This is a genomic window from Caldicellulosiruptoraceae bacterium PP1 (assembly GCA_041320695.1).
Classification (GTDB): Bacteria; Bacillota; Thermoanaerobacteria; order Caldicellulosiruptorales; family Caldicellulosiruptoraceae; genus JBGGOQ01.
In genome coordinates this window covers 230,687-288,357 of the sequence record JBGGOQ010000002.1, presented here as the reverse complement: position 1 = coordinate 288,357, position 57,671 = coordinate 230,687, and the positions used below count along the sequence as shown (strand labels likewise).

The following is a 57,671-nucleotide window of genomic DNA, read 5'->3' as shown; positions in this document are numbered from 1 at the left end:
ATTATACACTATGTCATTTATATAAATGAAACCACCTGGAACTATTCTTTCAGGATTTGATAACATATTACATAACTCATTTAAAAAAGCCTTAACTTCATTACTGCTAATATCTGGTACAAAATATACTCCTCCTGCAGCACCACTTATTGTCACAATCTTCCCCAAGTTTAAATCTAAGAAAACTTTAGATAAAAAATCTATATCCTCACTTAATGTAGATTTTGCACATCCAAGTCTGTCACAGAAAAAATTAAAATTATATATTTTAAAAGGGTTTTGTGTTAAAATACTTGATAAAAAAGCAATGCGTTCACTTTTTCCTATTTTATCCATAACAATTCAACTTTTGCCTCCTCAATAAAATATTGATTTATTTCAAAAAATTTCATCCTATTTATTATAGCATAAATCCGAATAAATAAAACAAAAAAAAATATTTTGTTCGGTTTAACTATAATTTTTTTAACAAATATTTAAAATAGAAGTATAATAATAAGTGTAAAACTTCATGAGGAGGATAATATTTTTATGAATCATTACTTTTTAATAGGTATAGGCGGAGTTTCGATGAGTGCAATAGCGTTAATACTTAAAAATCAAGGTCATAAAGTTTCTGGTTCTGATATAAAACAAAGTGAAACAATAAATAAATTATTAGATAAAGGTGTTAATGTATATATTGGTCATAAAGAAGAAAACATATCTGGTGATGAGATTGTAATTTATACTGCTGCAATAAAAGACGATAATCCTGAACTAATCAAGGCTAAAAGCTTAGGTCTTAAGATATATGAAAGAGCAGAATTTTTAGGAAAACTTATGACTAGTTTCAGAAATGTAATAAATATTGCTGGAACGCATGGCAAAACTACTACTACATCTATGATTGGTTTTATTTTGAAAAAAGCTAATTTACTACCTACTATTTTAGTAGGAGCTGATGTTGAACAATTAGGAGGTAATTACCTTATTGGTTCGAATAAATATCTTGTAGCTGAAGCATGCGAATATGTCGATAGTTTCTTGAAATTTAAGCCAACAATAGGAGTTATTTTGAATATCGACAATGACCATTTAGATTACTTTAAGGATATTGAACATATTAAAAAATCCTTCAATAGTTTTGCCAGATTACTTCCACATGATGGATTTTTAGTTGTTAATGCTGATGATAAAAATACTATTGATTCTTTAGATAATGTTACATGCAAAGTATTCTCATATTCAACTAATAGCAAATACGCTGACTTTTATGCTGATAATCTATCAGTAGGACTTAAAGGCTATACCTTTGATATTTACCACAATGGTTTATTTTTAGCTCATGTCGAATTAAGTATTCCAGGTATTCATAATGTCTCAAATGCATTAGCTGCGTTTGCTGTATGTTACTTATTAGGTATTGATGCCAAAATAATAGCATATTCATTATATGAATTTAATGGTGCAAAAAGGCGAATAGAATTTAAAGGAACTGTTAATGGTGCCATAATTTATGATGATTACGCTCATCATCCAACTGAGATTATTACAACATTAAAAACATTAAAAGAGATTTGTAAAGGTAGACTTATTGCTGTTTTTCAACCGCATACTTATACCAGACTTAAAAATCTATTGCTTGATTTCGCTAACTCACTAAAGTTAGCAGATGTAGTTATATTAACTGATGTTTATGCCGCAAGAGAAAAAAATATTTATAATATTTCTTCAGTAGATCTACTTGGAAAATTGAAAGATATAAATGTAGACTGTGTTTTTATATCCAAATTTGAAGATATCGCGAACTTTTTATTAGATGAATTAAAACAAAATGATATAATTGTCACAATAGGTGCTGGTAATGTAAATCAAGTAATTTCAATTTTGTTTGAAGAAACAGATAAAAAAGCTCAAAACCTTGTGAAAGCATAAAATAAAGCCTTCGGTGGTTACCGAAGGCTTTATTTTACAATTATCAGCTTTTGTCCGGGATAAATTAAGTTCTCATCCTCTATTTGATTAAATGCTACTATTTTCTCAACTGTTGTTCTATATTTCTTAGCTATTTTCCAAAGTGAGTCCCCTTTTTGAACTGTATAAATGTAAATAGGTGCTAATCTAACATCTTCATCTAAAATCTCTTCACCAAAATCAACATCAACTATTATTTCAACATACCTTGTTCTATTTGCAAGTATATCAGCATTTAGATGGCATCTTAACTCTATCTCATTATGAGATAAAATACTAAAAGAAATATTTTCAACATCAATATTTGCATAAACCTTATCTTCTTCAAAAATACCGTTAAAATCAAATCTATGTGTAAATGGTATTTGAATTGTTGAACTTTTCAAAGGGTTTAGCATATCTTTAGAAAGATATATGACAAATACAATTATCACTCCTTTAACCTCGATAGCATCTCTAACAGTTTTTACTGAATCTATTTCTACTCTTGAGGTTGCTGAAAAAACTTCTTCAATATCATCTTGTAAATTTGCTATATCTTTAATTGTCCAATTTTCTTTAATATCACCTAAATACTGATCAATATTTAATGTCTTTTTAATTTCATTTAACTTTTTATTTACTGAATAAATATCAATAATCGGCACAACTTTATCAATCTTATTAAATAACAAGTTTACACATATATCTATTTCACAATCAATTTTTCTTAGTTCGCCTTGATCGTCAGTTTTTGGTACAACACGAAAATCTTCTATTGAAAGTTTGATAATAGGTGATAAATCTTCATATTGTTCAGGCAAATTAAACGAATAAGATACAAAAACATCATGTTCAACTGTTTCAATTGGAAGTGCAGCAATATCTGGTGAATATATTGTTTTTACATCAACCTTTAAATCTATATTTACTTTTCTACCATCTAATTTTATGTTTTTATCAGTAAGTTTTGCATATGACCTTAATATCTCTCTAATAGAAGCTTTACCTGAAGGTAGTTCTAAACTTTCCTTTTTATTAATCTTCTCTTGTAAAACGATTGGGTTAGATAATTTAATTTCTTCTTTAAGGTATTTAATAGAGTCATCTTTAACATCTTTTAGGTATTCTATAGAAACAGTACTTTTTACAGAAACATTTAAATCAACAATAGCCTTAGCTTGTATCTTCCTCTCACTTAATGGTGAACAGTAGCTATAAACAAGCCCTTCTTTTATTTCGCATTCCATATTTGGCTTTACACCCAAAATATCAAACGTTTTTGAAAAATCTGCTGAACTTGATAACCAAGATATTTTCCTTTGTTCATCAGTTGATTGATAAATTAATTTAAAATCAACTTGCCCTTCTACTAAAACTTTATCATTTAATACTTGAACTTTAGTAATAATAACTTCTGCATCACTTTGAAGCACTTTTTGAATATTTGGTTTGATCTCCGGAAGTACAATTTCTCCTTCAATTATCACTTTTTGAGAATCTGATCCAAATACATTAAGATACTCAATTTTATCAAATTCTTTATTCACAAGAACACCCTCCTAAAATACCTTTAATAAAGTATATGCAAGGATGTCCTTGAAATATGTAAAATAAAAGAGCCTACTCAAAACTGAATAAGCTCAAATTTCTTATTGTATTTTATAAATCTTTGGTAAAAAATAGCATTACATTTTGCTTGTTTTTATTCTATCTTTACATAAGACTATTTCAACAGAATTGGTAATGAGGTCTGAGTAAGTATATGTTACGCATCTGTATTGTGTGCAGTCTTTATCGATTGGAAATTTGACAACAAAAAGATTAGAATAAGTGTCTTGTAATATACCTTCTACTTCAAACATCTTTTTTCGACCTTTGTTAGCTCTTATGAGTATTTTTTCACCCTTGATTGCTTCGATGTCTTTCTTGAGCTGCTGAAGGTGAAGTTTATCAACCACCTTTCATCACTGCCCTTCTTTTTTATTTATTTTTCCCCTTTGTTTGACAATAAAATATACTTGTCGTATATTGTAAACATTATTTATTATACCATCTTACAAATAGTTTGTAAAGTGGGGCTAATATTATAAAATCTTTTTTGATTATTGTCAAGTCAATATTATTAAGATATTTTAGTAAAAATGTTGAATTTTCTTTTATTTTTTTATTTAAATTGTGCTTTTTCTTAATCTTAAATAAAATCTTTCTTTAAGAGTTTTTCCATTATCAGCGTAAAAAATACATTGCAGCATTTATTATTTTATCTAAAAATATTTCTTTTAAATAAGCTTTTATTATTAACAATATTAGATTTATTAATAATATATTCAATATATTAGTACTTAATTTTTGTTATTAAAATCACTATAGTTTATCACAATGCTATAGCTATAGTTAAGCATTTTATCCATTCTATAAGTTTGATACTTATTCATTTGTTATAACTTTTGATTTATGCATATATTTTTTGTCCAAATGTTCAAGATACTCCTTAATATACTTATCTACTTTTAATCCTAGCAAAATAATTATCTTTTCACTAAACCTCATATCAATTGAGTTTTTTAGAATATTTATTGCAATAGTTAATTTCTTAAAATCATCCATCTTACATTTATCTCCTATAAAATATTCTAATAATATTTTACATAATATGTATGCTAATTGTAAATAATAATTATATGCTTATCGCTAATTTTTTATAAATTCATTCTCTGATAAAGTAAGTACTGAGGTGTTTATTAATGCAGCAATTTGATAACAAATTAATTGGTATGCGTATTCGTGAACAGCGAGAAAAATTAGGGCTTTCACGGCAAGAACTGTCAGAAATAGTTGGTTTATCTGATTACTATATAGGGCAGCTTGAACGTGGTGAAAGGCAAATGAGTCTTCCAGTACTAATAAATATTGCCAATATATTGCATATCTCATTGGATAAATTGATTTATGGAAATGACTTAGAACGTTCATATATAAAAGATACACAAGAAAACTATAAAGCTACGTTAGATTATGATATAGCTGAAATTAATGAACTCATAAAAAACTGTAGTCAAAATGAACTAAGGCTTATTAAAAAAATAATAAAACTTATCTTGCCTTATATAAATAACAAGTAACTAATAAAATTACATTCTCATTTATATCATCTATAGTATATTTTTTATTCTTTCTTTTATTTAATATCTATATTATTGAAAAAAAATCAGTATATTAAAAAAGTCATCCATATGTGGTATAAAATTCAAAAAACCACAATGGATGACTGACAGAATGGTTATAACACCTTGCTCCTCTAGTTATTTAATTTCTCAGTAAGTTCAGCAAACTCTGAATCATTTTCTGCTGTTATATATATATTAAATGGTTTAACATATTCTTAACAATAATATAACAAATCTTTAACCATATTTTAACAAGAATTAAATAATCTCTTAACTTCATCTTAATAGTATCCCTATACAATCAAAAATGAAAATAATTGATACAGGAGGTTAATATAATGAAGAAAATTAAATTCTTAAAAACCCTTTTGTTTTCTTTTATCCTTATAGCAATTTTTTCTAATTATTCATTAAGCACTTATGCTTTAAACATGTTTAGTTATTCGTCTATAATATTACCAAAAAGTACTACTCAAAAGAATATCACATTAAACTTTTCTAGTCAAATATCCAAAGGGACTAATTTTAACAAAATAAAAGTGTATAAAGGTAAAGCAAAAACATTGAAAACAAAGGTAGAAATTGAAAATAAAAAAATCAATATAACAATAAACGAATCATTAGTTCCTGGTGTTACCTATACTTTATTAATCCCTTCTAATTCAGTAAAAGATAATAATGGTTCAGTAAACCGCGAAATCAAGATTGACTTCAAAATTTCACAAAATAAAAATCTTTCTGGAAGAATTACCATTGCTGGTTCGACATCAGTTCAGCCTTTAGCTGATGAACTTGCTAAATATTTTATGCAACTTTATCCAAAGGTTACAATTGATGTTCAAGGTGGTGGTTCTTCTGTGGGTATAAAATCAGCAAAAGAAGGTATTGCCGATATTGGTACATCCTCAAGAGAACTAAAACCAGATGAAACAGGTCTTAAAGAATTTAAGATTGCTGAAGATGGAATTGCAATTGTGGTAAATCCAAAAAATCCTATATCAGATCTCACAGTTGAAAAAATAAGAGATATCTTTAGTGGAAAGATTAAAAACTGGAGTGAACTTGGCGGAAAAAATTCAAAGATTTTAGTTGTTACACGTGAAGAAGGTTCAGGAACTAGAGGTGCTTTTGAAGAGATAATTATGGGCAAAACTACAATAACAAATAATGCTGTTGTTCAACCATCAACAGGAGCTGTAAAAACTACTGTATCTCAAGATGAGAATGCAATTGGATATATTTCTCTTGGTGTTTTAGATAGTCAAGTTAAGGCTGTTAAAGTAAATGGTGTTGAAGCTACAGAAAAAAATGCAAGGCTAAACAAATATACAATTAAAAGACCATTTCTCTTTTTAACTAAAACAAATCCAACAGGTGTTGTAAAAGAATTTATTGATTTTGTCTTATCACCAGAAGGTCAGGCAATAGTATCAAAGAATTATATAACTGTTAAATAAATGTATATTAGAAATCAAGGAGGAATACTATGTTTAATAAAAAAAGAATAGCTTCAATTATTTTAATAATATCAATCTTTTTTTCCTTCTTTATGGTTAGTACATTTGCTGATGAAACACCAGAATCAGATTCCATTAGTGTTAAAAATGTAATAATAATGATACCAGATGGAATGACAGTTGCTCATACAACACTTGCAAGATGGTATCAAGGTGGAGAAAATCTTAATATGGATGAACTTGCCTGTGGTCTTATAAGAACATTTTCAGCAAACAATCCCATAACTGATTCTGCACCTGCTGCTACAGCTATGGCAACAGGATATAAATCAAATAATAAATACCTCTCTGTAATGCCAGAGGTTGTTTCAATGCCTGGTGTTGATAAAATAGAAGAGAAAAACATATCAAGACCTATTGCAACAATCTTTGAAGCAGCAAAATTAAAAGGACTTTCAACAGGAATAATTGCTACATCCAATGTTCAACATGCTACTCCAGCAGCTTTTACATCTCATACATCAGATAGAAACGACTATGAAACAATTGCCAAACAGCAAGTTTTCAATAATATTGATGTTGTCTTTGGTGGTGGACTTAAATACCTTGAAAAAGAGAATAGAAAAGATAAAGAAGATTTACTTGATGTATTAAAGCAAAAAGGTTATGAGATTATAACAAAAGCTTCAGAACTCAAAAACATAAAAGGTAATAAAGTTTGGGGACTTTTTGCAAATGATGCAATGAAATATGACTTTGATAGAAAAGGTACTGGTGAACCATCATTAGCAGAGATGACAAGTAAAGCCATATCTATTTTATCTAAAAACAAAAATGGCTTTATCCTAATGGTTGAAGGTAGCAAAATCGATTGGGCTTCCCATGCAAATGACCCTGTAGGTGTTGTAAGCGATGTATTAGCATTTGATAAAGCAGTTAAGGTTGCACTTGATTTTGCTAAAAAAAGAAATGATACAGCAATTATAATAGCACCTGATCATAACAATGGTGGAATGTCCTTTGGAACAAATGGGGCTTCAGACCTTTATCTAAATAGCTTTTTAAAATATATTCAAAAAGCTACACTCACTGGTGAAGGAGTTGAAAGCAAATTAAATGCTGATAAAAGTAATATAGCAAGTGTAGTGTCACAATATTACGGTATTGATAATCTTACTGAAGATGAGATTAAAGCAATTAAGAATGCTAAACAAGGCTCACTTAATTCTGTTTTAGGGCCTATTATTAGTAAAAGGTCATATATTGGTTGGACCACAAATGAGCATACTGGCGAAGAAGTTGTCTTATACAGTTATCATCCAAATAACTATATCTTAAAAGGAGTAATTGATAATACCGATATTGCTTGGTATATTAATGAAATACTTGGTTTAAACCTTGATGAAGTAAATGAAAATATGTATGTATCAAATACAGAATTAGAAGAAATGGGATACTCTGTTGATATTGATAAGTCTGTACCTGGTAGTGCTAAATTAATTGTAAAAACACAAAACCATACCTTAATTGCTGATGAGAATAAAAATATAGCAAATATTGATGGTAAAGAAATGAAATTGAAGTTTGTAAATGTAATATCCTTTAAAAAATTTTATATAAGTAAAGAAATATTAAACTATTTAAAGTAACTCCATACCATATTATTCGAGCCGGCTTAAATAAGCCGGCTCTTTTTTATTTGAATGGGTTTTCATCTTTATATAGCATATTTGCTGGTTGATTAAATGATACATCATCTATTCCTAACATCTTCATTGCTGCAAATAGAACTTTACCTGCATGTTTAAATGCAACACCTGCATGATGAGGATATCTTTTTGCAATTAAAACATGTCTATAAAATCTGGCCATCTCTTTTATTGCAAATATACCAATACCTCCAAATGATTTTGGATCAACATCTATAATTTCACCCTCAGCTACATAACTTCTCAGAATTCCATCAGCTGTGGATTGAAGTCTAAATAATGTAATATCACCAGGTCTTATTGCTCCTTCTAAAGTACCCCTTGTAATATCTGGTTCTTTGTCAGGTTCTAAAAGTCTATGCATAATTAGCTGATACTTTATTGAAGCATATTTCATATGGCAAATAGGTGTATTGCCGCAATGGAATCCCATAAATAAATCACTTAATTTATAACCATTAAACTTATCCTTATTTGTTTCATACATATCTTTAGGTACTGTATTATTAATATCAAGAAGGGTTGCAGGAAGATTGGTAGCACAGTTGATAATGTACTCACTCAATGCACCGTATATATCTACTTCACATGAAACTGGTATCCCACGAGAAGCTAATCTGGAATTTACATAACATGGCACAAAACCAAACTGTGTTTGGAATGCCGGCCAACACTTATTAGCAAATATTGCATATTTAGATGCTCCCATATGTTTTTCATACCAATCCATAAGTGTTAGTTCATATTGTGCAAGTTTTGGTAAAACTCCTGGATATCCATTCCCACTACCAAGCTCTTCTTGCATACTTTTAACAACTTCTGATATTCTTGGGTCATCTTTATGTGCATTAAATGATTCGAAAAGATCCAGTTCAGAATTTTCCATTATCTCAATGCCGAGATCATAAAGAGGTTTTATAGGTGCATTACATGCAAGAAAATCTTGTGGTCTTGGCCCAAAACTAAATATTTTAAGATTTTTTACACCAATAATAACTCTCGCAATATCTTCAAAATCATTAATCATATCTGCTATTTCATCTGGTGTTCCAACTGGATATTCATGAATGTAAGGATTTAATTTTCTAAGTCCAATATTATATGATGCATTAAGCATTCCACAATATGCATCACCACGTCCATCAAATAGATTGTCCTGTGTTTCCTCAGCTGCTGCAACAAACATTGAAGGACCATCAAATTTTTGAGCAAGCATTGTTTCTGGTCCTTCAGGCCCAAAGTTACCCAAATAAACTACAAGGGCATTTACATTGGCATTTTTCAGCTCTTCGAGTGCTTTTAATACATCTTTTTCGTTTTCTACTGTTGTTTTTGCTTCAAAAATATTAACACCTTTTTCATTACAAGCTTTAACAACAGCTTCTCTTCTTTTTTGGCTAAGTGTTACAGGAAAGCAGTCACGAGAAACAGCAACAATACCTAATTTTACAGATGGTATGTTACTCATAAATTTTTACCTCCTTTTTTGATTTATAACATTTTACTATAGAATAATTATATGATAATTAACTTGTGCATACAAGTAAAAAAATATATATATATTAATCTAAATATTTTATCTGTAGATGCATCTACCTGAAAAACTTCATAGAAGCACTCCATTTATATTTAATTATTTATATTTAATTATTTATATTTTATAAGCATTTATTAATTTTGCAAGTTTTTTATACAATTAATTTTTCAAGCTATTTAAATATTGACAATATTAGTGTAAAATAATTTTAGAAATTTGTTTACATTTTTATAGACAAACGTTAGCATTGCTTAAATTAATAATTATGAAAGGAGCATTATAATTGAAAACATTACCAAAAAAACAACCTATCTTTGCAAACGATGGCTGGAAAGTTGTTGAAAATGGTTTTGATGAAAAAAACAACTTCTTAAGCGAAACAATCTTTACTGTTGCTAATGGATACTTTGGTCTACGAGGAAATTTAGAAGAACCATTTTATGATAAAAAGCAAACCTTCAAAGCAACATATATTAATGGATTTTATGAAAATTATGATATTACTTATCCAGAAGGTGGATATGGCTTTGCAAAGATTGGTGAAGCAATGGTAAATTTAGCAGATGTAAAGAGCACAAAAATATCAATTGATGGTGAGGAATTTAGCATTTTTTCAGGTAAAATAATAGAACATAAACGAGAGCTCGATTTAAGGGAAGGTATATTAAAAAGAGAAATTTTGTGGGAATCACCGTCAAATAAAAGGACTTTCATTCAATTTGAAAGATTAGCTCACTTAAAATATCAGCACCTTGGTATAATTAAAATAAAAATAAATCCTATCAATTTTTCAGGTAATATTAAAGTCATTAGTAGTATAGATGGTAACTCCTCTAATATGCTTGAAACAGAAGATGTTAGAGTAGGTTCAGGAGTTGAAAAGTTTCCTTTTAAAACATTAAAAACTTGGGCAAATAGTCTATCAGGATTTTTAATGCAAGAAACTAAAAAAAGTAAACTTGCTTATGGATGTTTTGCAAATCATATATTAGATTTTGAAGCTCAATGTAATTCTAAAGCTGATATTGAAAAAAACTTAGTGATTTTTGAAATAAGCTTTAATGCCTCTAAAAATAGAGAATATAGTATAATCAAGTATTTTTCATATTATACCGAAAGAGATTTATCAAAAGAGCTAATTGAACAAAATTGTATTAATGAGGTTTCAAATGCAATTACACTTGGATATGAGAAATTATTATCTGAGCATAAAGATTTTATTGATAAATTTTGGAATATTTCAGATATTGAAATAGATGGATTTGAAGGTATTCAGCAAGCAATAAGATTTAATCTATTCTCTCTACTTCAATCAACAGGTAGAAATGGAATATCAAATATTGCTGCAAAAGGACTTACTGGTGAAGGCTATGGTGGACATTACTTTTGGGATTCTGAAATATATATTTTGCCATTTTTTACTTATACAAATCCAGAGATTGCAAAGAAACTTTTAATATATAGATATAACCTATTAGATGCAGCACGAGATAGAGCCAAAGAACTTCATCATAAAGGAGCCTTATATCCATGGAGAACAATAGCAGGCAGTGAATGTTCAGCATATTTTCCTGCTGGTACAGCACAATACCATATAAATGCTGATATAGTCTTTGCTATAAAGAGGTATTTTGAAGCAACAAATGATATTGATTTTATATTGAAATATGGAGCTGAGATTATATTTGAAACTGCAAGGTTTTATGTAAGCCTTGGTTCTTATAGTCAAGAAAAAAATGGTAAATTCTGCATTCATTGTGTAACAGGTCCTGATGAATATACTGCATTGGTTGATAATAATGCATATACAAATTATATGGCAAAGATGAATCTTGAATATGCTGTCTATATATATGATCTTATGAAGAATGAATATCCAGAAGTTTTAGATTCATTACGCAAAAAAATAAACCTTGAACAATCTGAAGTAAATGAATTTAAAACTAGAGCTAAAGATATGTACCTACCTTATAATGAAAAGCTAAAGATTATTCCACAAGATGATACTTTTTTAAGTAAAAAGAGAATAGATTTGTCAACAATACCAGAAGACCAATTTCCTCTACTTCTTAATTGGCATTATTTGGATATATATAGATTACAGGTTTGTAAGCAACCAGATGTTTTATTGGCAATATTCTTACTAAGAGATTTGTTTAGTTATGAAGATCTTAAAAATAATTATGAATATTATGAACCTGTGACAACACATGATTCCTCCCTATCGCCTGCAGTATTTGGTATATTAGCAACAGAATTAGGTTTGTTAGATAAAGCCTTTGAATACTTTAGATACACTGTTAGAATGGATTTGGACGACTTAAACAACAATACTAAAGATGGTATTCACGCAGCATGCATGGGTGGTTCTTGGATGGGACTTATATATGGTTTTGCTGGTATGAGAACTAAAAACAATAAATTATATTTTGCACCAAAACTTCCAAAAGAGTTAACTTATATTTCTTTTAAGATTAAATTTAGAAATTCTGATATTAAAATTGAAATATATAATAATAAAGCAATATACACTTTGATTGAAGGAGATGAAATAGTTTTAAGTCATTATAATATCCAATTTTCACTAGCAAAAGAGGAAAGCAAAGAGTTTTTAATTGAGTAAAGTAAATATTATCTTTGTTGTATGTAAAGTGCTTTGTATTCGCTTTAAAATGAGTGTGTAAATAATTTAATATTGTAATACCTTTTTCTTGGTAAGAAGATTAACCTAATTTTATAATTCTGTAATATATTGTTGCCATACAATTATATTCTTTTGCATAAAATATTTATTTTATAGAATAATGTTTAACCTGGAGTAGTATTGCTTTAAGGATACTACTCTTTTAATTTTTCTTAATGTTCTTAATCATCATTCTCTTATCTCTGGTATTATTTAATTTGTAATTTTGCTTATCATCTCATCTGATACTTTAATTCCAAATAAATCTTTTAATTGCTCATGAATCTTATGTTATCATTACTCTTGATGTAATCGAATTATTTTTTTCTTTGATCCCAAAATATCTTATTGATATTTGGAAATTAGTTTTGGTGTGAACTACCTACACCTATAGAGATTGTGGATGCGTGATCTTAGAGGATATTTTGTTATGTTTTGGTTATTGTTCTCTTTAATAAATTCTCTTAATTAATCCTTTGTCACTAAATCCATAATAAAAATCTTCTTTTCTTAATTTTTGCTTCTTATTACTCATTTTTACTAAAAAAGACTCTTATTCATGTTCACACAAAGTCTATTTTACAGTCTCTTTTTTTGTCCTGACTCTGGCAGTTTAAAATTGATGTAAAATAAATATTAACCTTTTTAGTTACACAACCACTGCATATTCCTCTATATTTCTTATACTATTTTCGCTCTCTATTACCTTTATACTACATTCTTTGAACTTTGCTATTGAAGTATTAGCAAATAACAAAACAAATATTAATATTACTATTAAATTGTAATAATGCTATTTTATTGGTTTTGCAATAATTAGTTTTACAATATCAATTAACAAGTTTTTTTCCTCCACAATTTCGAATCCAGCTTTTTTTACGTTATCTACTGTATTTCTATTTATATTTGCCCCATATATACCAACAACTAGAGGATTTAGTATATCCATCACTTTGCCTATTGGTTCTTTTTTACTTCGAACATGTTCAAGCATTATTAACAACCCGTCTTTTTTTAATACCCTACGAATTTCTTTCAACCCCAAAATTGGATCTGGTACTGAACAAAATACACAAGCAGTTACAACTGTATCAAAAGAATTGTCAGTAAACTCTAAATGCTGAACATCCATTTGTCTTAGATCTATGTCTAATTGTAATTTTGCTACCTTTTCTTTAGCTTTCTCAAGCATTTTAGGGCTAAAATCTATTGCAACTATATCCCAATCGAGACTATAATAAATCATATTTTTACCTGTTCCAACACCTACTTCTAGAACTTTGGGTCCTTTCACAAAGGTAAACACTAACTTTCTCCATTGAGAAAACCATTTCCTCTCCATTATGCTTTCAATTGTATCATAATATTTAGCGGCTCTGTCATACCTTTTTCTGATTATTTCAGTTTTATCTCTCATAAATTATTCCTCCTATTCTCTTTTTATACTTCTGATTCTTCTTAAATACCATTTATTGCTTAATTTAAAGCTCTTATATGCATCCATGTTATTCTACATTGCCATAATGTAATTATTGTTTAATTTATTATATCATTTTGCAAATTCTTATTTTATATTCTACTACACCAAAGTGTAAATAAATTGTAAATAGATTGTAAACAATTTATTAAATTAATTGACTTTTAAATTACACCTGATAAAATTATTTATATAAATAAATCCAAGTAAATCTATAATATTACTTTGAATTTGATTAAAAAATTGTATTTATATTGCTATTAATAGGAAATAGTTTTTGTATTTTTTAGTTGTACAACTGCAAATATTCAAAATTATATGTATCTAAAAGTTAGTACATAGGTTGAATTTTCTTTAACTATATTAGGATTCAAAGGAGGAGATGTAAATGGCTAATAAGATAAAGAGAAAAATTATAATTGTTGTACTTCTTTCATTGGTAGTATCTTTATTTTATGTTGAACCTATATTCTCACAACAAAAAAAACAAGGTAATAAGCAAAGTCAAACTACTTCACAAAATAATTTGAAACAAAACTCAGGTTCCAAAAAAAATCCACAAGACCTTTTGATAATGAATAGTGAGGGCTATATAACCATTGGAGTAAGGTATTTAAATCCTTTAAAAGATGATAAAGACAATTTAGTCTTTGAACTATTTTTAGATAATCACCAGGTTGATTTATCTACACTTAATTTTAATGGGAAGATATTATTTTCCACCAGTGAAGGTATAAAAATTAAGAATGTAAAATGGTGGATCGAAGGTTCAGGTCATCATGTAACAGCATTTATTAAAATACCAAAAAAATCAAATGGCAAAAAACTTATTACATCCAATACTAAATATATACAATTAGAATTACGTAATATTGGAGGAGCAAAATCAAGAATATATAGATGGAATAGTAAGTTTTTGAATTAGGTTGAACCATATAATGTATTTTATAGAAGATGTAACCTCTTTCTTATCTTCCTATATACTACCTATGATCAGTGTACATTTTTCGTTAATAACTGGTGTATCAACTAGAGATTTGAAATATATAGAACTTCATTTTTGTTAGGTCTTGCAATACCATATTTGCTCGTAGATTACTATTTACCCATGGCAATTAGTGTTATAAAAAAAGAATAAAAAAATTCAAAATGCTATATCAGCAATCGCAGGAATTAGTCTTATTTTTCTTGGCATTATAATGTTTTTGTATAAGATTCAGGATTTAACAGCATTCTTAAGTAGAATTGTGCCATATAAAGTACCATTTGGAATGTAGCAAATAAAGAAAGTTATAAAAATGGAGGAAAAAAAAGTGATTTTATTTAGCATAAGTTTAGTATCAGTTTCATTATTTATATATCAGATCATATTAAATCGAATATATTCTGCATTATTTTGGTATCATTATACTTTTTTAATTACATCATTTGCTGTATTGGGCCTCGGAATAGGTGGAATAATTGCTTACAATCAGCATCAAAAAAAAGGTGACTTTAATATTCGCTCCCTATATAAAATTCTTTTTATTCTTTCTATCTCTTACATATTTTCTTTGGGAATTATATATACATTACCATTCCAAAATAATTTATTAATTTACCTAGCTTTGGCTACTTTACCTTTTATTATTGGTGGCTACTTCTTCTCCACCGTATTTGAAGAGTTTGGGGCAATAAGTGACAAGCTATATTTTGCTGACCTCATAGGATCAGGATTTGGCAGCATAATTGTGTTTCTTTCGTTAAACAATCTTGGAATATATAGATCTGTGATTTTGATTTGTATTATTTCGGTTATAGCTTCATTGCTCCTTGCCATCCAGTACAAAAAGAAAATGCTAGTTAGTATTGTAGTATTAACTCTTTTTTTGATTGGTCTTTTTATTCCAAACAAATATGTATATTCAATTGAACAAAATTTCATTGGATTTATAACAAACAAAACAAAAACACTTGGTAATATTGCTAAACCAAACCAAAAGGCTGAGATTGTATATACCAAATGGAATGCATTTTCACGAACAGATGTTGTTAAAATAGAAGGCAACAATGATGAAATGATAGTGACAATTGATGGAACTGCTAATGCACCTATGTACAGATTTGATGGTAAAAAAAGTAGTTTAAATAAATACAAAGATAATATTGAGTATTTGCCTTTTTCTTTTGGAAACAATTATAAAACATTGATAGTGGGTCCAGGTGGAGGAAGGGATATTTTATATGCACTGGCTGGAAATAGCAGAAATATAACAGGAGTAGAAATAAACACATCGAGTATTGAGGCAGTAAAACACTTTAAAGAATTTAATGGAGATATTTACAACAGACCAGAAGTAAAAATTTTTGGAGAAGATGGCAGAAACTTTATAAGGAAATCTAAGGATAAATACGATGTCATATTTTTATCATTGGTTATGACAAATGCATCACAAAATATAGGATACGCACTTTCAGAAAACTATTTGTTTACAATTGAAGCTCTTGAAGATTATATGAAACATCTAACAAGAAACGGTAAAATTGCTTTTTTAACTCATGATGAAGAGGATATGACCAAATTGATAGTAACTATTCTTCGTACATTAAATAAAAATGGTATAGCAGTTAAGGATGTTTCAAAATACGTAGCCATTTTTGCCGAAAAAGTAGAACCTATGCATGGCAGCGAACATATTCACTATCCATTAGTTGTTGTAAAAAACATACCTTTTTCGTATTCTGAGAGCAAGAAATTAAAAGAAACAGCAGCGAAGGGAAAAATTATTCCACTTTATATTCCAAATGTTATAGATAAAGGCCCGCTCTACCATATAAACAAAGGACACCTAAGTTTGAAACAATTTGAAGAAGGATTTTTGATTGATACAACACCTGCGACTGACGACAAACCATATTTTTATGACTTCAGTAAAGGAATTTCACCTGTGTTGATAATAGTTCTTCTTATTGTGCTTTTTGGGAGTTTAATATTGTTTACACCAATAATATCTAAAGAAAACATTTTCAAACCATCTTTATATTTTAGTGGATTAGGAATAGGTTATATGTTAATTGAAATTCCGCTTATTCAAAAATTTATCCTGTACTTAGGGCATCCGATACTTGCTTTTAATTATATACTTGCTGGACTTTTGATTGGCAGTGGTATAGGGGCATATTTTAGCAATTCAGGAGTATTTAATAATTTGTCTAAGAAGATATATTTGCCTGCTTTTTTGGTTATGGTAATAAATATAGTATTGCTAAGCTTGCTTAATTTAATATTCAAAATAACCTCTGATTTTAGCTTGACTAATAAAATACTTATTTCAGCAATTTTAGTTATGATTCAAGGCTTTTTTATGGGAATGCCATTCCCAAGAGGTATTAAGATGTTAAGTGAATATAAAAAGAAAAGCAATGTAATTGCTGTGATGTGGGGACTTAATGGTGTAATGTCAGTTGTGGGGTCAGTTTTATCAATTATGCTATCAATGGAACTTGGATTTACTTTTGCTATGCTTGCAGGGGGAATTTTATACGGTCTTATAAGCCTGAACAGTAAATTTGTAATTATTAAATGAAATTATTGATGAAAGGAGAGATAAGATGAGCAAAGATACTTTATTATTATTGCTTGCAATGGGGGGCTGCGTTATAATGCATCTTTTTATGCATAAAGCGAATATGAGCAAAAGTGGGCACAATCATAATCACAACAGTAACGATAGTCAAAAAATATCCCAATGTAAAGAACACCAAGGTAGCCCCCCTATTGAGAATGATGAATTAATAGCATTGGATAAAGTCAAGAGTAAAATAGATAAATAAAAGAGGAACTTTCCAATAAAACAATAGATAGCCTCACTTATTATGGTAAGAGTTATATTGTATGTTCAAAACTATTATAAACACTAATAATTGTGATTGTGTTTTTTAGTAAAGAATAAGATTAAATATTCTATTACATACGATACTATGCAAGCAACTCCACATGCAATAAACGCACCATTTGCCTTAAAAATTTGTGCAAATGAGCCTGAAATTAGACTTCCTATTGGAGTTGTACCAGCAAAAACTAAGGTATATAAGCTCATGATCCTGCCTCTATACTCATCTGCGGAAGAAAGTTGTAATGTTGAATTTGCTGTTGTTGTAAATAAAATCATAAAAAATCCTACTAAGGCAAACATTAGCGAAGACAAATTATAATTTTTATTAAATCCAATTAAAATAAGCATTCCAGACGAAACCACTAATGAAAAGTACAGTCTTTTTAAAGTAGGTCCTCTTCTGCTTGTAGTGGCAACAAAAAGTGCACCAAGAAGTGCACCAATACCCATTGAAGAAAGCAAAAATCCATAACCTGCTTCATCTTTATGTAAAATATATTTTGTATATAAAGGTATCAATACATTGAAATTCATAATAAAAACGTTCATTATTAAAACCAAAATGATAGTTTGGAGGATAATCTTATTATTTTTTGTATATTTTAAACCTTCTATTATATCTTCAATCATCTTATTATTCTTCTTTTCACTCATTGGTTTCAAACCCACATCGATCAGAAATAGACCTATTAAAACTGCAACAAAACTCAATCCGTTTAGCAAAAAACATATACTCATTCCAACACTTTTAAGAAGTATGCCTGCTATAGCAGGTCCTATAACTCTTGCAAGATTAAAGTTTAGCGAGTTTAATGCAACAGCATTAACCAACAACTCCTGCCCAACAAGTTCAATTACAAAAGACTGTCTTGTTGGCATATCAAAGGTATTTATAATACCCAAAAACAATGCAAATATAAGTAATATTGGATAATTTATTGCTTTTACCCATATTAAAAAAGAAAGTAATAAAGCAAGAATCATAAGCAAGCTTTGCGTTACCATTAAGAGCTTCTTTTTAGGAAAATGATCAACAATTGTACCTGCAAAAAGAGATAAAAATAATTGGGGTGTAAACTGTAATGCACTAAAAAGTCCAACCAAAAAAGCAGATTTTGTCAATGTAAGGACTAACCACGAAAGTGCAGTATTTTGAAGCCATGTCCCAATTAAAGAAATACATTGTCCCATCCAAAAATATTTAAAATTCTTTGACTTAAGTGCTGCAAAAGGATTATTAATATTTGCTGTCATTTTTATCATACTCCTCTAATAACTGTTAGTAAGTGATTTTGTAATATACGATAGTATAAAGTTTTTTATGTAAATAATATGTCATCAATGTTCCTCTTAGTATTTAAAATTAATCTATTTACACCGTCTTCTAATATACTAATATAAATAATATTTTATCATATTTAACTAAATAAGTTACTATAAATAACTCAATAGTATTTTTAAGGTTTGAAATTGCATTGTTTTTAAGTGAATAAACACAAAAGACTTGAAGATTAAAAAATTCTCAATGCTTTCAAGAAAGATTACTTCATTCCCTTCACCACAACCAGCCTCACACTTCCAACATCCATTAGCAATTCTAAACCAAAAACTATTGTGTTTATTATTATAGAACGGCATCATAAGCTTATTTTATCTGTTGCAGTCCTCTTTATGTTTTTAAAATAGCGGCTATAAAAGCGTTTATAATTTATGTAATAATCTATATCAGGATAATAATTATTGGAGTTGGATCTATTTATTGCCCTGCAAAAATTCTTGTGAAATCTCTTTTATGTACTAAGGCAATCATAACATTATAACTAATTCCTAACATTGGAGCAGCTTCTTTAATACTAATAGTTAATTTCTCTATTTTCTCTTTTTAAGTTATAGGATTATAAATTTACATTATTTAGGTCCCATGTTTTTTCTAAAACGTTTCATTTTTATTTATTTAGTGGTATAATATGTTAAAAAGAAATATTTTAAGGTAATTTAATCTATTAACAGAGAATATTTTTTCTTTTCGCTTAAGAGAGTTATGAGAAGAGAAAGGATTAATGCAAAGTGAATTAAATGAAAAACAATGCAAAGAAAATTGTCAAAAGAAGGTGAATTGAATGGAAGAGAAGATTCCTAAACTTTTGACTTATGAAGACTATTTAAAATTGCCCGAAGATGTAAAAGTGGAAATAATTTATGGTATTATTTATAACATGAGTCCTGCACCTTCAAGGATACACCAAAAAGTAGTGGTGGAATTAACTACCATGATAAATAACTATCTTAAAAGGAATAAAAAGTATTGTGAGATATACACAGCACCCTTTGATGTTATCCTTGTTGAGGAAGGACAGAATGAAAGCCAAGCAACAAATGTTGTCCAACCTGATATTTCTATTATATGTGATAAGAAAAAGCTAACTCAAAAAGGCTGTATTGGAACTCCAGAGATGGTAATTGAAGTTGTATCAGAGAGCAATTTTTATTATGATTATATCCGAAAACTCAATCTTTACACACAATTTAAAGTCAAAGAGTATTGGATTGTAAATCCAAACAATCAAACAATATTAATATACAGACTCAAGGATAATGAAGATTACCTGCCACCTGAACTTTATACCTTCAATGACAAAGTCACGGTTGGTATTTTTGAGGATCTCATAATAGACTTTTCTCAAATAAAAGAGGTGTAATAAATGCCTAATAAAGCTTAAAGGAAGTTAAATCATCCTCTAGAGCAAATAAACATAAAGGGTAACCACTCTTAAATAAAGTAGTTACCCTAAATTTTAATATTCAATATGAATTACATTAAGATTGCAGTAAAAATACATTTGGAAATATTTACAAAACCCTAAAACCCTTGAAAATAAATGGCGCGCCCAAAGGGATTCGAACCCCTGGCCTACGGATTAGAAGTCCGTTGCTCTATCCAGCTGAGCTATGGGCGCTTATATCTAAATGGTGCGCCATTAGGGACTCGAACCCCAGGCCCGCTGATTAAGAGTCAGCTGCTCTACCAACTGAGCTAATGGCGCAAACCTAAATCCTTATTAAATTTAATGGAGCTGGCGATGGGACTCGAACCCGCAACCTGCTGATTACAAGTCAGCTGCTCTACCTGTTGAGCTACGCCAGCTTTTTTAAAATGGTGGAGGGGGTTGGATTTGAACCAACGAAGTCAGCGACAACAGATTTACAGTCTGCCCCCTTTGGCCACTTGGGTACCCCTCCATATTAAGTTATTTACTTTGTTTTGCATCAGACAGTTAGTTATTTTAGCATAACCTCTTTTGTCTGTCAAGCTATTTTTTCTGGTCGGGGTGAGAGGACTTGAACCTCCGGCCCCATGGTCCCAAACCACGTGCTCTACCAAACTGAGCTACACCCCGCCGTCAGCATTTAATATGATAACATCATTTCGAATTTTCGTCAAGAGGTTATGCAAAAAATTTTTATGAAGATTTTTCACTTGTATTTTTTTCATCTTCATTAGGCAGTGGTTGTATTTGATCCTCGCTTATAATTGGACATTTAACCTTATCACCAATATCTATTACATCTGAAATATTTGTAACATAGTGCTTTTTATCGTTAATATACACTACTGTTACAACTTGTTCTCTTGCAATTTGTTTTGTTTTAGGATTAATATAATATGTTATATTCTTTGAACCAGCTTTTAGCTGTTCTAGATAGTTAACAATTTCAGTTTTCCAATCCTCAATATCCTTATCTGTATATATTTTCCCTTGTGCTTTGTTTTGTAATTTTAGATTTTCAAGTATAATGCTGGATAAATACTCATAAAAAATTGGACCCCATTCATTATTATTTAAAGATATATCAACTTTTATATATTTCCCTGATAAATTATTAATTCTTGCCTGCGTTTCAGAAATCTTTGGTTTTTTTGACTTTATAAGCTTTACCATTTTATCATTAAATTTTGCAAAATATTGGTTTGTTTCGGGTACGCCAATGTTTAAGACTGTACTCTCCCAAAGTGGAGATTCTTTTGGAATTTCAAAAAATGTATTGGTAGTTAAATCTTTATAAAGCAATCTTTTGCCAATAATATATATTATTTGTTCATTATTGCCTATTATTGAATATATTTTACTGCTTTTCCTCTCAAATATTGTATCCTCAAATGAATTAGTAAGCCCAAATTCTTCATTTTGTGGTAAAGCAGTTGTACTTATCTTTAGATGAACATTTGTTTTAGGAGATACAAAGATATTAAAAGCGTTGTTAAATATCTTTTCATACTCATAAGCTGAATTGTAAACACTTTTAGAGACAGTGTCTTTTGTCTTTTTTTGATTGTTTGTCTTAGTTTCTTGAGCAAAAGAAGTGAATACAAATATTGTAATACCTACAATAACAAAAATACAAGTTAAAAGTTTTAATAATTTTTTCAAAAAATCAGCTCCTTTATTATGATAATTTTTGCAATTATTTTAATTATATTATTATATTTCTAAATATTCAAGTATTATCGTTGTGATTATGTTCTTATTTTCTATATTCATTCTCATGTTTTTCTCTATAAATATCATATTCAACACATGCAATCATTGCGGCAATTAGTGGACTAACTTCACTAATTTTTAAATCTACATCAAAACCAATTAAATCTCCTCCGAGTCTACCTTTTAGTTCGCCACTATCAATAAAATAATTCAAATTACAATCAAAACCAATAATATCCCCACCATATCTACCCCTTATCTCATCACCAATTAAATCAAGCAATATATCATTTCCGACTATATCTCCGCCTATCCTCCCATGCAATCTGTTTCCTTCCAATATACAGTTGGGAGTAAGACCACTTACTAATCCTCCAAATCTACCTGTAATTATACCGTTATTAAAAGTAATCTGCATATCATTGCCATCTAAAACTCCACCGGCTCTGCCCCTTATTGTATTATTTTCAACAAAAGCTTGAATATTATAGCCTGAAAACAATCCTCCAATTCTTCCTGTTATGTATCCCATAAAAAATCACCTCATTTTAATAATATCATATCATTAATATATTTTTAAAAAACTTTATAAATTTTATTTTCCCTTTAAAAGAGGATTTGAAAATCTTGCAGGAATATGTTTTATATTGGCTTGGAAGTGAATCAAATGATATAATCTTAATGTTGACAATTTAAATCAAATTCATTGTAATTGGGAGGCTAAATAGATGCAGCATATATTTAGTAAGGTTAGAAAGGCAATTGAAGATTTTGATATGATAAATGATAACGATTTTGTAGCAGTTGGCGTTTCTGCAGGTAAAGATAGTCTTACAACTCTTTATGCATTAAGCTATCTAAGACGATTTTATCCAAAAAAGTTTGATGTTATTGCAATAACAGTAGATATGGGGTTTGAAAATGCCGATTTTTCACCTATTTATGAATTTTGTAAAAATATAAATGTGGAATACAAAGTAATTCCTTCACAAATTAAAGAAATTGTGTTTGATATTAGGAAAGAATCAAACCCCTGCTCTCTTTGTGCTAATTTAAGGAGAGGTATATTAAATTCAACTGCAAAAGAACTTGGATGCAATAAGATTGCCCTTGGTCATCATCTTGATGACGTTGTGGAAACATTCTTTTTAAGTTTATTTTATGAAGGTAGACTTCATTGTTTCGACCCAAAGACATATTTAGATAGAACCGATATAACAAATATAAGACCTATGATATATGTTAAAGAGCATGAAATAAGAGGAGCAGCTAAAAAATTAAATCTTCCTGTAATTGTTAATCCATGCCCTGCTAATGGTAAAACAAACAGACAAAAAATGAAGGATTTTATTAAAAGCCTTTCAAGCTTTCACCCAGCTACAAAGGATCTTGTTTTTGGAGCAATAAAACGTGATATATGGCAGTATGATAAAAAGGAGTAGATTACTATGGATAAAATAAAAAAAGTTTTAACTTTTTCAGTATCACTTTTGCTTTTATTAAATATTAAATCAGTTTTTGCACAACCTTTTAATGAATTTTTCAGGTTTAAAAATACTGAATTAATTGGGCCAGCTACTTATTACGAAAAATATAGCCTAATAACAGATGCAGGATATGTTGACATACACTGTTTTAAAATAAACCTAAAAGATAAAGGAATATATATAGATACTGTTTCAAATTATCCCGCAAATACAGGTAACACAGTTCTTAATATGCTTAAAGAAAATATATCAAATAACCCTATTGCAGGTATTAATTCAAACTTTTTTTATACAAATACTAAAACAAATTATAATAGGCTTTGGCCAATAGGACTTAGTATAAAAAATGGGAAAATTTTATCTAGCCCAAATGCAAAATCAGAAACATTTCCATCTTTCTACATAGCCAAAAATGGCTCAGTAAACATTGCTCAAATAAATTTGTTAGGTTTATCTCTTTTTAATCTGCAAAATAACTATCAATTTAAAATAGCTCATATAAACAAATTTACTGGAGATTTAACCTATCCAATATTTTTTACTGGAGAATATGTTAATTCTACAATAGGAAATAAATACAAAAATATTGTTGAGATTATCATAAAAGATAATACAGTTATTGATATAAGAAAAGATATGCCATCAATTAATATTGATAAGGATACTTTTTATTTAGCTGCAACAAATAACTATGCTAACAACCTTATTAAAAACTTTAACATAGGTGATAAAATAGAGCTAAAAATTGACTTAAATATCCCACTTGATGAGATATTTTCTGCAACAAGTGGTAACACCTTTTTGATTTTGAACGGTAACATACAAAAATTCTCACATGAAATTACAGGAAGACACCCAAGAAGTGCTGTAGGATATGATATAGACAAAAATTGGCTTTATCTTGTATCGGTTGATGGAAGAAATGACTCAAGTATTGGCATGACTCAAGAAGAATTGGCCATTTTTCTTAAATCAATTGGGGTCTATAATGCTATAAACTTAGATGGTGGTTATTCTTCTCAGCTTATAGGTATTTCAGAAAATGGAGATTTAAAACAATATAATAACTTAAGCCCAACAAGAAATGTTTTTGATGCTTTAGCAATATTCTATAAATACAAAGAAGATAAAGTTAATCATTTAAAAATTAATGTTGATTCACCTCTCTTTGAAGGTGAAAATTATAGCATTAAAGTAAATGCTTTTGATAAATTTAATAATCCTCTGCCTTTAGATGTTGTAAATCTTGCAGTATATCAAGATACTTATAAAGTAGAAAGCTTATATAATTTTACACCATATAAAAGTGGTATAGTTACTTTAAATGCAGTTTATCAAACTGTTTATGGTTCTGTATATCAGGAAAAGAAAGTTTCAGTTTTCAAACCTGAATATATTAAGATATCTCCTTCTTCTATATACTTTGATAAGCAAGAGGAAAAGCAGCTCAAATTTTATATTGCTGATAAATTTGGACACGTACAGGAAATTGACTCTAAAACAGTTTTGCTATCAACTTATACTGATGATTTTTCTTTTGGTAATGGTTTATTAAAAGTTAATACTGATAGTTTTCAGGGTGTTTTAGAGTTTTCATACAAGAATTTAAAGGGATATCTACCTGTTGGTGTTGGAGTAAAAGAAAAAACTCTTTTTAACTTTGATACTCTAGCTTTTTATAGACCGGATAATACAACATTATTTTTGTCAAAAGTAAATAAGGTTGAAGGTTTATATTCAAATAAGGTTATTTTCAACTTTAAATTAAATAAGAAAACATTTTATCTTAACTTTAAAAAACCAATAGATGTACCTAATTATAAAAATATATCAATAGATGTTGCAGCCTCAAACTGTAATATTAAAATTAAAGCTATTGACATTTCTGGAAATACTAAAATGATACCTATAAATAACAAGCTTACAACAAATTTTAGCACTACAACATTTAATGTGGACAATATCTCAAAAATATTATCAATTGAAGTTAATCCAACAAAGTTGAATGGGTATATTTGGTTAGATAATTTGAAAGGTGTAACTCTAAATTATCCTAAAACAGAAGATCTAAAGGTGCCTTATTTACATTCAACAGCAAATAATTCAAAGGACAGTATTTTTATCTTTCCTTTTTCATTGGCACATTTAGATAAAAGTGAAAAAGAGAAAATCATTGAAAAACATTTAGATTTTTATAAAAGTACTTTTTCATTATATGATTTAAAAAATAATAATATAAAACAAATAGATAAACCTATATATTATGAGAACGCAAATATTATTTATTTTGATATTAGTAAAAGTTCAATAACTAATAATATAGCTTATCTTAAAGTATTAAAAAGCTATACTGATAAAAATAAATATCTGCTTTTAGTTATAAATAAGCCTTTTGATGAACTACCAGATGAAGAAAAAGATATTTTATTAGAAATATTAAAAAGCAATACAAAAAAGTCATCAATTGTCTGCCTTGAAAATAACTTTACCTATTTAGAAAATTATAAGGGTATAGATATATTACACTTATCAAAGACACTTAACACAAATGATAAAAAAACCTTATGTGGTGCTGCTCTAAATTTAAAAACAGGTATATTTTATCTTGCAGACTAAAAAAGAGGACTTTTTCGGTCCTCTTTTCTTATTTTATTTTATAGTATTATACATATAAGACCACCGCTACCTTCATTTATTATTTTTTGAAGTGTCTCTTTAAGCTTTGCTTGTGCATCATCAGGCATTCTATATAACTTATTCTGTAAGCCTTCTTTTACAAGTTCATGTAATGACTTACCAAATATATTGGATTCCCAAATCTTTTTTGGGTCATCTTCAAACTCTTTCATTAAGAAGTTTACTAACTCTTCACTTTGTTTTTCTGTTCCAACAATTGGTGAAACCTCTGTTTCAACCTCAACCTTTATTATATGAAGTGATGGTGCTGATGCTTTAAGTTTTACACCAAAACTATTTCCTCTTTTAACTATTTCAGGTACTTCTAAAGTAAGCTCATCTAACGATGGTGCAACTATTCCATATCCCCTCTCTTTTGCTTCTTCTAAGGCAATTTGAAGTTTATCAAACTCTTTTTTAACATGTGCAAGATGCATCATTAGTTTTACAAGATGATGGTCTCCTTTAATATCAAATCCAGTATATTCTTCAATAATCTTAAATAATAAACCTTCTTTAAAGCTTATTTCAATTTCGCTTTTACCATCACCAAGAGATATAGTTTTAATATCACATCTTGAGATATTCTCATCTTCTTTAAATATATCAATAGTTTCTTTAATATGCCTTATTTTATCAACCTTATCTGCATATTCTTTAAGTTTTCTATAAATATTATTCTTAAGCCAAGAATTATTATCAAGCTCTGCAAACCATTTTGGAATATTAATTTTTACCTCAACTACTGGGAATTCAAAAAGTATGCCTTCGAGTATCTTTTTTATGTCCTCAATCTGCATTTGAAGGCAGTTTACTACAATAACTGGTGTCATATATTTTTCTTCTAATTGATTTTTAAGTTCCTGTGTATCAGGTGAATATGGTTTTATGGTATTTAAAACAATGATAAAAGGCTTATTGAGTTTTTTTAGCTCATCTATTACTCTTTCTTCAGCTTTAATATAGTTTTCACGTGGAATTTCAGTTATTGTCCCATCAGTTGTTACAACTATACCAATTGTTGAATGGTCTTGTATAACCTTTTTTGTTCCAAGTTCTGCAGCTTCTTCAAATGGAATAGGCTCAGAAAACCAAGGAGTAGAAACCATTCGTGGCATATTGTTTTCAAGATGCCCTAAAGCTCCATCAACAAGATATCCAACGCAGTCAACAAGTCTTACATTCATCTTTGCATTTTCAGAAAGTGTTATCTCAACAGCTTCATTAGGAACAAATTTTGGTTCTGTTGTCATTATGGTTTTTCCTGCAGCACTTTGTGGAAGTTCATCCTTTGTTCTTTCTCGTTTATAATAATCATCAATATTAGGAACTACAAAAAGGTCCATAAATCTTTTGATAAAAGTTGATTTTCCAGTTCTTACTGGCCCTACAACCCCTACATAAATATCTCCATTTGTTCTCTTAGCTATATCTTTATAGATATCAACATCCATCTATGTATTTCCTCCTAAACTTTAAATGGACTTGTCAATAAATATATATTTATTTATATAATTTTTTATTACAATAATTTTTTATTATTTTTATAATTTTTATTGGTATACCCCCGTATAGTATATTGACTTAAAAGGATGTTTTTAATATAATAATACTATAATAATATTCTATTTATATGGGGGTATTGATATGCCATATTATGATTTAAGGTGTTCAAATTGTGGAAATGAATTTAATATAAAAGCAAGTATAAAAGAAAGAGAAAATAATGAGATAAAGTGTCCAGAATGTGGAGAAACAAAGCTTGAGGCAGTATTTAAAAGTGTAAATATAATATCATCAAGAAGTTCAGACAGCTCATCCTCATGTTCCTCTGGTTGTTGTGGAGGAAGTTGCAGATTTTAATAAAGGCTAAGTGATTTTAATCACTTAGCCTTTTCTTTTATACCTTTTGCATAGGTTGAGGCTGCAAGACCGGCAACAAGGCCTTCTCCTACTGCTTTTGCAACCTGATAAGGCTTACCTACACAGTCCCCACAAGCAAAAAGCCCTTCGATCGAAGTCTGCATATTTTTATCAACTTTAATATGCCCATCATCAGTAAATTCAAGGCCATATATTAGTTGGTCAGCTGGCATAGCTTTTCTTATAATAAAGATACCTGAAACGTCAACTTTTTTACCTTCAAGTTCGAGGCTTGATACTAAATCTTCTCCCAAAACAGTTTTGGGCCTTGAATTTATTATTTCAACATTTTCTTTGAAATGAAAGCTTTCCTTTTTATAAAGTGGCACATAGTAAACCTTTTGAGCAAGCTCTGATAAATATTCAGCCTCTTCTTCTGCTTCAACAGATTCACCAATTACTGCAATAGTTTTTCCCCTATAAAGCATTCCATCACATACTGCACAATAGCTTACACCTCTGCCTACAAATTCTGCTTCATTTTGTAGTAATGTTTTTTTAGGCATACCAATTGCTAATATAACAGAATATGCCTCGTAAAAATTATTATTTGCATTAATGGTGAAAATATCTTCTGATTTATAAAAGTTTATAACTTTGCTTTTAACTATTTCTATTTGCATTTTATTAGCATGCTCTAAAAAATTCTTTATCAACTCTTTCCCATTAATACCTGGAAAACCTAAATAGTTATGAACTTCTGGTGCTTTGTATATTGCAGAAGCATCTTCACCTGTTGTAAATACAATAACCTTTCTATTAGTATTTGCAAGATTTATTGCAGCAGATAAACCTGCTGGACCAGAGCCTATAACCGCACAATCGTAAATCATAAATTATCACCTCGTATTATATTATACCCCCAAAGGGTATTATACTACCATTTTTAAAATTTTTGAATATCCTGAACATTTAAAACAAATAAAACAACTCCGCCTTGTTCAACTTTGCCTTTCTTTTTTGTAACAACCTCTTGAGCCACTGTTGGAAGATTTTTATGAGGTATCTCTTTTCTTTTGCTTACATTATTTTTTATAATCTCTATTGCTTCATCTACCCTATCATCTTCTACACCAAGAAGAAGTGTAGTTGTTCCTCTGTTTAAAAATCCACCTGTTGATGACATCATAGTAACTGAGAATCCACCTTCTATCAATGCCATATCTACTTTATTTTTATCAGCATCATTTAAAATAGCTACTATCATCTTCATTATCCCACAACTCCTTTATTAAATCTCTCAATAATATATTACCATTTTTTTTATAATATAAATACATTTTTGGTGTTTACTTTTTTTGTTTTTGTGGTAATATATAATAGACAATATGGCATATGCCAATATGAAAGGTGATTTAATGGCAAGGCAGATAAAATGCAGGAAAATTGAGTTTTTACCTATTGTTAAATATTTTCTTCCTGATGGTAATAAAAATCGAGAAGAAATTCTTTTAAAGGTGGAGGAATTTGAAGCAATAAGGCTCAAAGACTTACTTGATTTAGATCAAGAAGAATGTGCCAAAAAAATGGAGGTATCACGCCAAACATTTCAAAATATCTTAGATAGTGCTCGTAAAAAAATAGCCCAAGCTTTTGTTTTTGGTTATTCTATAAAGATTGAAGGTGGCTTTTATAATATAGGCTCATGTCTTGTTAGGTGTAAAGAGTGTGGCTTTGAATTTGAAAAAAATAATGATAATGTTTGCCCAAATTGTGGTTCAAATAAAACAGAATGCGTTAAAATTACCGGCTCATGTCATAAATATAATGATTGCTAAAATTAATCATAAGTTTTATGAAAGGATGATGATGTTTTTATGCTTGAAATTAAGGATTTGCATGTTGAAGTAGATGGAAGAGAGATATTAAAAGGAATTGACCTTACAATTCCTGATGGTGAAACTCATCTTTTATTAGGTCCAAATGGAAGTGGAAAAACAACTTTAATGATGAGTATTATGGGGCTATCAAGATATAAGGTTACAAGTGGTAAGATTCTATTTAATAATGTTGATATTACAGACATGCCTTCATATGAAAGGGCTAAGCTTGGAATTGGAATTATGTATCAAAAACCACCAGCAATACGTGGAGTTAAACTTTCTAAAATAGCCTCAATAATTAGCTCTATCAGAAACACAAATCAAGATATTGATGAAAATGCTCAAAAATTAAATCTACTTGATCATTTAGAAAGAGAAGTTAATTATGGCTTCTCTGGTGGTGAGTTAAAAAGATCAGAGCTTTTACAGCTTTTATCACAAAGGCCAAACTTGGTTTTGCTAGACGAGCCAGAATCAGGTGTTGATTTAGATAACATTTCTCTAATTGGGGAAATGATAAATAAACTTTTAAAAGGTGAAAAAATTAAATATAGAAAAACATCAGGACTTATTGTAACACATACAGGGTATATTTTAGATTATGTATCTGCTGACAAAGGCCATATCTTAATGAATGGAAAGATTGTTTGCAGTGGTTCTGCAAAAGATATGTTTGAAGAAATTAGGCTTAATGGCTTTGGGAGGTGTGAAGCTTGTCTGTAAATCTTTCAGAATTGAATGAACTTGCAAAAAAGGCTATTGATAAAAAGTCACCCTTTGGGCTTGATATAGATTTAAATAAGTATACATTAGCTCAAGAACAAAGCGAAATTGATAAGTTAAATAGTCTACCCGAAGAAATTCAAAAAACCATTTTAAATGCTGGAATTGATGTAACAGAGCAATCAAGGGTAGGTTCTTTTGTTCAGGTTGACCACTCGGTTGTTTATAAAAGGCTTCAGTCAAGATACAATAATCAGCTTGAGATATTAGATATTAACGAGGCATTAGAACTTTATCCAGAAATCAAAGAAAAATATTTCTGGAAGGCAGTTAATGTAGATAAAGACAAGTATACAGCATATTCTCAGCTTAATCAATTTCATGGGTATTTTATAAGGGTATTTAAAAATCAAAAGATAGAAAAGCCAGTGCAGGCTTGTTTATTGCTTCAAGAGAATGCAAAGATTCAAAATGTTCATAATATAGTTATTGTTGAAGAAGGTGCAGAGGTTCAAATAATAAATGGCTGTGCAACAGCTCCAAAAGTAAAAGAAGGGCTTCATATTGGAATTTCAGAATTCTATATTGAAAAGGGTGGAAAACTTACATTTACAATGGTTCACAACTGGGCTGAGGATTTTCATGTTCGTCCAAGGGGTGTTACAATTGTAGAAGACAACGCAACATTTATTAGTAACTATGTTTTATTAAAGCCAGTAAAATCAATCCAATCAAACCCTGTTGCTATACTAAAAGGCAAAAATTCAAAGGCTTCATTTAATTCTTTATTATATGGGCTTGATAATTCAAATATTGATATGGGCTCACATATCATACTTGAAGGTGAAAATTCAGCAGGGCAATCAATTTCTCGTGCAATTGTAAAAGATACATGCAAAATGTATACAAGGGGAACACTTGAGGCAAGGATAAATGAAAGTAAGGCTCACCTTGATTGCCGAGGGATATTATTAACAGATAAAGGCTATATGTATACAGTCCCAGAGCTTATCTCAGATGGTGCTATAAATAGCCATCTATCACATGAAGCAGCAATTGGTCCAATTGCTCAAGAAGAGGTAGAATACCTAATGTCCCGAGGCCTTACCAAAGATGAGGCTATATCACTTATAATGCAGGGCTTTATGGATGTAAAGATACTTGGGCTACCTCCTCATCTTGAAAGCTATATATCTGAACTTATTCAAAAGACTCAGGAGGAGAATATGTAAAAATTAGTTTAAAATAAATGTTGGGATTAATACCCCAACATTTATTTTTTTAATAAAATTCATCATAAATATTTTTTTGCATTGATATAATTCTTTAAATTCAAGCATAACATTATTAAAGCAAATTTCTTGTACTTTTGATGGAGTATTTTAGTTCTTTTTGTTGCAAATTCTCCCAGAATGTGAGCCAGAAAGAACCGTCCCCATTGGCTCATTTGCTAAAATATCCCTGCCTCACCAAGCTTATAATCAACTAGCCTTAGTTTGTTTATTATATCAATACCATAAGGACATCTTGGTTGGCATTCACCACATTGATTACAATCTCTTGCCTTTTTTGTTACTTTTGAATAAAGTTTTGACGCAAGTCCTTGATTGCCAAACCAAAATTTTAATCTTTCTGAAATATTGTATTCAGCTGTATCATTTGGTTTTCCTCTAAACATCTGTCTATCATAATAACCTTCAAGCTCAAACAAATATGGTATGTTAATTCCTTGTGGGCATGGCATGCATAAATTACACTGTCTACATACATAATTTGAAAGCTCTTTAGCAGTAGAAAATAAACCATTTTTCTCCTCAGCAGTCATTGGAACAAAGTTATTTACAATATTTATATCAGTTTTCAGCATTTCACGAGAATTGATACCAGCAACAACCACCGAAACTGGTAATGATAAGGTATACCTTAATGCTTTTTCAATACTCCTATAAAGATATCCATCTGCAAATGGCTTCATTGCAATAATACCTACATCATTTTTTATAGCCTTAGGTAATAATTCATTTTCTAATGAAGGAAAATTAAATCTGTCATAATAATTAAATACTGCCATTACAGCATCAAATGAATATATATCAAGTGCTTTTAGTAAGGTAAATGGATGTCCATGCATTGATATACCAATATATTTTACTTTTCCTTCTTTCTGTGCCTTAATAGCAGCTTCATGTGCTCCATTTGTAGCAAAAATCATTTCAAGGTCCTCTTCTGTCGCAACAGCGTGATATATTATTAGGTCAACATATTCTGTTTTTAGGTTTTTTAAGCTCTCATTTAATTCCTTTTCAAAAGACAGTTTATCCCTTTGCCCAGATTTTGTTGTTAAAAAGAATTCACTTCTACGATGTGCTACTGCATTTCCAATCTTTTTTTCTGACTCCCCATTTCCATAAGAAGCAGCAGTTTCTATATAGTTGCCACCTTGATCTAAGTAAGAATTTAAAAGATATGATACTTCTGATTGGGGAATCTCCAATAAATGAAACCCACCAAATCCAAGTGCTGATACTTCAAAATTTGTTTTACCAAATCTTCTTTTTTGCATATAAATTTTCACTTCCTAATAAATGTTTATAAAATTATAATACCCAAAAATATTTATTTTCCATTAATATTAATCTCATTTATTACCTCTTCTAAAGCTTTTGTAAGCTGATCTGGGCATGAAGTGTTTCCTTGACATTTAATCCCTTTTAATCTTTTTATAACCTCCGAAACCTCCATTCCCTCTAATAAATTGGATAAGCCTTGTAAGTTACCAGTGCAACCATCAATGAACTGAACATTATGTAATTTATTATTATCTAACTCAAAAATAATTCTTGAAGCACATATACCTTTTGTTTTATATTCATAAATCATATAATAGTCACTCCTTATATAAATTTTTTTCTTCTATTTTACCCCAAAGTAAATATTTCTGCTATAATTTATATTAAAGTTTTTTAACGGAGGATAAAAGATGATAGGTTTAGGAACAATAGTAAATACTTTTGCGGTTATATTAGGAACTATATTAGGGCTTTTTTTTAAAAATGCATTACCTGAGAAATATAAAAGTACTATAATGCAAGCTATTGGTTTATCTGTAATTTTCATTGGTATTTCAGGAACACTTCAGGGAATTTATAAAATCTTAGATAATAAAACATTAGATAGGCAGAATATAATGCTTATGATTTTTAGTCTTGTAATAGGTGGTTTATTAGGTGAAATTATTGATATAGAAAGAAGGCTTAATAATCTTGGTTCAAAGCTACAAAATAAGTTCAAAGGACAAAACAATACCTTTGTTGAAGGCTTTGTAACAGCTAGTTTAGTATATTGCGTTGGTGCAATGGCAATTGTTGGTTCACTTGAAGATGGACTTTTGGGTAATCCCTCAACCCTTTTCGCAAAATCTATACTTGATGGTGTTACTGCAATTATTTTTACATCAACATTAGGAATTGGAGTTGGTTTTTCTTCTATTGCAGTATTTATTTATCAAGGAAGTATTACATTACTTGCAAGCTTTTTAAAACCAGTATTTACACCAGAGGTTATATCACAAACCTCGCTTGTAGGCTCTGTTTTGATATTTGCTATTGGTATAAATCTTTTAGAAATAAAAAAAATAAAGGTAGGAAATCTCCTACCTGCAATATTTATCCCAGCATTATATTATTTATTACATAAATTATTTTAAGTTACCAGCATACCATGTTTTTCCCTTTTTGCTTTGCTTTATATAATAAATCGTCTGCCCTTTTGATAAAAGTATTTATATCATCTTCTTCATGGTAAACCGCAACACCAAAGCTGCAAGAGATATCTTTGTTTATCATTTTTAGAACTCTTTCAGTTTCATGACTTATTTTTTTTGCAATTTCAATAGCTTCATTTTTATCAACATCTATTAATAGAATTGCAAATTCGTCCCCTCCCCATCTTGCAAAAATATGGTTAGGGGAAATACACCTTTTTACAACGTTTGTTAACGAAACTAATACTCTATCGCCAGTTAAGTGACCATAGTTATCATTTACGTATTTAAAATTATCAATATCAAAAAGGATTATTGAAAGTTTTTCTTTTTTTTCTTTTGCTAATTTTAAATGCTTCCTTATTTCATCATCAAGCCTAAGCCTATTGTATATAGATGTCAGAGGATCGGTAATGGAAGTTTTAAATAGCTGAAGATTTGAATAAAAGTTGAGCCTAGATACTCTGTTTGATTTATATGAAATAATACTTCCTACTATGTTAAACATAAGAATATAAACAGTTGCTGCAATATAATTGTATAATTCAAAAGGTTTTGAAAAAAATCGAGATACTAATAAATAGGATACTGAAAAAGTTGATGCAAGTAAGAATGAGTTTATAAACTTATTTGGCAATGTGAAAACTGCCATTATTACAAGTATTGCACCTAATGTTTGTATAAGAAATGTTTTTTCTTTATATGTACAATATGCTAAATCAAACAGTACAAATGCTATAATAAGATAAATATTGATTAGTTTAGTATATAAGGTATAATCATTCAACTTTTTAATTATGTTAAATAAAATAATTGAGATTATTAGAATGAAAAATCTATTGATTGCTAACATTAAGAATTCTAATAAATCAACACGAAGAATATAATCAGTTATAATAAAGATAAAGTATATTAAGCCATAGATAAGCACACTAAAAGAACTATATTTTTTTATATGTTCTATCTCTCTTTTTTCAAAATCCTTTTCTATTTTTCTATCTAAAAATTCAGCAGTAAATCTAGAAATTAACGGGCTGCTGAACCATTTTGTCATTATTCCCTTACTCCTTTATAATGAAATTAAAAAGGCTGCTAAGAAATATTGTTTACTCCATAGCAGCCTTTTCAATAAATTATACCATATATATTCTTATTTTGAAAGTAATTTTATTTAAACAGTGTCAAAAGAACACCTGCAGCAACTGCAGAACCTATTACACCTGCGACATTTGGTCCCATAGCATGCATTAATAAAAAGTTTGCTGGGTTTTCTTTTTGGCCAACAACCTGACTTACTCTTGCAGCCATAGGAACAGCAGAAACACCTGCAGAACCAATTAGCGGATTAACTTTGCCTCCAGTTACCTTATACATAATCTTACCAAATACTACCCCACCAAAAGTACTAAATATAAATGCTAATAAACCAAGAATTGTAATTTTTATTGTTTCTGGCCTTAAGAAGTTTTCTGCACTTGCTGTAGCACCAACCGATAAACCTAAGAATATAGTAATAATATTAATCAAAGCATTTTGAGCGGTATCTGATAACCTTTCAACAACACCACATTCTCTAAAAAGATTGCCAAGCATAAGCATACCAATTAGTGGTGCAACAGATGGTAATAATAGAGAAACAAGTATTGTAACAAGTATTGGGAATACTATTTTTTCTACCTTTGAAACCTCTCTTAATTGCTCCATCTTAACCATTCGTTCCTCTTTGGTGGTTAAAAGTTTCATAATAGGTGGCTGAATTAATGGTATTAATGCCATATATGAGTAAGCTGCAATAGCTATTGCACCTAAAAGATGAGGTGCAAGTTTAGTTGTTAAGAAAATTGCTGTAGGTCCATCAGCTCCCCCAATTATACCTATTGAAGCTGCTTCTTTTGGTCCAAACCCCAAAAGTAAAGCAACTGTAAATGCAAAATATATACCAAACTGAGCCGCAGCTCCTAAGAATAAGCTTGATGGTCTTGCGATTAGTGGCCCAAAGTCAGTCATAGCCCCAACACCTAAGAATATAAGTGGTGGATATATCCCAAGTTTAACACCTTGATATAAATAGTAAACAAGTCCACCTTTTTCATGGCTAGATAGCCCACCTAAAGGTAGATTAGCAAGAAGCATACCAAACGCAATAGGTAAAAGTAGTAATGGTTCAAATTTTTTACCTATTGCTAAGTACATCAAAACACACGCAATAGCAAGCATTATAGCTTGTCCAATAGACAATTTCATAAATCCTGAAGTATTTATAATATCAACAAAAGCCTTTGTTATCATCTGCCAGAAAGACATTAGTCAATCCCTCCAAATAAAAATTGCCTTAATTTAGGCTAGCAAGTAAGTCACCACTATTTACCTGAGCTCCTTTAGAAACTAAAACCTTTGCTACAACTCCATCTTGAGGTGCCATAACTTCATTTTCCATTTTCATAGCTTCAAGTATAAATAGGACATCTCCTTTTTTAACTTTTTGCCCCTCAGAAATATTTACATTTAGTATTTTACCTGGTAATGGTGCAGTAATGTTTATCTTTCCATTGAAATCTGAGCTTGAAATATTAACTTTATTTTCAACTGATTTTGAAGAACCATTTCCAGAAACCTTTTCAACCTCAACCTCATATTTTTTACCATTTATAGTTACAATATATTTCATAATTAACTCCCCCTTAGTTCTTATCAATTATTGGTTTAATAGATTTTATTTTTAATTCATTTAATGGAATATCTGCATCAAATGAAACACTAGCTAAAATTGCTGCAACAGTTTCATCATCTGCATCAACAACAGTTGCTTCACCTGATGTAAAGCCTGTTTTTTCAATAGTTTCATATTCTTCATTAAAATCCACTTTTAAATCAATATCATTTGTTTCTTTTTTATCCTGAGTTTTTACTAATTTTTGTAGAATCTTCGATTGAAAACCAATTATATAGCTTAAAAATACCAACACTATGAAAACTACTAACATTCCAATTATTGTTGTATTAATACCAAGAATAAATCTTTCCCCCATAGACATATGAAAAATCACCTTCTTTTTATAAGTTTAAACACCTTGAATTGAGTATTCAATCTTTCTTTCAGTATTTTGCTTTTTAGGTTGTTTACCATTCTTTAAGAATTCTTCAGCAATTTGAGGGAATAAAATATAGGATAAAACATCTTCATCTGTTTTTGCAAAATCTTTAATCTCACCTTTTGTTTTATCAAATATGGGATCTAATGTATCTGCAAACCTTATTGTTATTGGTTTTTCATCACCTAAAACCTTTTTTACAAGTTCCTTATTAATCTCCCCTGGTGGCTTTCCATATTCTCCACGAATATATGATTTTACCTCTTTTAAAACAACCTTATATCTTTCACCTGAAAGTACATTTGCAACAGCTTGTGTTCCAACCATCTGGCTCATTGGTGTTACAAGCGGAGGGTAGCCTAAATCTTCTCTAACTTTTGGAACCTCTGCTAAAACCTCATCAAGCTTATTTAGAGCATTTTGTTGTTTTAATTGAGCAATTAGGTTAGAAAGCATACCGCCTGGAACCTGATAAACAAGTGCATCAGTATCAGTTCCAAGAACAAAAGGATTAAGTGTACCATTTTTAACAAACTTATCTTTAACTGGCTTAAAGAAATCATTTATTTCTTTTAAGGTCTTTTCATTAAGCCCAGTATCATATCCTAATTGTTTTAAAGCATAGTTTAATGTTTCGGTAGCTGGCTGACTTGTTCCACCAGAAAAAGATGAAATAGCTGTATCAATTCCATCAATTCCAGCTTCTACTGCTTTAAGATAAGTAAGAATTCCTAAACCTGTAGTTGAATGAGTATGAAGTATAATTGGTACTTTTATATTTTCTTTTAGAGCTTTTATAAGGTCATATGCCTCTTTTGGCCCCATAATACCTGCCATATCTTTTATACATATTGATGTCACACCCATATTCTCAAGTTCTTTACCCACTTTAACATAGCTTTCAAGATTATGAATTGGGCTTAATGTGTAAACTATTGTTCCTTGGGCATCTGCACCATTTTTGAGTGTTTCATCAACAGCTACTTGAATATTTCTGAGGTCATTTAAAGCATCAAAAATTCTAATAATATCCATACCATTTTCTATGGATTTTTTAATAAAAAGCCTTACAACATCATCTGGATAATGTTTATATCCAAGAAGGTTTTGACCTCGTAAAAGCATCTGAAGTTTTGTATTTTTTACCTTACTTTTAATCTTTCGTAATCTTTCCCAAGGGTCTTCACTTAGATATCTAATACAGGAGTCGAATGTTGCACCACCCCAACATTCAAGAGAATAATAGCCTGCCTTATCCATTGTTTCTAAAATGCCCTCAAAGTCTTCAAATGGAAGTCTTGTTGCTATGAGACTTTGCTGAGCATCTCTAAGGACAGTTTCTGTAAACCTAACTTTCATGTCTTCACCCCTTAAAACCAGTAATAAGTAAATAATATATTTTTCGACAAATTTTTACATTGTTAAAATGTTGACATTGACACATAGTTTATATTATAAATTATTTTTTTCAAGTTTTCTATATTATAAATAATAAAATTTTATATACTTAAAAAATTTTGTTAGTAATTAACAATATTTTTTGTGCATAAAAATGAAATTTGTAAATTTATAAAAATTTATACTTGCTAATTTTTAAATTTTATTATATCTGTTATAATAGTAATTGTTATTACAATTGCTAGGAGCATAAGATGATGAAAAATAGCAAAAATTACCTTATTTTTTCGCTTAGTTATTCTCTTTTTATTAATGGAATTATTATATTCTTTTTAGGATCTTTAATGCCTTATATTTTAAAGGATTTTAAATTAACTTATAGTTTAGCAGGAATTATTTTAACAGTTCAATCAATTGGAAATATTTTAGGTAATATTTTTGTTGGCTTTGCATCAGACAGGGTTGGAAGAAAAAGCATGATAATATTTGGAAGTATTTGTTTTTCTGCACCATTTATCTTTTTATTTTTTGCTAAAAGCCTTTTTATGTTATACCTATGCTTTTTTGTTATAGGTATAGGCTGGGCTGCTATTACAAATCTTTCAACTTCTGAGGCAAATAACTTTCCTGACAATTCTGCAAGCATTGTAAATTTCATTCATATATTCTCAGCCTTTGGAGCTTTATTTGGTCCATTATTTTTTGCCTTTATTTTATCAATAACAAATGGAAATTGGAGATATTCACTTATTGGTGTATTTATTTTTAGTTCATTATTGGTCTTTTTCTTATTATTTGCTCCATTTTCAAAGCCTAATAAAAAAGAAGAAAATATTTCTTATAAAAAAGCAATAAACTTTGAGTTTTTACTATATATTGTTATTATATTCTTGTATGTTTCTACCGAAATGAATGTCAATGGTTGGCTTGCACAATATATGGTGTTTAAATATAAGTTTTTAAATATTTCTAAAGCAACATTATTTTTATCTGTTCTATGGGGCAGTATAATAATTGGTAGAATTATTTGTACTTATGCTCTAAAGGTAGGATTTTCAGGGTATAGATTAATGCTTATTTTATCAACTGGTTCACTTATTTCACTGTTTTTATTGTTGATATCAAAATCAATGTTTTTTTCAATTTTATCTATTATTTTATTAGGTTTATTTTTTTCAGGTATTTTCCCATCAAATATGTCTAATGCTACTGTTGTTACAAAAAATTCTAACTTTCTAAATGGTATTATTATCTCATCTGGAGGTATTGGTAGTAGTATAATCTCAGCAATAGTAGGAAAGATTATTGATAATTATGGTATGAATTATATGATGGCTTTTTTAACATTTAATATGTTTATAGTTTTTTTAGCTTCAACAATTCTTTTTATTAAATATAAAGATAATATTAAATAATTTTTGAATATCCAAATTTAGTATATATTGTTTTTAATTATTAATAAAAAAACAGAGGGTGACCAAAACAAAGATTTAGATTTTATTATCTTAAAAAGTAAATCTTATATTGGACACCCTTGTATTTTTATAAATTTCATTTAGATTTTTTTATAAATATTCTTAAAGGTTATATACTTTCGCAAAGTTGTTAAACAGTCTTTTTTCAACCTTTTTTAATCCATTTTCAAATATTAAATCAAAAGATTTTGAAGCTTTTATATCTTTTGATGATGAACCTATCATAACATCTAAAACACAATTTTCTATTATTAAATCATTATTTTTATTATAGTATGCTAATGAATCTAAAAAAACATCAAATTCAATTTTTATTTTTTGAGATTTTTTTATAAATACTCTTTTAAATGCTTTCAACTCTTTTTCAGGTTGAATAATTGATGTATATTTTTTCCTTACATAAATTTGTACTACTTCTTCACCATCATAATCACCAGTATTATGAATAGTTGCATATACTTTTATACTATCATTTGATAACTCAAAACTAATATCTTCATATGAAAATTTTGTGTAACTAAGTCCATATCCAAATGGATATAACGGCTCTAAATCCATTTCAAGATATTTATTTCTCCAAAATTGCTTTTTCCCTGTTATATGTTGAGAATAATAAATAGGTAACTGCCCAATATGTTTAGGGATTGTTACAGGTAATCTACCAGCAGGATTATAATCTCCAAAAATAACATCTGCTATTGCTTCGGCACCCTTATATCCTGGTTTAAATGCCTCAATAATTGCTGCCATATATTGACTTTCAAATGATAGTTCAAGCGGTCTTGCATTACACAAAACCAAAATTATAGGTTTTTGTGTCTCATAAAGTCTTTTTAATAATTCTCTTTGTTCCTTAGATAATGTAATCTCAACTCTATCAACAGATTCTCCACTGTCATTTTCATATCCCATTCCGCTTGTATCACCACATACAGCAATAATTACGTCAGCTTTTTTTGCAGCTTCAATAGCTTCATCAAATTTACAAAAATCAGCATCATTATTATAATTAAATGTATCTTTTAATCCTTCTGCAAATGATACTATAGTATCGGGATGTACTTTTTCCTTTATTGCTTGATATATTGTTTGTGTATTATGAAATAAGTCTTCATATTTAGTTCCAGCCCGCTTAAAGAAAAGGCTTCTTGCAAGCACTTCTTCTTCACTTAGCCCTTCAGAAGTATAAAACATCTCTTCAAAATGAGTTGGATATGAATAGTCACCATATGCAAATTCTTTTTTGTTTGCTAAAGGTCCAATTACAGCAATATTTTTTATATTTTTAGATAAAGGTAAAATATTATTACTATTTTTTAATAAAACAATCGATTGCTGAGCCATCTCCTTAGTGATTGCTTTATTTTTATCAGAAAATACATAACTTTTTGTTTTCTTTACATCAACATATGGATTATCAAATAATCCTAACTTGAATTTTAATAATAAAATTCTTTCAACAGCTTTATCTAACAAATTAGTAGAAATTTTATTTGATAGTATTAATTGTTTTAGATATTTTTTAAAAATAAAATCAAGTTCCATGTCTATACCGGCATTCATAGCTAATATGGCAGTATCTTCTTCCTCTTTGCAATATTCATGATAGTGCTTTATAAGTTGAATACCTCCACCATCTGACATAAGTATGCCGTTAAATTTCAATAGTTCTCTAAGTATACCCTTTAACAATCGACTATTTGCGTGACAAGGCATACCATCATATTCATGATATGCAGCCATAACACATTGTGCATCAGCATCTTGAATTGCTGCCTCAAAAGGCAAAATATATTGATTTAACATCTCATTTTCTATTATATGAATAGGTGCACAATTCCTACCACCATCACTTATTCCCTGTGCAGCGTAATGTTTTAAAGTTGCAGCAACTCCATTTGTAAGGTCATCAGATTGTAAACCTCGTACAAATTCAATGGCATATCTTGATGTTAAATATACATCTTCTCCAAAAGACTCTTCATATCTACCATATCTATGGTCTCTTACTACATCAACCACTGGAGCTAATGCCAATCTTTCACCCGTTGAAATCATTTCTTTCCTAATAGCATCGCCCATTTTATAAATCAAATTATCATTAAACATTGCTCCAAGACCAATATTTTGTGGAAAAAGAGTATGATTCCGACTAAGAACTCCAGTGGTTGCTTCTGTAAGAAAAATAACTGGAATACCTAATCTTGTCTCATTAATAAAATATTCCTGTATTTTATTAGTAATATTTGCTATCTCCTCTGGTTTTAAATCAGTTGCTCCACCAATTCTTCCTATATATCCACAGCCATATGGAATAGTTTCTTTCATTTTTTCTTTTGATACTGTAAAATTAGATATATCTGTAAATATATCACTAAGATTTGTACCAGATAACTGAGCTACTTTTTCATCAATTGTCATTACTGATAACAAATCTTTTACTCTTACTTCATAAGGTAAAGATTTATCTTTGTATTTCATATTATCACCCACTTAATATTATAGTATAAAAATAACTTTTACATTGGTTTTAATAATTAGATCGGTTAAGTGGTAATGCTTCAGGCTTATTACAAAAACTTTCAACAAGATAATGTCGTGATGTATTTGAAGAGTCAATAAAACCATGCATAACATCAAGAACATGGTATGCTAAATCCCCATTTGCTCTATGTTCTCTTCCTTCTAATATTGCATAAGCCATATCAGTAACTCCAAATCCTCTGCTATTTTCAGAGTAGCCATATACAAGGGGTATTTCTTTCCATTCACTAGAATTCTTTAAACGTAAATAAATTGGGCCACCAAATGTGTTAGGATCAGGCACTCTCAAAGTACCTTCACTGCCATATATCTCTATACATGGTAATGTAGAGCTCCATACATCAAAGCTTGTAATTATGGTTCCAATAGCACCATTTTCAAAATCCATAACTCCAGCTATGTGTGTTGGAACCTCTACTTCAATTTTAGTCCCATATTTCTTTTGACTTGTAATCAATCTCTCAGCAAAGGATATTCTCGCAGAACCTGTAACTCTTCTTATTGGGCCAATAAGATTTATTAATGCAGTAAGATAGTAAGGCCCCATATCAAACATCGGTCCACCACCAATTTTATAATAAAACTCTGGATCTGGATGCCAACTTTCATGTCCATGACATACCATAAAGGCTGTTGCAGCTACAATATCACCAATCCATCCATCATCAATTATCTTTCTACAAGTCTGAATCCCGCCACCCAAAAATGTATCAGGTGCACAACCAATACGTAATCCTTTTTCTTTTGATAAGTTTAAAAGCTCCTGCCCTTGTTCTCTTGTAATTGATAATGGTTTTTCAACATAAACGTGTTTACCTGCCTCCAAAGCTTTTTTACATACCTCATAATGTGCATTTGGTATTGTTAGATTAATAACAATCTTAATCTCATCATCATTTAATAGTTCTTCGACAGTATATACATTAGGTATATTATATTCTTTTGCTTTTTCGATGGCTCTTTCTTTTATAATATCAGAAACTGCTTTTACTTCTAGAATATTAAATAGCTTTGTACAGTTTTTAAGATATATTCCACTTATATTCCCACAACCTATAATACCTACTTTTACTTTTTCCATATTCATTCACCTCCAGATATTTTGATTAAAACATCTTATGTTCCTTATCTTCATATATACTTTTATCTAAACCTTTATTTATCGCAAAATCCTTTCCTTCTGCTGCCCATAAAAAGCCTCTTCGCATCAACTCTAAAGGTTCATAAATATCAAATATATCAGCATGGTGTCCTAATGAATTATAAAATACCCTTCCAAGCCCCCATCTTTTTGTCCAAACAACTGGCACATCAACCTCACCATTTGCAGCATGATACCAATTTATTACTGGAAACCTTGTAGTTGCAAGAACCTCAATTGCAGGATCAATATGTACATAATACTGTTCACTCTTTACCTTAAAATCTTTTATCCCTTCCACAATAGGGCTTGATCCACTTTTTATATTAACTATATATTCCACTCCATCACCGCCAGGATGTGATACCCACTGTCCTCCTGTCATAAATTGCCATTCAACACATTCACGAAATGCATCACACATACCACCATGACAGCCAGCAATTCCAACACCAGATGCCACAGCCTCTAAACAATTTGTAACCTGTTCTTTTGTAATTTTCCCCATAGTCCATATTGGCACTATCAAATGAAGCTGTTTTAATTTTTCAAAATCCAAGAAAGCATCTAAAGTGTCATATACTTCTACTTCAAAATTCTCTTGTAATAAAGTTTTTTCGAATATGCGTGCCACCTTATCAGGTTCATGGCCATCCCAACCTCCATAAACAATTAATGCCTTTCTTTTCAATAAAATCACCCTCATTTCTCAAAAAAACTTATCATTCTCATTTTAATTTTACATATAAATTATTAATTAATCATTTCCTATGTTGCTAATCATTTCTCAAATATTGCTTTTTATATTCAGTAGGTGAACATCCTTTTATATTTTTGAATACCCTATTAAATGTTTTAATACTATTAAAGCCTGTATTCATTGCTATTTCAGCTATTGATAGATTTTTGTTGATAAGTAACCATTCTGCCCTCTTGATTCTATAAATACTCAAATATTGCGAGAAGGTCATACCTGTAACCTGTTTAAAAAACCTAGTAAAATGAAATGTGCTATAATTTGCCACTTGAGCTATTTCATCTAATGATATGTCTTTATGATAATTATTTTCAATATAATCAAATATCTTCTCTAACCTTTCCAGTTTAGCAAAGTGCTTTTTAATTTTTTCAACCGAACATATATAATTATCAATATTCCTTAACAACAAAACCAATATATCTAAAAGTCTTGCTTTTATTGCCATTTTATAACCATCAAGTTTTTTATTGTATTCCTCTATTAGTGAAATTATTTGATTTTCCAATTCCTTATGAACATTGTAATGTTCTTTATAATCAAATTTCCTTGTTTTACTTAATAAAAGTTTTGAATACTTTCTATCTGATATATAATTTGATATTGTATTATAAAAATCAAGATCGAACTGAATTACAACTATCTTATTCCAATATTTATTTGACTTATAATAATGGACATCACCCATTCCTATTATTAAGATATCTTTTGAATCTAGTTTAAATAATTCATTGTTGACACCCACGTCAATATTCCCTTCAATGACATACACTACCTCAATTGCTTCATGCCAATGTGGAGGAAACTCTATGCTTTCAGTAAAGAATAGCCTAAATGGGAAATCTTTTTCTAAGATATTAAGTTCGTGCAAAGCTTGCATACATACCACTCCAAAAAAAGCTTTTAAATAATTATATCATTTAAGTTCCTAAATAAAACAAAAAAGAAGTCCTTTAAATTAAGAACTTCTTTTCTATATATATTAATTATTATTTAATTTTATTCTTTTACAGCACCTGCAGTCAATCCAGAGATAATCTTTTGCTGGAATAAGAATACCATAACAATAAGTGGTATCATAACAATTGTTGCAGCTGCTGAGATTTCATCCCATGGTATTGTAAATCTTCCTTGGAACATAACAATACCAACAGCTACTGTTCTCCAAATATCATCAGTATTAATTGTTAATGCAAATAGGAATTCGTTCCATACAGATATAAATATTAATATTGCTGATGTAAATATCCCTGGCATTACTAGCGGTGTAATAATCTTATAAAATATTTGGAATGTGTTGCAACCATCTATTTTAGCTGCCTCATCTATCTCATGTGATACACCTTGATAAAATGTTGTAAGATACCAAATAGCAAGTGGTAACGAAAATGTAGTATAAGGTATCAAAAGTCCAAACCAGCTATTTCTAAGACCTAAATCCTTTACTATAACATAAATAGGTGATACTATTGTAATTTGTGGAAACATTGAAACAGCTAATGATAAACTTAATACCAACTGTTTTACCCTCTGACTTATTTGTGTTTTTGCTATTGCATAAGCTGCCAATGAAGCAATTACTAATGATATTATTGTTGTTTCTGAAGCAATAATAAAACTGTTTAAGATATATCTTGCAAAAGGTCTTTCTTTAAACACGAATAAATAGTTTCCAAACTGTGGATGTAAGGTTATAAGTGATGAAATATTATAAATTTCTTGTTTCGGCCTTATTGATGTTAACAATAACCAATAATAAGGAAATAATATTATTATTAAAGCACCTATAATAAATGCTGAAACAATTATTTTTGTTATTCTTTCTTTTTTATTAATCTGACTTTTTTGCATCTATCTCACCTTCCTTTGCCAGAGGAAAATACTTCTGCACCAAGAACCTTTATATATACAAAGCTTATAATTGTTACCATTATAAATATAAATACTGCTAATGTTGAACCCATACCAAAGTCAAGTTGTGCAAAAAGTGTTTTGTAAGCATATATGGAAACAGATTCTGTTGAATTTGCTGGCCCTCCACCAGTTAAAACATATATCAAATCAAATACCCTAAATGCATCTAACGTTCTAAATAATAATGCTACAAGTATTGTGGGTTTTAAAAGAGGTAATGTAATTGTGAAAAATTGTCTTATTGCATTAGCACCATCAACCTTTGCTGCCTCATACAATGATGTTGGAATTGTTTGAAGCCCTGCAACAAGAAGAATAGCAATATATGGTGTTGTCTTCCATATATCTGCTGTCATTACAGCAAATAGTGCATTACCTGTACTTGATAATAAGTCAGCTTGAGAACCTATGATACCAATTTTAGCAAAAATTTTTGCTAAAATACCTATCTGTCCATCATATAAAAACTTCCACATAAGACCCGAAATAACAGTTGGAATAGCCCAAGGCAAAAGAACTATACTTTTGAAAGCATTTTTAAATCTAAATTCCCTGTTCATTGCAAGAGCTAACAAAAGTCCAAATATCAATTCAAAAAATACTGTAACAATAGTGAATAGTGCAGTATTTTTAGTTGCCTGCCAAAGTCTTGTATCCTTTATATAAAAGGCATAGTTTCTAAATCCTACAAAGTTTGGCTTTATTACAACCTGTTCAAGTCCAATAAAGGCTTGTTTGAGATCCTCATTTTCTTGTGATTTGTTTAAAGTAGCTGCTATTTTATTAATTGTATTTAATTCTTTATTATATTGGTTTATATCAGAGGTTGCAATTTCCATATATTTTAAGCTGTCTTCTACTGGCTTAAAGTTATTAAGTCTATCATTTACTTTGTTTAGAATATCTTTTTTTGCTTTATCACTAAATAAGATATTATCAATCTTTGACATCTCTTTTTTTATCTCATTTATTTTCTGTTTTTCTTGAGAAGAAATATTACCTCCTTCAATACTTTCTACCATACTATCAATAGTAAATCTGGTATTTGCATAATTTTCTACATTGATTTTATATTTAAAATTTACTTCATTTTTAATTGGGTTATTTAACTGTATGTCAAAGAAGCTGTACAAAAATGTTTGAAAAAGCGGAACAACAGCTACAAGCAAAAATACCAAAACAGCAGGTAGTAAAAATAGATACCCAAATAGCTTTTCTTTTCTATCCATTCAATCCTCCCCCTTTTTAAACTTTATGGCAGGCCCTAAATCGACCTGCCATTGATGCCATAAACTATTTTGTATTCTTAACAATTTCCTTCATCTTTGTATCCATATCTTTAACTGCTTTATCAACAGTCTTTGTACCATTAACAACGCTTGAAATTTCAATTTGCATTACATCTGAAAGTTTTGGATAAACTGGTGATACTGGTCTTGGAACAGCTGCTAATATAGCACTGACAAACTTCTTGTCACCAACTAATGGTAATGCTTTTATAACATCTTTGTCATTAAATAATGGTTTGTAAACAGGAACATTACCATTGTATATAGCCATTAATTTTTGTCCTTCTTTTGTAACTAAGTATTTTGTAAGTCTCCATGCAGCCTCTGGATTCTTTGAATATTTGTTGATACCAACCATCCAGCCACCAAGAGTTGCAGCTGAACCTTTTGTTCCTGCTGGTAATGGAGCAATACCAACTTTGCCTTTTACCTTTGACTGATCACTATTTACCATAGCCCACATATATGGCCAGTTTCTTGTAAATACAGCTTCACCATTTATAAATGCTGTATGTGTTTCAACTTCTGTAAAGGTGTTAATATTCTTTGGTGTAATACCTGCTGTTACAACTTCTCTTAATTTCTTTAATCCATCAATTGTTCCTTTGTTATTAACTATAATGTTACCACTACCATCAACAACACTACCACCATGTGAAGCTATAAACTCAATAGCATCACAAACTAAACCTTCATATTGTTTTGCTTGCATTAAATAACCATATTTTGTTCCATTTTTGCCTTGATATTTCTTTGCAACTTTTATTAGTTGGTCCCATGTCTTTGGAACTTCATTTTCAGGAACTATATCTTTTCTGTAATATAAAACACCAGCGTCAATAAACTTTGGAAATGCCCACATTTGACCTTTGAATCTTGCAGCATCAATAGTACCTTTAATGTAATCAGTTAAATTAATTTTGTCTCTTTTGATGAATCTGTCAAGTGTCAATGTGTATCCAGCTTGAGCAAATTCTGCTGGCCAGATAACGTCCATATCAAATACGTCAATATCTGAACCGCCAGCACTAAAAACTGTAACTAATTGGTCATGGTTTTGACCTGTGTCTGAAGGATTTTCTTTGAAGATAACCTTGATGTCTGGGTTTTTCTTCATGAATTCTTTGATAATTTTTTCTGTTGCATGTGTTTCATCTTTTCCTCTTACATAAGTAATTGTAACTTGCTTTTTAGTGGATGAAGTAGAAGCAGTTACAACAGAAAAGAGACCTAACACTAAAGCAAACACAACCAACAATGAAACTAACCTTTTCATAAATACACACTCCTTTTGTAAATTTAAAAATTTGTATATAATATTATAAAAGGGGATAATATATGTTAGCTTTGGGCAATACCCAAAGTAACAGGCTCAATCATTTTGATTGGGTCTTCTTTTTTTGTTTATAACAGTTTTCGTATGTATATTTATAACAAAACGCAATCGATTACTATTGTTTATATTATACTACATATTGTTTATTTTGTCACTATATTTATTAAAATTTAATATTATTTTTGTTTAAATTGGCTTTCTTGTAGTTTCTCTTGGCACTAATTTAGTATCTAAGATGTATTTTCCTTTATTTACTTCTTGATTATTTATTTTTTTCAAAAGAAGTTCAAATGCTAAGACACCTAATTCCCATCTTGGTTGATAAATAGATGAAATTTTTGGAGAATATATTGTGGAATATTCAACATCATCAAAACCAATGACGCCTATTTCATCTGGTATTGAAAGGCCTTTTTCTTTTATTGCATCTAATGAACCCATTGCCATTTCATCATTTGAGCAAAATATGGCATCAGGACGATCTGGAAGATCTAATAACTCTTTAGTTAACTTATACCCTGATTCATATTTAAAATCACCTTTCTTAATATATTCATTTTTAATCTCCAATCCATAGCTTTCCAATGCCATTTTATAACCTTTTAATCTATCAACACTATTTACTCCTAAATCAAGAGTACCTGTTATTTTAGCTATTTTCCTATATCCACATTTATACAGATACGTAGTTGCTTCATATGCTGATTTAAAATCATCAATGCATACAGTTGTAAGTTCATCCGAATAATGGTCAGAAACAAATATGACATTAAATAATCTATTAATTTCAAGTAAAACACTTACATCACAAGAAGGTCCGAGGACAATTGCACCATCAGCAACATTTCCTTTTAACATATTAAAATAATTCTGTTCAATAGCTCTCGATTTTTCAGTATCACCAAGAATTATATTATAATTTGCTTTACGTGCTGTTTGTTCAAGACCTTTTATAAACTTATTGAAATATATATTTTCTATATCAGGGATTATTACAAGAATTGTTTTGGTTTCTCTTTTTCTTAGTTTTCTTGCTGTTTGGTCAGGAAAATATCCTAATTCTTCAATAATGTTAAGAATCTCTTTGCGTTTTTCATCCGAAACCCCGCTTTTACCGCTAATGGCACGTGAAATTGTAGCAGTAGAATAACCAGTCAGTTTTGCAATATCTTTTATTGTATATCTCATTACAATCTCCCACTTATAGCGTAATCGTTTTATATATTAATTAAAAAATATAACGTAATCGATTTCTTCTTTAGAATTATTTTAACATTGCTATGGTAAATTTGCAATATGTTTTTTAAAAAATAATTATATTTTTTATATCTATTTGCACAGTAATAAATATCAATAGAATCCTGCATAACATTGGTCTTTTAGGGTAAAATATAAAAAAATAAGTTTTAAGGTGTTTTTAATGTTTGCATACTGTAAAGAATGTGGTTACAATTCAGGGGATGTGACAAGCCTTGAATCTTTAGAAAAGAAGATTGAAAAAGACGGTGGTGAGATAAAATACTACAATTACTCATCAATATGTCCAAGATGTAAAAAGAGGAATACGCTAAAAGCAAATTGAGGTAGGATTTCCCTACCTCTTTTCATTTTGATATTGGTTTTATAATCAATGGATTTTCAAAAGGTTTTGATATTTCTGAAAAAATAGTACTATTATTATCAAATAGCCAATAATCAATAAGATCATCTTTTAAAATAACAGGCATTCTATCATGAATTTCCTTCATCTGTGAATTTGCATCTGTTGTTATTATTACAAAACAATTTATCAAATCATCTTTATCTTTAAATGTTCCATAAAGTCCCGCCATATAAAAAGTCTTTTTATTTTCTAACAAAATTATATTTTTTACTTTTTTATTTGCTTCCTTTTTCCATTCAAAAAAGGCATTTGCAACAATAAGGCATCTATTATTTATCATTCTTTTAAATAATGGTTTTTCTTGAATTGTTTCTAATCGGGCATTTATGATGACATTGCTTTTCAACGTATCAAGTTTTATGCCCCATTTAAGAATGTCAGGTTGTTTTTTCATGTCTTTATTAATTATTACAGGTACAAAGTCAGTAGGAAAAATCTCCCCAGTTTTCATTAAATTAATTTTATCTGAATCTTTCAATTTACTTCTTATTTCTTCCATAATCATTTTGATCTCAATATTTTCTTCTTCGGTAGCAATATAATATCTTCCACACAAGAAAATCAACTCCAATAAATTTTAATTAATATATCAATACCCTATTTTTATCTTTAAAAAAATAAATTAATCTGATAATATTTATTTTACTAAATATATCTAGAAAGGCAATTATTTATGCTAAATAATGCTATTAATCTATCTGTAAGAGATCTTGTAGAATGGGTTTTAAGAAGTGGAAGCATTGATAATACATATATCTCGAATAAAAGAAATGTTGATGGAATAAATATTCATAAATTGATACAGTCTTCTTATACCGACTTGGATTATGAAAAAGAAGTAAACCTTGAGTATACAATTGGTATTGATGATTACGATATTACTATAGCAGGACGAGCAGACGGAATATTTTTTAAAGATAATATATACTTCATTGAAGAAATAAAATCAACAGTATCCAATTTAGATAGTATTGAATTAAATGAAATTCATTTAGCTCAAGCAAAGTGTTATGCATATATGTTTAGTAAAATAAACAACTTGAGGCAAATATGTATAATAATGACATATGTTAATATTGAATCACTTGAAAAGAAATGCTTTGAAAGTGAATATTCAATAGAAGAACTTGAACAATTCTTATATGATTTAATAAATAGATATTTAGATATAGTTAAATATATTACAAAACATCAATATCAAAAACTTTCAACTATATCTAATGTAAAATTCCCATATAAAAAAGTTAGAAAAGGACAAAGACAGTTTGCAACAGCAGTTTATACAACAATAAAAAATAATGGTAAACTTATTGCACAGGCACCTACAGGTATTGGCAAAACCATTGCGGCATTATATCCTGCCATAAAATCTTTTGCTAATAATTCTATCCAAAAAGTATTTTATCTAACCCCTAAAGAGACAACAAAACTTCAAGCAAAAGAAACAATGAAACTTTTTTTAAATTCGGGATTACACATAAATACATTAATATTAACCTCAAAAGAAAAAATTTGTCCAAAAGAAATAAAAAGGTGTAATAAAGACTATTGTGAATATGCTTTAGGACATTTTGATAGAGTAAATAATGCAATTTTCGATTTAATAAACTCTACAAATCTTTTTGATAGAGAAACAATAGAAATATATGCAAAAAAGTATACAGTTTGTCCTTTTGAATTTTCACTTGATCTTAGTCTTTTTTCAGATATTATTGTTTGTGACTATAATTATGTTTTTGACCCTATGGTATACCTAAGAAGATTTTTCGATAATAATCCATCTAATTATGTTTTATTAGTTGATGAAGCTCATAATTTACCAGAAAGATCAAGGGATATGTACTCATTTACCTTAAAAAAGGAAGATATTCTAAATGTAAAAAATCAGTTTAAACATATTGAATTAATTAAAAAACAGTTAGATAAAATTAATAGAATATTTATTAAATATAAAAAATTATGTAATGGTGAAGGCTTTTATGTAACCAAAGAAAAACCTTATGATTTACTAAATGCATTGTATTCATTTGTAAATACTATTCTAAGTATTTTAAATGAGCAAAATCAAGAGCTGAATAAGGATTATGAAAAATTAGAAACATTATTACAATTATTTTTTGATACTTTTAGATTTATTAAAATCTCTGAGTTTTTTAATGACAATTTTGTTATATTATGTGAAGAGGTTGAAAAAAGCTTTAGTATAAAAATATGCTGTTTAGATTCATCAGAATTAGTTTCAAATATGCTTAACAAAGTACATTCAAGTATACTATTTTCTGCAACACTAATTCCTTCTGAATTTTTCAAAAAATATTTTTCATCAGAAGGAAATGCAGAATATATAAAAATAAAGTCACCATTTGATGAGAATAATAGGTTGTTGTTAGTTTTAGGTAATATATCCACAAAATATAAAGATAGAATGAATACAATAGATGAAATATGTAAAAGTATCATAATTGCTATAAGTATAAAAAAGGGGAATTATATGGTTTTCTTTCCCTCATATGAATATATGAATTTGGTCAAAGATAGGTTGTTAAAGTATATTGATAATGATACTGATGTTATTTTTCAAACACAAAATATGACCGACCATGAGAAAATACAATTCTTATCAAAATTTGAAGAAGATAGTTTTAATACAACTGTAGGATTGAGTGTTTTAGGTGGTGCTTTTTCTGAAGGCATAGATTTTGATGGTGATAAGTTAATTGGCATAATTATTGTAGGTGTTGGTATTCCACAGATAAATATTGAAAGAAATCTAATTAAAGAACATTTTAATAAAAAAGGTGTTGATGGCTTTGATTATGCTTATACTTATCCTGGAATAATAAAGGTTATTCAATCAATTGGAAGACTTATTAGAACAGAAACTGACAGAGGTTTTATTTTGCTTATTGACCAAAGGTATAAAAATACTAAATATAAGAATTTATTATTATCAAATTTTGAAAATATACATTTTGTAAAAACATATGAGGAAATAAGTTGTAAAATAAAACTATTTTGGGATAATATAGGGTGAACAATATAAAAAAGAGGCTTTCCAAATATTGGTTGGCCTCTTTAAGTTTAATCCTCAATATAAAATACACCAACTGTTCCGGGGCCGCAGTGAGTTGAGATTACTGCACCTGCATCAAAAAATATTATTTCTTTAACATTTGAAATTTTTTCTGACTTATCTTTTAACAATTGCAGACCATTTATACATTCTGAATGGCCTAAAATTAATCTACCTTTATAAAAACTTCTATTTTCAATAAAATCACTAAAATATTGTGTTAAAACCTTTTCCTTATTCCCCCTATATTTTGTCCCAACATGCATAAATCCATTTTCCACAACAATCTGTGGCTGTATTTTCAAAAGACTTCCCGCAAGCATCTGCACTGATGAACATCTTCCACCCATATGTAAATATCTTAAAGTCTCAATGACAAAACTACCTCTAACTTTTGGAATAAGTAAATTAATTCTTTCAATAATACTTTCTCTTGAAAATCCCTCTAATGCCATCTCAGCTGCTTCAATAGCAAGTATACCTATTCCAAGGCTTAAATTTCTTGAATCAACTATACTGATCTTTTCAGGTGATACCTCTTTGGCTGCAATACAAGCATTTTGATAAGTAGCTGAAAGCTCAGAAGAAATACTAAAAAATATTATTTCATATCCTTCATTTATATACCTTTTGAAAGTTTCAGTAAAGTCATAGACACTAGGTGCAGATGATTTTGGTAATTCATTGTAGTAATCAACAAGTTCATATAATTTTTTAAAATCTATTTCCAAAGTATCTTTGTAAGTCTTTTCACCTATTGTTACATAAAGTGGTATTATGTCAATGTTCAATTTTTCTCTAAGTTGCTTTGGGATATCTGCTGTGCTGTCAGTAATTATTTTTATTTTGCTCATTAGATTACACCTCGTTAAATTATTTAAAATAAAATCTTATTTTTCCTTCATATTATACTCTATTTTATCATTTTATAAAGTTTGAAATCTACAATTTTATTATGTTAAAATCTTAATAACCTAAAATTATTGGGAGGTGTAGTATATGTTTAAAAGAATTGATTCTAAATTATTACAAATAAATCCTTTTAATTTAATTAGTTCTAATTGGATGCTTATTTCAACAGGAAATAAAGATAAATTTAATGCTATGACTGCAAGCTGGGGTGGTTTTGGATTTATTTGGAATAAAAATGTTACTTTTTGTTTTATTAGACCTCAAAGATACACCTATGAACTAATTGAGAATAATGATTATTATTCTTTTAACTTTTTTGATGAAGAATACAAAAAGGTTCTTGAAAAATGTGGCAGTGTATCAGGAAGAGATGTTGACAAAATAAAAGAAAATAATCTCCATCCTACTGTACATGAAAGTGGTGCTATATATTTTGAAGAATCAAAATTAGTTGTTGTTTCTAAAAAATTATATTTTCAGGACATAAATCCTAATCAACTTATTGATTCATCAATTGATAGAATGTTTTATCCCAATAAGGATTATCACAGGATGTATATTGGGCAGGTTATTGAAATACTTGAGAAATAAGCCAACGGGGACGGTTCTTCCTGGCTCACACTGGCAGATAGTGGCAGACAGTGAGCCAACCAGAACCGTCCCCATTGGCTTCCATTGGCTTTTTTTATTCAAAGATTGCTTTAACATTCTTCAATTCTTGTCTAATAGCTATCTTTTGTGGGCAATGTGTTTCACATTTGCCACATTCAACACATGAAGATGCTCTTTCGTTTGAGGCAATTTCTTTATTGTAATTATATTTTATTTCATTTCTTTCTGCTTCATTTTCAGTTAGATAGTATTTATTATAATATAAGAAGTTCTTAGGTATATTTACGCCAGATGGACATGGCATACAATATTCACAACCAGTGCAATTAACCTTTATCTTCTTAAATGTTTCTTTTGCTTTTTCTATAACAAGCAATTCTTCTGATGTCATTGAGTTTGGATTTGCATCACTTGCTGTTTTTATATTTTCTATTACATCGCTCAAGGTATTCATACCGCTTAAAACAACAGAAACATCTTCATGATTCCATATCCATCTTAATGCCCATTCTGCAGGGGTTCTTTTGACTTTTGCATTTTTAAATTCTTCTAAAACTGGCTGTGGAAGGCTTTTGGCAAGCAATCCCCCTCTTAAAGGTTCCATTATAACTATACCAAGACCTTTTTTAGCTGCATACTGTAAACCCTCTTTACCAGCTTGATATTCTTCATCAAGATAGTTGTACTGTATTTGGCAGAATGACCAGTCATAGTAGTCAACTACTTCTTTAAATAAATTGACATCATCATGGAATGAAAAACCTGCATATTTGATTTTGCCACTTTGTAGTGCTTTATTTAAAAAGTGGTCGATACCAAGTTTAGTTAGATTAGCCCAAAAATCCTTGTTTATTGCATGAACTAAATAAAAATCAATATAATCTGTTTCAAGTCTTTTTAATTGTTCGTTTAAAAGTCTATCCATGTCTTCATGAGTTTTTATAAGCCAACTTGGAAGTTTTGTTGCAAGTTTTACCTTTTCTCTGTAGCCATCTTTTAATACCTTAGCAACAAATGGTTCACTTGCTCCACCTTTGTCGCCACCAGAACCATGATATGGATAAGCAGTATCAATATAATTTACACCATTGTCTATTGCATATCTTACCATTTCTGTTGCTTTATCATAATCAATTTTAGTTGGGTCATTATCCAAAATAGGTAATCTCATGCATCCAAAGCCTAATATTGAAACCATTTCATTTGTCTTACCAAATTTTCTATAAAGCATATCATTTTCACCTTCCATTATTTTTGTTTTGTTGTTTCAATTTTTCTATTTTTAGCCACTGTATTATTGTACCACTCAATTTTATGATTAATCTTTTGTAAGTAATTATTCAATTCTTCAATTTTTGCTTCAATATATTTTTTATGATTAAGAAGAATTTCTCGTCTATCCTCTATGGTAGCATCACCTAAGTTATTAAGCTCAACATACCTTTTCATATTTGTAATTGACATTCCTGTATCTCTTAAGCAGCGAATAAACAATAGCCACTCAACATCGCTTTCTTTAAATATCCTGTTTCCATGTGCGTCGCGTTCAAGATTAGGAAGTAGTCCTTCTTGTTCGTAATACCTTATTGTATATGCTGAGAGATTAGTTTTTTCAGAAACCTCTTTTATGGAGTATTGCAACATATCCCTCCTCTCAATGAGAAGAATAAATGAATTACTTATTTGAAAGAAAAGACTATATGTAAATTTTTATTTAATGATATACCTTAGAGTGTACTCTAAGTC

At 29.3% G+C, this 57,671-nt stretch carries 51 protein-coding genes and 5 tRNA genes (1 of these 56 cut by a window edge); 20 read left to right on the top strand and 36 right to left on the bottom strand.

Annotated elements, in window-relative coordinates; translation table 11 throughout:
* A protein-coding gene (purR, locus tag ACAG39_04925; GenBank protein ID MEZ0536580.1) for a pur operon repressor crosses the window boundary here: on the bottom strand, positions 1 to 336 show its beginning. It extends 489 nt beyond the left edge of the window; only the first 336 of its 825 coding nucleotides appear in the window; its start codon is at positions 334 to 336; its stop codon lies off the left edge, out of view.
* A 195-nt stretch (positions 337 to 531) separates the two neighbouring features.
* Here purR and murC point away from each other — a divergent pair, with 195 nt between their 5' ends.
* Positions 532 to 1,917, top strand: coding sequence for a UDP-N-acetylmuramate--L-alanine ligase (gene murC / locus ACAG39_04920; GenBank protein ID MEZ0536579.1), 1,386 nt, complete (start codon positions 532 to 534; stop codon positions 1,915 to 1,917).
* A gap of 29 nt (positions 1,918 to 1,946) precedes the next feature.
* On the opposite strand, the gene ACAG39_04915 is transcribed toward murC, so the two are convergent.
* From ACAG39_04915 to ACAG39_04905, 3 genes are all read right to left on the bottom strand, one after another.
* Positions 1,947 to 3,485, bottom strand: a complete 1,539-nt coding sequence (locus ACAG39_04915; GenBank protein MEZ0536578.1) for an SPOCS domain-containing protein — start codon at positions 3,483 to 3,485, stop codon at positions 1,947 to 1,949.
* A 138-nt stretch (positions 3,486 to 3,623) separates the two neighbouring features.
* Entirely contained in the window at positions 3,624 to 3,896 is a 273-nt protein-coding gene (locus ACAG39_04910) for a Veg family protein (protein ID MEZ0536577.1), read from the bottom strand.
* Positions 3,897 to 4,365: 469 nt separating this feature from the next.
* On the bottom strand, positions 4,366 to 4,545 hold the full coding sequence (locus ACAG39_04905) for a hypothetical protein (protein MEZ0536576.1): 180 nt from the start codon (positions 4,543 to 4,545) through the stop codon (positions 4,366 to 4,368).
* Between the two features lie 137 nt (positions 4,546 to 4,682).
* On the opposite strand from ACAG39_04905, the gene ACAG39_04900 reads away from it, so the two are divergent.
* From ACAG39_04900 to ACAG39_04890, 3 genes are all read left to right on the top strand, one after another.
* Positions 4,683 to 5,060, top strand: coding sequence for a helix-turn-helix domain-containing protein (locus ACAG39_04900; GenBank protein MEZ0536575.1), 378 nt, complete (start codon positions 4,683 to 4,685; stop codon positions 5,058 to 5,060).
* 383 nt (positions 5,061 to 5,443) lie between these two features.
* Complete coding sequence (locus ACAG39_04895; GenBank protein MEZ0536574.1) at positions 5,444 to 6,562, top strand: phosphate ABC transporter substrate-binding protein PstS family protein; 1,119 nt, start codon at positions 5,444 to 5,446, stop codon at positions 6,560 to 6,562.
* Between the two features lie 29 nt (positions 6,563 to 6,591).
* Positions 6,592 to 8,211, top strand: coding sequence for an alkaline phosphatase (locus ACAG39_04890; protein MEZ0536573.1), 1,620 nt, complete (start codon positions 6,592 to 6,594; stop codon positions 8,209 to 8,211).
* A 46-nt stretch (positions 8,212 to 8,257) separates the two neighbouring features.
* On the opposite strand, the gene ACAG39_04885 is transcribed toward ACAG39_04890, so the two are convergent.
* Complete coding sequence (locus ACAG39_04885) at positions 8,258 to 9,739, bottom strand: L-fucose/L-arabinose isomerase family protein (protein ID MEZ0536572.1); 1,482 nt, start codon at positions 9,737 to 9,739, stop codon at positions 8,258 to 8,260.
* A gap of 352 nt (positions 9,740 to 10,091) precedes the next feature.
* On the opposite strand from ACAG39_04885, the gene ACAG39_04880 reads away from it, so the two are divergent.
* Positions 10,092 to 12,431, top strand: a complete 2,340-nt coding sequence (locus ACAG39_04880; protein MEZ0536571.1) for a glycoside hydrolase family 65 protein — start codon at positions 10,092 to 10,094, stop codon at positions 12,429 to 12,431.
* Positions 12,432 to 13,284: 853 nt separating this feature from the next.
* On the opposite strand, the gene ACAG39_04875 is transcribed toward ACAG39_04880, so the two are convergent.
* Positions 13,285 to 13,908 (bottom strand): class I SAM-dependent methyltransferase, encoded by a 624-nt coding sequence (locus ACAG39_04875; GenBank protein ID MEZ0536570.1) that lies wholly within the window; start codon positions 13,906 to 13,908, stop codon positions 13,285 to 13,287.
* A gap of 448 nt (positions 13,909 to 14,356) precedes the next feature.
* On the opposite strand from ACAG39_04875, the gene ACAG39_04870 reads away from it, so the two are divergent.
* The 3 genes from ACAG39_04870 (at position 14,357) to ACAG39_04860 (ending at position 17,781) form a co-directional block, all read left to right on the top strand.
* The gene (locus ACAG39_04870; GenBank protein MEZ0536569.1) at positions 14,357 to 14,893 is read left to right on the top strand and encodes a hypothetical protein; all 537 of its coding nucleotides are present in this window, start codon (positions 14,357 to 14,359) and stop codon (positions 14,891 to 14,893) included.
* 388 nt (positions 14,894 to 15,281) lie between these two features.
* On the top strand, positions 15,282 to 17,534 hold the full coding sequence (locus ACAG39_04865) for a spermine synthase (GenBank protein ID MEZ0536568.1): 2,253 nt from the start codon (positions 15,282 to 15,284) through the stop codon (positions 17,532 to 17,534).
* 25 nt (positions 17,535 to 17,559) lie between these two features.
* On the top strand, positions 17,560 to 17,781 hold the full coding sequence (locus ACAG39_04860; GenBank protein ID MEZ0536567.1) for a DUF2933 domain-containing protein: 222 nt from the start codon (positions 17,560 to 17,562) through the stop codon (positions 17,779 to 17,781).
* A gap of 83 nt (positions 17,782 to 17,864) precedes the next feature.
* Here the strand turns inward: ACAG39_04860 and ACAG39_04855 are convergent, their stop codons facing one another.
* Positions 17,865 to 19,097 carry an MFS transporter gene (locus ACAG39_04855; GenBank protein ID MEZ0536566.1) on the bottom strand — a complete coding sequence of 411 codons (1,233 nt, stop codon included), beginning with the start codon at positions 19,095 to 19,097 and terminating at the stop codon, positions 17,865 to 17,867.
* 866 nt (positions 19,098 to 19,963) lie between these two features.
* Between ACAG39_04855 and ACAG39_04850 the strand changes: the two genes are divergently transcribed.
* Positions 19,964 to 20,542, top strand: a complete 579-nt coding sequence (locus ACAG39_04850; protein MEZ0536565.1) for a Uma2 family endonuclease — start codon at positions 19,964 to 19,966, stop codon at positions 20,540 to 20,542.
* Between the two features lie 181 nt (positions 20,543 to 20,723).
* Here the strand turns inward: ACAG39_04850 and ACAG39_04845 are convergent.
* The 7 genes from ACAG39_04845 to ACAG39_04815 all read right to left on the bottom strand — a co-directional run bounded on the left by ACAG39_04845 (position 20,724) and on the right by ACAG39_04815 (position 22,856).
* A tRNA-Arg gene (locus tag ACAG39_04845) sits at positions 20,724 to 20,800 on the bottom strand.
* Between the two features lie 11 nt (positions 20,801 to 20,811).
* Positions 20,812 to 20,887, bottom strand: a tRNA-Lys gene (locus ACAG39_04840).
* Between the two features lie 25 nt (positions 20,888 to 20,912).
* Positions 20,913 to 20,988 (bottom strand) — tRNA-Thr (locus ACAG39_04835).
* Positions 20,989 to 20,998: 10 nt separating this feature from the next.
* Positions 20,999 to 21,083 (bottom strand) — tRNA-Tyr (locus tag ACAG39_04830).
* A gap of 81 nt (positions 21,084 to 21,164) precedes the next feature.
* Positions 21,165 to 21,241: transfer RNA gene (locus ACAG39_04825), tRNA-Pro, on the bottom strand.
* A gap of 63 nt (positions 21,242 to 21,304) precedes the next feature.
* Positions 21,305 to 22,273 carry a hypothetical protein gene (locus ACAG39_04820; GenBank protein ID MEZ0536564.1) on the bottom strand — a complete coding sequence of 323 codons (969 nt, stop codon included), beginning with the start codon at positions 22,271 to 22,273 and terminating at the stop codon, positions 21,305 to 21,307.
* 94 nt (positions 22,274 to 22,367) lie between these two features.
* Positions 22,368 to 22,856: a hypothetical protein gene (locus ACAG39_04815; GenBank protein ID MEZ0536563.1), complete on the bottom strand. Its 489-nt coding sequence runs from the start codon at positions 22,854 to 22,856 to the stop codon at positions 22,368 to 22,370.
* A gap of 196 nt (positions 22,857 to 23,052) precedes the next feature.
* On the opposite strand from ACAG39_04815, the gene ACAG39_04810 reads away from it, so the two are divergent.
* On the top strand, positions 23,053 to 23,766 hold the full coding sequence (locus tag ACAG39_04810; protein ID MEZ0536562.1) for a tRNA 2-thiocytidine biosynthesis TtcA family protein: 714 nt from the start codon (positions 23,053 to 23,055) through the stop codon (positions 23,764 to 23,766).
* A 6-nt stretch (positions 23,767 to 23,772) separates the two neighbouring features.
* The gene (locus ACAG39_04805; GenBank protein MEZ0536561.1) at positions 23,773 to 26,427 is read left to right on the top strand and encodes a phosphodiester glycosidase family protein; all 2,655 of its coding nucleotides are present in this window, start codon (positions 23,773 to 23,775) and stop codon (positions 26,425 to 26,427) included.
* Between the two features lie 38 nt (positions 26,428 to 26,465).
* On the opposite strand, the gene spoIVA is transcribed toward ACAG39_04805, so the two are convergent.
* Entirely contained in the window at positions 26,466 to 27,941 is a 1,476-nt protein-coding gene (gene spoIVA, locus ACAG39_04800; protein MEZ0536560.1) for a stage IV sporulation protein A, read from the bottom strand.
* A gap of 193 nt (positions 27,942 to 28,134) precedes the next feature.
* Here spoIVA and ACAG39_04795 point away from each other — a divergent pair, with 193 nt between their 5' ends.
* Positions 28,135 to 28,350 carry a zinc ribbon domain-containing protein gene (locus ACAG39_04795; protein MEZ0536559.1) on the top strand — a complete coding sequence of 72 codons (216 nt, stop codon included), beginning with the start codon at positions 28,135 to 28,137 and terminating at the stop codon, positions 28,348 to 28,350.
* A 20-nt stretch (positions 28,351 to 28,370) separates the two neighbouring features.
* On the opposite strand, the gene ACAG39_04790 is transcribed toward ACAG39_04795, so the two are convergent.
* Both ACAG39_04790 and ACAG39_04785 read right to left on the bottom strand, forming a co-directional pair.
* Entirely contained in the window at positions 28,371 to 29,243 is an 873-nt protein-coding gene (locus ACAG39_04790) for an NAD(P)/FAD-dependent oxidoreductase (protein ID MEZ0536558.1), read from the bottom strand.
* 53 nt (positions 29,244 to 29,296) lie between these two features.
* Positions 29,297 to 29,623, bottom strand: a complete 327-nt coding sequence (locus ACAG39_04785) for a cyclic-di-AMP receptor (protein ID MEZ0536557.1) — start codon at positions 29,621 to 29,623, stop codon at positions 29,297 to 29,299.
* Between the two features lie 145 nt (positions 29,624 to 29,768).
* On the opposite strand from ACAG39_04785, the gene ACAG39_04780 reads away from it, so the two are divergent.
* From ACAG39_04780 to ACAG39_04770, 3 genes are read left to right on the top strand one after another with little or no spacing between them, the layout of a single operon-like run.
* Positions 29,769 to 30,188, top strand: coding sequence for a DUF134 domain-containing protein (locus ACAG39_04780; protein MEZ0536556.1), 420 nt, complete (start codon positions 29,769 to 29,771; stop codon positions 30,186 to 30,188).
* Between the two features lie 39 nt (positions 30,189 to 30,227).
* A complete protein-coding gene (locus ACAG39_04775) occupies positions 30,228 to 30,956 on the top strand; it encodes an ABC transporter ATP-binding protein (GenBank protein MEZ0536555.1) in 729 nt (242 codons plus the stop codon).
* A complete protein-coding gene (locus tag ACAG39_04770) occupies positions 30,947 to 32,188 on the top strand; it encodes a SufD family Fe-S cluster assembly protein (protein ID MEZ0536554.1) in 1,242 nt (413 codons plus the stop codon). The genes ACAG39_04775 and ACAG39_04770 overlap by 10 nt, the downstream gene beginning before the upstream one ends.
* Before the next feature lie 218 nt (positions 32,189 to 32,406).
* Here ACAG39_04770 and ACAG39_04765 read toward each other — a convergent pair whose 3' ends face one another.
* Complete coding sequence (locus ACAG39_04765; GenBank protein ID MEZ0536553.1) at positions 32,407 to 33,519, bottom strand: aldo/keto reductase; 1,113 nt, start codon at positions 33,517 to 33,519, stop codon at positions 32,407 to 32,409.
* A 53-nt stretch (positions 33,520 to 33,572) separates the two neighbouring features.
* Positions 33,573 to 33,836, bottom strand: a complete 264-nt coding sequence (locus ACAG39_04760) for a TIGR03905 family TSCPD domain-containing protein (protein ID MEZ0536552.1) — start codon at positions 33,834 to 33,836, stop codon at positions 33,573 to 33,575.
* Between the two features lie 100 nt (positions 33,837 to 33,936).
* On the opposite strand from ACAG39_04760, the gene ACAG39_04755 reads away from it, so the two are divergent.
* Positions 33,937 to 34,662, top strand: a complete 726-nt coding sequence (locus tag ACAG39_04755; GenBank protein ID MEZ0536551.1) for a DUF554 domain-containing protein — start codon at positions 33,937 to 33,939, stop codon at positions 34,660 to 34,662.
* 1 nt (position 34,663) lies between these two features.
* Here the strand turns inward: ACAG39_04755 and ACAG39_04750 are convergent, their stop codons facing one another.
* The 5 genes from ACAG39_04750 to ACAG39_04730 form a co-directional block, all read right to left on the bottom strand.
* Positions 34,664 to 35,773 (bottom strand): GGDEF domain-containing protein, encoded by a 1,110-nt coding sequence (locus ACAG39_04750; GenBank protein ID MEZ0536550.1) that lies wholly within the window; start codon positions 35,771 to 35,773, stop codon positions 34,664 to 34,666.
* Positions 35,774 to 35,886: 113 nt separating this feature from the next.
* Positions 35,887 to 37,023 (bottom strand): sodium ion-translocating decarboxylase subunit beta, encoded by a 1,137-nt coding sequence (locus ACAG39_04745; GenBank protein ID MEZ0536549.1) that lies wholly within the window; start codon positions 37,021 to 37,023, stop codon positions 35,887 to 35,889.
* A 28-nt stretch (positions 37,024 to 37,051) separates the two neighbouring features.
* A complete protein-coding gene (locus tag ACAG39_04740; protein ID MEZ0536548.1) occupies positions 37,052 to 37,387 on the bottom strand; it encodes a biotin/lipoyl-binding protein in 336 nt (111 codons plus the stop codon).
* 13 nt (positions 37,388 to 37,400) lie between these two features.
* Positions 37,401 to 37,754 (bottom strand): OadG family protein, encoded by a 354-nt coding sequence (locus ACAG39_04735; GenBank protein ID MEZ0536547.1) that lies wholly within the window; start codon positions 37,752 to 37,754, stop codon positions 37,401 to 37,403.
* Positions 37,755 to 37,781: 27 nt separating this feature from the next.
* A complete protein-coding gene (locus tag ACAG39_04730; GenBank protein MEZ0536546.1) occupies positions 37,782 to 39,170 on the bottom strand; it encodes an oxaloacetate decarboxylase subunit alpha in 1,389 nt (462 codons plus the stop codon).
* A 296-nt stretch (positions 39,171 to 39,466) separates the two neighbouring features.
* Here ACAG39_04730 and ACAG39_04725 point away from each other — a divergent pair, with 296 nt between their 5' ends.
* On the top strand, positions 39,467 to 40,624 hold the full coding sequence (locus tag ACAG39_04725; protein MEZ0536545.1) for a sugar MFS transporter: 1,158 nt from the start codon (positions 39,467 to 39,469) through the stop codon (positions 40,622 to 40,624).
* Positions 40,625 to 40,786: 162 nt separating this feature from the next.
* Here the strand turns inward: ACAG39_04725 and ACAG39_04720 are convergent, their stop codons facing one another.
* The 8 genes from ACAG39_04720 to ACAG39_04685 all read right to left on the bottom strand — a co-directional run bounded on the left by ACAG39_04720 (position 40,787) and on the right by ACAG39_04685 (position 50,853).
* Positions 40,787 to 43,165, bottom strand: a complete 2,379-nt coding sequence (locus tag ACAG39_04720) for a glycoside hydrolase family 3 N-terminal domain-containing protein (GenBank protein ID MEZ0536544.1) — start codon at positions 43,163 to 43,165, stop codon at positions 40,787 to 40,789.
* A gap of 49 nt (positions 43,166 to 43,214) precedes the next feature.
* On the bottom strand, positions 43,215 to 44,309 hold the full coding sequence (locus ACAG39_04715) for a Gfo/Idh/MocA family protein (protein ID MEZ0536543.1): 1,095 nt from the start codon (positions 44,307 to 44,309) through the stop codon (positions 43,215 to 43,217).
* A gap of 25 nt (positions 44,310 to 44,334) precedes the next feature.
* Positions 44,335 to 45,060: a ThuA domain-containing protein gene (locus tag ACAG39_04710; protein MEZ0536542.1), complete on the bottom strand. Its 726-nt coding sequence runs from the start codon at positions 45,058 to 45,060 to the stop codon at positions 44,335 to 44,337.
* Positions 45,061 to 45,145: 85 nt separating this feature from the next.
* Positions 45,146 to 46,006, bottom strand: coding sequence for a helix-turn-helix domain-containing protein (locus tag ACAG39_04705; protein ID MEZ0536541.1), 861 nt, complete (start codon positions 46,004 to 46,006; stop codon positions 45,146 to 45,148).
* Positions 46,007 to 46,125: 119 nt separating this feature from the next.
* On the bottom strand, positions 46,126 to 46,977 hold the full coding sequence (locus tag ACAG39_04700; protein MEZ0536540.1) for a carbohydrate ABC transporter permease: 852 nt from the start codon (positions 46,975 to 46,977) through the stop codon (positions 46,126 to 46,128).
* Positions 46,978 to 46,982: 5 nt separating this feature from the next.
* Positions 46,983 to 48,269 (bottom strand): ABC transporter permease subunit, encoded by a 1,287-nt coding sequence (locus ACAG39_04695; GenBank protein MEZ0536539.1) that lies wholly within the window; start codon positions 48,267 to 48,269, stop codon positions 46,983 to 46,985.
* A gap of 64 nt (positions 48,270 to 48,333) precedes the next feature.
* A complete protein-coding gene (locus ACAG39_04690; protein ID MEZ0536538.1) occupies positions 48,334 to 49,605 on the bottom strand; it encodes an ABC transporter substrate-binding protein in 1,272 nt (423 codons plus the stop codon).
* 246 nt (positions 49,606 to 49,851) lie between these two features.
* A complete protein-coding gene (locus ACAG39_04685) occupies positions 49,852 to 50,853 on the bottom strand; it encodes a LacI family DNA-binding transcriptional regulator (GenBank protein MEZ0536537.1) in 1,002 nt (333 codons plus the stop codon).
* 232 nt (positions 50,854 to 51,085) lie between these two features.
* Between ACAG39_04685 and ACAG39_04680 the strand changes: the two genes are divergently transcribed.
* Positions 51,086 to 51,247 carry a hypothetical protein gene (locus tag ACAG39_04680; GenBank protein MEZ0536536.1) on the top strand — a complete coding sequence of 54 codons (162 nt, stop codon included), beginning with the start codon at positions 51,086 to 51,088 and terminating at the stop codon, positions 51,245 to 51,247.
* Positions 51,248 to 51,269: 22 nt separating this feature from the next.
* Here the strand turns inward: ACAG39_04680 and ACAG39_04675 are convergent, their stop codons facing one another.
* A complete protein-coding gene (locus ACAG39_04675; GenBank protein MEZ0536535.1) occupies positions 51,270 to 51,884 on the bottom strand; it encodes an SOS response-associated peptidase in 615 nt (204 codons plus the stop codon).
* A gap of 117 nt (positions 51,885 to 52,001) precedes the next feature.
* On the opposite strand from ACAG39_04675, the gene ACAG39_04670 reads away from it, so the two are divergent.
* On the top strand, positions 52,002 to 54,362 hold the full coding sequence (locus ACAG39_04670) for an ATP-dependent DNA helicase (protein MEZ0536534.1): 2,361 nt from the start codon (positions 52,002 to 52,004) through the stop codon (positions 54,360 to 54,362).
* 47 nt (positions 54,363 to 54,409) lie between these two features.
* On the opposite strand, the gene ACAG39_04665 is transcribed toward ACAG39_04670, so the two are convergent.
* The gene (locus ACAG39_04665; GenBank protein MEZ0536533.1) at positions 54,410 to 55,255 is read right to left on the bottom strand and encodes a DegV family protein; all 846 of its coding nucleotides are present in this window, start codon (positions 55,253 to 55,255) and stop codon (positions 54,410 to 54,412) included.
* A gap of 145 nt (positions 55,256 to 55,400) precedes the next feature.
* Between ACAG39_04665 and ACAG39_04660 the strand changes: the two genes are divergently transcribed.
* A complete protein-coding gene (locus tag ACAG39_04660; protein ID MEZ0536532.1) occupies positions 55,401 to 55,904 on the top strand; it encodes a flavin reductase family protein in 504 nt (167 codons plus the stop codon).
* A 94-nt stretch (positions 55,905 to 55,998) separates the two neighbouring features.
* Here the strand turns inward: ACAG39_04660 and ACAG39_04655 are convergent, their stop codons facing one another.
* Together ACAG39_04655 and ACAG39_04650 are read right to left on the bottom strand one after the other, a co-directional pair.
* Positions 55,999 to 57,156 (bottom strand): aldo/keto reductase, encoded by a 1,158-nt coding sequence (locus ACAG39_04655; GenBank protein MEZ0536531.1) that lies wholly within the window; start codon positions 57,154 to 57,156, stop codon positions 55,999 to 56,001.
* A 17-nt stretch (positions 57,157 to 57,173) separates the two neighbouring features.
* A complete protein-coding gene (locus tag ACAG39_04650; GenBank protein ID MEZ0536530.1) occupies positions 57,174 to 57,566 on the bottom strand; it encodes a MerR family transcriptional regulator in 393 nt (130 codons plus the stop codon).
* Positions 57,567 to 57,671 lie beyond the last annotated feature (105 nt).

Bases quoted from the DNA above. Each gene is read 5' to 3' on its own strand.
- murC (MEZ0536579.1), top strand. From the start codon at position 532: ATGAATCATTACTTTTTAATAGGTATAGGCGGAGTTTCGATGAGTGCA.
- ACAG39_04905 (MEZ0536576.1), bottom strand. From the start codon at position 4,545: ATGGATGATTTTAAGAAATTAACTATTGCAATAAATATTCTAAAAAAC.
- ACAG39_04900 (MEZ0536575.1), top strand. From the start codon at position 4,683: ATGCAGCAATTTGATAACAAATTAATTGGTATGCGTATTCGTGAACAG.
- ACAG39_04895 (MEZ0536574.1), top strand. From the start codon at position 5,444: ATGAAGAAAATTAAATTCTTAAAAACCCTTTTGTTTTCTTTTATCCTT.
- ACAG39_04890 (MEZ0536573.1), top strand. From the start codon at position 6,592: ATGTTTAATAAAAAAAGAATAGCTTCAATTATTTTAATAATATCAATC.
- ACAG39_04885 (MEZ0536572.1), bottom strand. From the start codon at position 9,739: ATGAGTAACATACCATCTGTAAAATTAGGTATTGTTGCTGTTTCTCGT.
- ACAG39_04875 (MEZ0536570.1), bottom strand. From the start codon at position 13,908: ATGAGAGATAAAACTGAAATAATCAGAAAAAGGTATGACAGAGCCGCT.
- ACAG39_04870 (MEZ0536569.1), top strand. From the start codon at position 14,357: ATGGCTAATAAGATAAAGAGAAAAATTATAATTGTTGTACTTCTTTCA.
- ACAG39_04860 (MEZ0536567.1), top strand. From the start codon at position 17,560: ATGAGCAAAGATACTTTATTATTATTGCTTGCAATGGGGGGCTGCGTT.
- ACAG39_04855 (MEZ0536566.1), bottom strand. From the start codon at position 19,097: ATGACAGCAAATATTAATAATCCTTTTGCAGCACTTAAGTCAAAGAAT.
- ACAG39_04850 (MEZ0536565.1), top strand. From the start codon at position 19,964: ATGGAAGAGAAGATTCCTAAACTTTTGACTTATGAAGACTATTTAAAA.
- ACAG39_04815 (MEZ0536563.1), bottom strand. From the start codon at position 22,856: ATGGGATACATAACAGGAAGAATTGGAGGATTGTTTTCAGGCTATAAT.
- ACAG39_04810 (MEZ0536562.1), top strand. From the start codon at position 23,053: ATGCAGCATATATTTAGTAAGGTTAGAAAGGCAATTGAAGATTTTGAT.
- ACAG39_04805 (MEZ0536561.1), top strand. From the start codon at position 23,773: ATGGATAAAATAAAAAAAGTTTTAACTTTTTCAGTATCACTTTTGCTT.
- spoIVA (MEZ0536560.1), bottom strand. From the start codon at position 27,941: ATGGATGTTGATATCTATAAAGATATAGCTAAGAGAACAAATGGAGAT.
- ACAG39_04795 (MEZ0536559.1), top strand. From the start codon at position 28,135: ATGCCATATTATGATTTAAGGTGTTCAAATTGTGGAAATGAATTTAAT.
- ACAG39_04790 (MEZ0536558.1), bottom strand. From the start codon at position 29,243: ATGATTTACGATTGTGCGGTTATAGGCTCTGGTCCAGCAGGTTTATCT.
- ACAG39_04785 (MEZ0536557.1), bottom strand. From the start codon at position 29,623: ATGAAGATGATAGTAGCTATTTTAAATGATGCTGATAAAAATAAAGTA.
- ACAG39_04780 (MEZ0536556.1), top strand. From the start codon at position 29,769: ATGGCAAGGCAGATAAAATGCAGGAAAATTGAGTTTTTACCTATTGTT.
- ACAG39_04775 (MEZ0536555.1), top strand. From the start codon at position 30,228: ATGCTTGAAATTAAGGATTTGCATGTTGAAGTAGATGGAAGAGAGATA.
- ACAG39_04765 (MEZ0536553.1), bottom strand. From the start codon at position 33,519: ATGCAAAAAAGAAGATTTGGTAAAACAAATTTTGAAGTATCAGCACTT.
- ACAG39_04760 (MEZ0536552.1), bottom strand. From the start codon at position 33,836: ATGATTTATGAATATAAAACAAAAGGTATATGTGCTTCAAGAATTATT.
- ACAG39_04755 (MEZ0536551.1), top strand. From the start codon at position 33,937: ATGATAGGTTTAGGAACAATAGTAAATACTTTTGCGGTTATATTAGGA.
- ACAG39_04750 (MEZ0536550.1), bottom strand. From the start codon at position 35,773: ATGACAAAATGGTTCAGCAGCCCGTTAATTTCTAGATTTACTGCTGAA.
- ACAG39_04745 (MEZ0536549.1), bottom strand. From the start codon at position 37,023: ATGTCTTTCTGGCAGATGATAACAAAGGCTTTTGTTGATATTATAAAT.
- ACAG39_04740 (MEZ0536548.1), bottom strand. From the start codon at position 37,387: ATGAAATATATTGTAACTATAAATGGTAAAAAATATGAGGTTGAGGTT.
- ACAG39_04735 (MEZ0536547.1), bottom strand. From the start codon at position 37,754: ATGTCTATGGGGGAAAGATTTATTCTTGGTATTAATACAACAATAATT.
- ACAG39_04730 (MEZ0536546.1), bottom strand. From the start codon at position 39,170: ATGAAAGTTAGGTTTACAGAAACTGTCCTTAGAGATGCTCAGCAAAGT.
- ACAG39_04725 (MEZ0536545.1), top strand. From the start codon at position 39,467: ATGAAAAATAGCAAAAATTACCTTATTTTTTCGCTTAGTTATTCTCTT.
- ACAG39_04720 (MEZ0536544.1), bottom strand. From the start codon at position 43,165: ATGAAATACAAAGATAAATCTTTACCTTATGAAGTAAGAGTAAAAGAT.
- ACAG39_04715 (MEZ0536543.1), bottom strand. From the start codon at position 44,309: ATGGAAAAAGTAAAAGTAGGTATTATAGGTTGTGGGAATATAAGTGGA.
- ACAG39_04705 (MEZ0536541.1), bottom strand. From the start codon at position 46,006: ATGCAAGCTTTGCACGAACTTAATATCTTAGAAAAAGATTTCCCATTT.
- ACAG39_04700 (MEZ0536540.1), bottom strand. From the start codon at position 46,977: ATGCAAAAAAGTCAGATTAATAAAAAAGAAAGAATAACAAAAATAATT.
- ACAG39_04695 (MEZ0536539.1), bottom strand. From the start codon at position 48,269: ATGGATAGAAAAGAAAAGCTATTTGGGTATCTATTTTTACTACCTGCT.
- ACAG39_04690 (MEZ0536538.1), bottom strand. From the start codon at position 49,605: ATGAAAAGGTTAGTTTCATTGTTGGTTGTGTTTGCTTTAGTGTTAGGT.
- ACAG39_04685 (MEZ0536537.1), bottom strand. From the start codon at position 50,853: ATGAGATATACAATAAAAGATATTGCAAAACTGACTGGTTATTCTACT.
- ACAG39_04680 (MEZ0536536.1), top strand. From the start codon at position 51,086: ATGTTTGCATACTGTAAAGAATGTGGTTACAATTCAGGGGATGTGACA.
- ACAG39_04670 (MEZ0536534.1), top strand. From the start codon at position 52,002: ATGCTAAATAATGCTATTAATCTATCTGTAAGAGATCTTGTAGAATGG.
- ACAG39_04665 (MEZ0536533.1), bottom strand. From the start codon at position 55,255: ATGAGCAAAATAAAAATAATTACTGACAGCACAGCAGATATCCCAAAG.
- ACAG39_04660 (MEZ0536532.1), top strand. From the start codon at position 55,401: ATGTTTAAAAGAATTGATTCTAAATTATTACAAATAAATCCTTTTAAT.
- ACAG39_04655 (MEZ0536531.1), bottom strand. From the start codon at position 57,156: ATGCTTTATAGAAAATTTGGTAAGACAAATGAAATGGTTTCAATATTA.